The organism is Limnobacter sp. (genome assembly GCF_046297615.1).
Classification (GTDB): Bacteria; Pseudomonadota; Gammaproteobacteria; order Burkholderiales; family Burkholderiaceae_B; genus Limnobacter.
On record NZ_JBKBHM010000001.1, the window covers coordinates 800,171 to 854,061 of the forward strand.

At 58.8% G+C, this 53,891-nt stretch carries 42 protein-coding genes and 1 tRNA gene (1 of these 43 cut by a window edge); 28 read left to right on the forward strand and 15 right to left on the reverse strand.

Annotated features, from left to right (window positions below):
- On the forward strand, positions 1 to 3,273 hold the end of the coding sequence (locus ACK4FF_RS03720; protein ID WP_409704726.1) for a beta strand repeat-containing protein. The gene continues 4,707 nt to the left of window position 1, outside the view; only the last 3,273 of its 7,980 coding nucleotides appear in the window; the start codon falls outside the window, past its left edge; it ends in the stop codon at positions 3,271 to 3,273.
- Here ACK4FF_RS03720 and ACK4FF_RS03725 read toward each other — a convergent pair.
- A complete protein-coding gene (locus tag ACK4FF_RS03725) occupies positions 3,260 to 4,711 on the reverse strand; it encodes a hypothetical protein (protein WP_409704728.1) in 1,452 nt (483 codons plus the stop codon). The genes ACK4FF_RS03720 and ACK4FF_RS03725 overlap by 14 nt on opposite strands.
- 131 nt (positions 4,712 to 4,842) lie before the next feature.
- On the opposite strand from ACK4FF_RS03725, the gene ACK4FF_RS03730 reads away from it, so the two are divergent.
- From ACK4FF_RS03730 to ACK4FF_RS03770, 9 genes are all read left to right on the forward strand, one after another.
- Positions 4,843 to 6,006: an NAD-dependent epimerase/dehydratase family protein gene (locus tag ACK4FF_RS03730; protein ID WP_409704730.1), complete on the forward strand. Its 1,164-nt coding sequence runs from the start codon at positions 4,843 to 4,845 to the stop codon at positions 6,004 to 6,006.
- Between the two features lie 94 nt (positions 6,007 to 6,100).
- Positions 6,101 to 7,708 (forward strand): hypothetical protein, encoded by a 1,608-nt coding sequence (locus tag ACK4FF_RS03735; RefSeq protein WP_409704732.1) that lies wholly within the window; start codon positions 6,101 to 6,103, stop codon positions 7,706 to 7,708.
- A gap of 78 nt (positions 7,709 to 7,786) precedes the next feature.
- Positions 7,787 to 9,895: a CocE/NonD family hydrolase gene (locus ACK4FF_RS03740; RefSeq protein ID WP_409704734.1), complete on the forward strand. Its 2,109-nt coding sequence runs from the start codon at positions 7,787 to 7,789 to the stop codon at positions 9,893 to 9,895.
- A gap of 224 nt (positions 9,896 to 10,119) precedes the next feature.
- Complete coding sequence (locus ACK4FF_RS03745; RefSeq protein WP_409704736.1) at positions 10,120 to 12,033, forward strand: DUF1302 domain-containing protein; 1,914 nt, start codon at positions 10,120 to 10,122, stop codon at positions 12,031 to 12,033.
- A 141-nt stretch (positions 12,034 to 12,174) separates the two neighbouring features.
- Complete coding sequence (locus ACK4FF_RS03750) at positions 12,175 to 12,984, forward strand: ParA family protein (RefSeq protein ID WP_409704738.1); 810 nt, start codon at positions 12,175 to 12,177, stop codon at positions 12,982 to 12,984.
- 3 nt (positions 12,985 to 12,987) lie between these two features.
- On the forward strand, positions 12,988 to 13,611 hold the full coding sequence (locus ACK4FF_RS03755) for an AAA family ATPase (protein ID WP_409704740.1): 624 nt from the start codon (positions 12,988 to 12,990) through the stop codon (positions 13,609 to 13,611).
- A 138-nt stretch (positions 13,612 to 13,749) separates the two neighbouring features.
- Positions 13,750 to 14,154: a hypothetical protein gene (locus tag ACK4FF_RS03760; RefSeq protein WP_409704742.1), complete on the forward strand. Its 405-nt coding sequence runs from the start codon at positions 13,750 to 13,752 to the stop codon at positions 14,152 to 14,154.
- Between the two features lie 77 nt (positions 14,155 to 14,231).
- Positions 14,232 to 15,728, forward strand: coding sequence for a pilus assembly protein TadG-related protein (locus ACK4FF_RS03765; RefSeq protein WP_409704743.1), 1,497 nt, complete (start codon positions 14,232 to 14,234; stop codon positions 15,726 to 15,728).
- 141 nt (positions 15,729 to 15,869) lie between these two features.
- Positions 15,870 to 16,916 (forward strand): hypothetical protein, encoded by a 1,047-nt coding sequence (locus ACK4FF_RS03770; protein WP_409704745.1) that lies wholly within the window; start codon positions 15,870 to 15,872, stop codon positions 16,914 to 16,916.
- A 7-nt stretch (positions 16,917 to 16,923) separates the two neighbouring features.
- Here the strand turns inward: ACK4FF_RS03770 and ACK4FF_RS03775 are convergent, their stop codons facing one another.
- From ACK4FF_RS03775 to ACK4FF_RS03785, 3 genes are all read right to left on the reverse strand, one after another.
- Positions 16,924 to 17,337 carry a DUF6691 family protein gene (locus ACK4FF_RS03775; RefSeq protein WP_409704747.1) on the reverse strand — a complete coding sequence of 138 codons (414 nt, stop codon included), beginning with the start codon at positions 17,335 to 17,337 and terminating at the stop codon, positions 16,924 to 16,926.
- The gene (locus ACK4FF_RS03780; RefSeq protein ID WP_409704749.1) at positions 17,334 to 17,777 is read right to left on the reverse strand and encodes a YeeE/YedE family protein; all 444 of its coding nucleotides are present in this window, start codon (positions 17,775 to 17,777) and stop codon (positions 17,334 to 17,336) included. Before ACK4FF_RS03780 ends, ACK4FF_RS03775 begins: the two co-directional genes overlap by 4 nt.
- Before the next feature lie 131 nt (positions 17,778 to 17,908).
- Positions 17,909 to 17,984 (reverse strand) — tRNA-Phe (locus ACK4FF_RS03785).
- Positions 17,985 to 18,113: 129 nt separating this feature from the next.
- Here ACK4FF_RS03785 and ACK4FF_RS03790 point away from each other — a divergent pair.
- The 6 genes from ACK4FF_RS03790 to ACK4FF_RS03815 all read left to right on the forward strand — a co-directional run bounded on the left by ACK4FF_RS03790 (position 18,114) and on the right by ACK4FF_RS03815 (position 29,242).
- Entirely contained in the window at positions 18,114 to 19,352 is a 1,239-nt protein-coding gene (locus ACK4FF_RS03790; RefSeq protein WP_409704751.1) for an FAD-dependent monooxygenase, read from the forward strand.
- Between the two features lie 91 nt (positions 19,353 to 19,443).
- Positions 19,444 to 20,250 (forward strand): DsbC family protein, encoded by an 807-nt coding sequence (locus tag ACK4FF_RS03795; RefSeq protein ID WP_409704753.1) that lies wholly within the window; start codon positions 19,444 to 19,446, stop codon positions 20,248 to 20,250.
- A 21-nt stretch (positions 20,251 to 20,271) separates the two neighbouring features.
- On the forward strand, positions 20,272 to 21,564 hold the full coding sequence (locus ACK4FF_RS03800) for an efflux RND transporter periplasmic adaptor subunit (RefSeq protein WP_409704755.1): 1,293 nt from the start codon (positions 20,272 to 20,274) through the stop codon (positions 21,562 to 21,564).
- Between the two features lie 6 nt (positions 21,565 to 21,570).
- On the forward strand, positions 21,571 to 24,669 hold the full coding sequence (locus ACK4FF_RS03805) for an MdtB/MuxB family multidrug efflux RND transporter permease subunit (protein WP_409704757.1): 3,099 nt from the start codon (positions 21,571 to 21,573) through the stop codon (positions 24,667 to 24,669).
- Positions 24,666 to 27,761 (forward strand): multidrug efflux RND transporter permease subunit, encoded by a 3,096-nt coding sequence (locus tag ACK4FF_RS03810; protein WP_409704759.1) that lies wholly within the window; start codon positions 24,666 to 24,668, stop codon positions 27,759 to 27,761. The genes ACK4FF_RS03805 and ACK4FF_RS03810 overlap by 4 nt, the downstream gene beginning before the upstream one ends.
- Entirely contained in the window at positions 27,758 to 29,242 is a 1,485-nt protein-coding gene (locus ACK4FF_RS03815) for an efflux transporter outer membrane subunit (protein ID WP_409704761.1), read from the forward strand. Before ACK4FF_RS03810 ends, ACK4FF_RS03815 begins: the two co-directional genes overlap by 4 nt.
- Here the strand turns inward: ACK4FF_RS03815 and ACK4FF_RS03820 are convergent.
- A complete protein-coding gene (locus ACK4FF_RS03820) occupies positions 29,207 to 30,559 on the reverse strand; it encodes a murein transglycosylase A (protein ID WP_409704763.1) in 1,353 nt (450 codons plus the stop codon). The genes ACK4FF_RS03815 and ACK4FF_RS03820 overlap by 36 nt on opposite strands.
- 130 nt (positions 30,560 to 30,689) lie before the next feature.
- Complete coding sequence (gene apaG, locus ACK4FF_RS03825; protein ID WP_409704765.1) at positions 30,690 to 31,073, reverse strand: Co2+/Mg2+ efflux protein ApaG; 384 nt, start codon at positions 31,071 to 31,073, stop codon at positions 30,690 to 30,692.
- Between the two features lie 174 nt (positions 31,074 to 31,247).
- On the opposite strand from apaG, the gene rpe reads away from it, so the two are divergent.
- The 7 genes from rpe to ACK4FF_RS03860 all read left to right on the forward strand — a co-directional run bounded on the left by rpe (position 31,248) and on the right by ACK4FF_RS03860 (position 40,567).
- Positions 31,248 to 31,928 carry a ribulose-phosphate 3-epimerase gene (gene rpe / locus ACK4FF_RS03830; RefSeq protein WP_409704767.1) on the forward strand — a complete coding sequence of 227 codons (681 nt, stop codon included), beginning with the start codon at positions 31,248 to 31,250 and terminating at the stop codon, positions 31,926 to 31,928.
- Between the two features lie 7 nt (positions 31,929 to 31,935).
- Positions 31,936 to 32,616, forward strand: a complete 681-nt coding sequence (locus tag ACK4FF_RS03835) for a phosphoglycolate phosphatase (protein WP_409704769.1) — start codon at positions 31,936 to 31,938, stop codon at positions 32,614 to 32,616.
- Entirely contained in the window at positions 32,616 to 34,124 is a 1,509-nt protein-coding gene (gene trpE / locus ACK4FF_RS03840; protein WP_409704847.1) for an anthranilate synthase component I, read from the forward strand. The genes ACK4FF_RS03835 and trpE overlap by 1 nt, the downstream gene beginning before the upstream one ends.
- A 111-nt stretch (positions 34,125 to 34,235) precedes the next feature.
- A complete protein-coding gene (locus tag ACK4FF_RS03845; protein ID WP_409704771.1) occupies positions 34,236 to 36,494 on the forward strand; it encodes an ATP-binding protein in 2,259 nt (752 codons plus the stop codon).
- Positions 36,466 to 37,116: a response regulator gene (locus ACK4FF_RS03850; protein ID WP_409704773.1), complete on the forward strand. Its 651-nt coding sequence runs from the start codon at positions 36,466 to 36,468 to the stop codon at positions 37,114 to 37,116. The genes ACK4FF_RS03845 and ACK4FF_RS03850 overlap by 29 nt, the downstream gene beginning before the upstream one ends.
- Complete coding sequence (locus ACK4FF_RS03855) at positions 37,113 to 39,212, forward strand: hypothetical protein (protein WP_409704775.1); 2,100 nt, start codon at positions 37,113 to 37,115, stop codon at positions 39,210 to 39,212. Before ACK4FF_RS03850 ends, ACK4FF_RS03855 begins: the two co-directional genes overlap by 4 nt.
- A gap of 92 nt (positions 39,213 to 39,304) precedes the next feature.
- Positions 39,305 to 40,567 carry a sensor histidine kinase gene (locus ACK4FF_RS03860; RefSeq protein WP_409704777.1) on the forward strand — a complete coding sequence of 421 codons (1,263 nt, stop codon included), beginning with the start codon at positions 39,305 to 39,307 and terminating at the stop codon, positions 40,565 to 40,567.
- A 98-nt stretch (positions 40,568 to 40,665) separates the two neighbouring features.
- Here ACK4FF_RS03860 and ACK4FF_RS03865 read toward each other — a convergent pair whose 3' ends face one another.
- The 3 genes from ACK4FF_RS03865 to ACK4FF_RS03875 form a co-directional block, all read right to left on the reverse strand.
- The gene (locus tag ACK4FF_RS03865; protein WP_409704779.1) at positions 40,666 to 41,094 is read right to left on the reverse strand and encodes a c-type cytochrome; all 429 of its coding nucleotides are present in this window, start codon (positions 41,092 to 41,094) and stop codon (positions 40,666 to 40,668) included.
- Between the two features lie 5 nt (positions 41,095 to 41,099).
- A complete protein-coding gene (locus ACK4FF_RS03870) occupies positions 41,100 to 41,681 on the reverse strand; it encodes a pentapeptide repeat-containing protein (protein WP_409704781.1) in 582 nt (193 codons plus the stop codon).
- 75 nt (positions 41,682 to 41,756) lie between these two features.
- Positions 41,757 to 43,625: a methanol/ethanol family PQQ-dependent dehydrogenase gene (locus tag ACK4FF_RS03875; RefSeq protein WP_409704783.1), complete on the reverse strand. Its 1,869-nt coding sequence runs from the start codon at positions 43,623 to 43,625 to the stop codon at positions 41,757 to 41,759.
- A gap of 254 nt (positions 43,626 to 43,879) precedes the next feature.
- Between ACK4FF_RS03875 and ACK4FF_RS03880 the strand changes: the two genes are divergently transcribed.
- From ACK4FF_RS03880 to trpC, 4 genes are all read left to right on the forward strand, one after another.
- On the forward strand, positions 43,880 to 44,527 hold the full coding sequence (locus tag ACK4FF_RS03880) for a response regulator (protein ID WP_409704785.1): 648 nt from the start codon (positions 43,880 to 43,882) through the stop codon (positions 44,525 to 44,527).
- A gap of 129 nt (positions 44,528 to 44,656) precedes the next feature.
- Positions 44,657 to 45,241 carry an aminodeoxychorismate/anthranilate synthase component II gene (locus ACK4FF_RS03885; RefSeq protein WP_409704787.1) on the forward strand — a complete coding sequence of 195 codons (585 nt, stop codon included), beginning with the start codon at positions 44,657 to 44,659 and terminating at the stop codon, positions 45,239 to 45,241.
- Positions 45,242 to 45,274: 33 nt separating this feature from the next.
- Positions 45,275 to 46,318 (forward strand): anthranilate phosphoribosyltransferase, encoded by a 1,044-nt coding sequence (gene trpD / locus ACK4FF_RS03890; RefSeq protein ID WP_409704789.1) that lies wholly within the window; start codon positions 45,275 to 45,277, stop codon positions 46,316 to 46,318.
- 16 nt (positions 46,319 to 46,334) lie between these two features.
- Positions 46,335 to 47,144 carry an indole-3-glycerol phosphate synthase TrpC gene (trpC, locus tag ACK4FF_RS03895; protein WP_409704791.1) on the forward strand — a complete coding sequence of 270 codons (810 nt, stop codon included), beginning with the start codon at positions 46,335 to 46,337 and terminating at the stop codon, positions 47,142 to 47,144.
- Here trpC and ACK4FF_RS03900 read toward each other — a convergent pair.
- The 5 genes from ACK4FF_RS03900 to ACK4FF_RS03920 are packed head-to-tail and all read right to left on the reverse strand — an operon-like array spanning position 47,108 to position 52,567.
- On the reverse strand, positions 47,108 to 48,943 hold the full coding sequence (locus tag ACK4FF_RS03900; protein WP_409704793.1) for a M61 family metallopeptidase: 1,836 nt from the start codon (positions 48,941 to 48,943) through the stop codon (positions 47,108 to 47,110). The two genes, trpC and ACK4FF_RS03900, sit on opposite strands and share 37 nt — an antisense overlap.
- Before the next feature lies 1 nt (position 48,944).
- The gene (locus ACK4FF_RS03905; protein ID WP_409704795.1) at positions 48,945 to 49,931 is read right to left on the reverse strand and encodes an MDR family oxidoreductase; all 987 of its coding nucleotides are present in this window, start codon (positions 49,929 to 49,931) and stop codon (positions 48,945 to 48,947) included.
- Between the two features lie 49 nt (positions 49,932 to 49,980).
- A complete protein-coding gene (locus ACK4FF_RS03910) occupies positions 49,981 to 50,436 on the reverse strand; it encodes a DUF3429 domain-containing protein (RefSeq protein ID WP_409704797.1) in 456 nt (151 codons plus the stop codon).
- Between the two features lie 44 nt (positions 50,437 to 50,480).
- A complete protein-coding gene (locus ACK4FF_RS03915) occupies positions 50,481 to 51,818 on the reverse strand; it encodes an FAD-binding domain-containing protein (protein WP_409704799.1) in 1,338 nt (445 codons plus the stop codon).
- Positions 51,819 to 51,820: 2 nt separating this feature from the next.
- Positions 51,821 to 52,567, reverse strand: coding sequence for an SDR family NAD(P)-dependent oxidoreductase (locus ACK4FF_RS03920; RefSeq protein WP_409704801.1), 747 nt, complete (start codon positions 52,565 to 52,567; stop codon positions 51,821 to 51,823).
- 157 nt (positions 52,568 to 52,724) lie between these two features.
- Here ACK4FF_RS03920 and ACK4FF_RS03925 point away from each other — a divergent pair, with 157 nt between their 5' ends.
- The gene (locus tag ACK4FF_RS03925; protein ID WP_409704803.1) at positions 52,725 to 53,501 is read left to right on the forward strand and encodes an enoyl-CoA hydratase; all 777 of its coding nucleotides are present in this window, start codon (positions 52,725 to 52,727) and stop codon (positions 53,499 to 53,501) included.
- Positions 53,502 to 53,550: 49 nt separating this feature from the next.
- Here ACK4FF_RS03925 and ACK4FF_RS03930 read toward each other — a convergent pair.
- Positions 53,551 to 53,891 (reverse strand): hypothetical protein (locus ACK4FF_RS03930; protein ID WP_409704805.1); only part of this gene is annotated, 341 nt, incomplete at its 5' end.

Consider the following 53,891-nt stretch of genomic DNA (forward strand, 5'->3'; position numbering starts at 1 on the left):
GGTGCCGCAGGCAGCGGCACCTTGCTGAACAAAAAGCTGCAAGTGACTGGCGACATTGGTGCCACCGGCAACATTCAGATTGACGGCACCTTCACCGGCAACGGCAGTGGACTGACCAACCTGAATGCAAGCAACATCACTACGGGGGTGCTGTCCGTTGCGCGGGGTGGTACGGGCGTAACTACCGCCCCCACCAACGGCCAAATACTGATTGGTAACGGCACAGGCTATGCGCTTGGAAGCATCACCGGCACAGCCAACCGAATCACCGTGACCAACGGCGCAGGCACCATCAATCTGAACCTGCCGCAGGACATTGCCACCACCAGCACCCCCACCTTTGGCGGCATGGTGTTGAACGGTGGGTTGACAGGCACCACGGCCAGTTTTAGTGGTAGCGTAACCGCGCAGCGATTGATTGTGTCTGACGGCACTGGCGGGGTAGCGATTCCCAACGTGGTTGTTGGTTCAAATGCCATGCAGGGCGCAGCCAGCGGTTATGGTGGCAACATTGCCCTTGGTGTTAGTACTTTGACCAGTAATACGACTGGAGACTACAACGTCGCGATCAACGACCGCGCGTTGACCAACAACACGACCGGTAGCATGAACGTTGGGATTGGTTCAGAAGCACTTAAGGCCAACACCACAGGTTCATTCAATATGGCGATTGGTGACCGGGCTTTATTTCGAAGTACAACCGGGAACTACAACGTGGCGATGGGTCTACGGGCCTTGCAATATGTGACGACCGGTTCGTCCAACACAGCGATCGGCTCGGACGCAGGCAGCACACTGACCACAGGTAGCAACAACACCTTGATTGGTGAACGCAGTAATGTCACGGTGGATAACTTGAGCTTTGCAACCGCTTTGGGTGCAGATTCGCGCGTCAGCACAAGCAACACAGTGGTGTTGGGCCGCACCTCTGACAACGTGGTGATTGGTGCAACTGGGGACAATGGTTCGGGCAACAAGCTGCAAGTCAACGGCAATGCGCAGGTGACAGGTAACCTCAGTGCTAACAGTTTGAGTTCAATCACAACCCTGCGTGATCTGAGGCTCTATTCCACTTACGACAACGTTGTGTGGGATCACCTACAAATTAAAGTGGATGCATCCACCACACGCTTCAATGCAGGAGGGGCGGAAGGAGGAATGGTCTTCAGTGTAGGTAACTCTAATCTCGATGTTGGAGCCCAGACCTACAACACAGTGTTGACTTTGTATCCGGATCGCGCTGCCAATTTCGCCGGCAATGTGAATTTGGCAGGCACAAGTCGGCTCGCCTTCGGTACTGAGCTAGGTGACAAGATTTATCTGTGGGATAGCGTGGTGAAGTATGGTTTCGGTATCAATAACGCCAACCTGACGGCCTTTGTTCCCGATGATGGACGATTTTCGCTGCGCAGAGGTAATTACAACGGCACAGAAGTATTCACCGTAGATGCGAATGGCTTGGTTCAACTAACCACCGGGCAGGAGCTGCGGTTTGGGGCTTTTGGAGAGGTGTCGGATCCGGTTTTCTTTAGGCGGATTAACAACGCAGACAACAGGACTGTGTTGCAACTTGCCGTCGGTGATGACGAGAGAACACTCGGTGACGTTTGGGGTGACGAGTTTCAAATTGGCCGAACCGTGGACAACTTCCATAATGGATTCATACCTGTGTTCAGGGTTGCTGGAAACGGTGATGCCATTCTCAGTGGTTCATTTACCGCCTTCGGCCTGCGCCCCACGGCAGGCCCCGGCACCATCATTGGCTGGAATGCACGCCCCTCCAATTCTGGGGCTTTAGTCACCGCAATTGGCCAAGAAGCGATGGGTGGGGCCAACAATAATGAAGCAGTGGCTGTAGGCCGTTCAACGCTGTACAACGATACGGGTATCTACAACGTCGGCTTGGGCAATAACACCCTCGCCGCAAAAACCAGTGGCAACGCCAATACGGGCCTCGGCCATTTTGTGATGGTTAACCTGTCCAATGGTAACGATAACGTGGCCATTGGCCACCGGGCGGGTGATACGTTGACTACCGGTGGCGCCAACACATTGGTGGGTACTTACACCAACACAGGTTCGAACAACATCAATTACAGTGCAGCGTTGGGTTACGGTGCCAATGTCAGCACCAGTAACACCATCGTATTGGGCCGCACCAGTGAAAACACCGTGGTGGGCCGCTCGAACGACGATGGCTCCGGCAACCGCCTGCAAGTCAATGGCAGTGTAAAAGCCACTGCATTCAACACCAGTTCCGACCGCCGTTTGAAAACCGACATACGCATGTTGGGCGACGACCTGTTGGACAGGCTGGGTGGTGTCAACGCCTACAACTACCGCTTCATTGCCGACCCCTACGGCAAAATGCGCTACGGGGTAATTGCGCAGGAAGTGGCGGTGTTGTTCCCCGACGCAGTCAGCTACGACGCGCAGGGCCTGATGGCGGTGGACTACGGTGCCTTGGGGGCCATTGCTGCCGCCGGTGTGGGCAAGTTGAACGTGCGCATGAATGCCATGGACGAGTTGGTGAAAACCCACGGCACCCGCATTACTACACTGGAAAACCGGGTGCAGGGCCTTGACGACCGTGTAGGCAGCCTTGAAACCTGGCGCACCGCCACCAACACCCGCATGGACACCATGCAAAAAGCCATCGACCTGAACATCGAGAAAATTGCGGAACACGCGCTGAAAATTGCCACCAACACCGAGAAAATCACCAACCTGGAGAAGGTGACGGGTGAAATCAACACCCGCTTGTTGACGGCTGAAGGGGTGCTGGACAGCCTGAACAAAAAGGTGAACACCAGCCTGGCCAAATCGGAAGACGGCAACACCTTGACAGTGTTGACACCCAACCTGGTGGCCAGCAACTTCAGTGCCGAACAGGTGCGTGCACGGTCGGCTTATGCTGAACGGCTGGAAGCTGAAATTGCCCGCATCCGCGAGCTGGAAGTGGACAACCTGCGGGCCAACACCGCCACAGCCCGCAATGTGCGTGCCGAAACTGTGAACACCGGCAGTGCGCAGGTGTATGCCGGGGTGGGTAACCCAGCCTTCCTGTTCTCAGCCCCGGCTGATGGCCATTACACCGTCAACACCAGCGCGCTGGATGGCAGCTACGCCACCGCCACTGTGATTGTGAACGGCGGCGTGGCCAAGGTGGTGCCGATTGCCAGTGAAGGCATTGACCTGATTGCCGTGGGCAACACCGTGAAGGCGGCTGCCGCAGGCAAGTCGATCAAGGCCAGTTGGATCAAGATGGGGTAATCTGGTTCGGGTCAATGGGCAGGCCGGCACCACCCAGTGCGTCAGCACCGGAAGAAATGCCGCTGACGATGGTGTTGATCAGTTCGCCGCCACCAGCACCGCCGCTTGCACCTTGCAGGGCGGTGGTCAGGGTGTCGATGCCGCCCAACAAACCTTGCCCTTCAGCCGCAATGTCGCCCAGGTTGGGTACGCCGCCCAAGCCTTCCAGTGCGGCCAGTGGGTTGGCGTCTGTGGGCACTGACAAGTCGCCCAGCGCCGATTGAATGGTGGACACCAGGCTGTCCAAACCTCCGGAAGGAAGTTCAAGCCCGGGCAGGCCGCCACTGGGCAGCCCGGTGGTGGCGCCTTGAATGAAGTCGCCCACGCCGCCGCCCAGCAGGCCGTCCAGCACGGTGTCCACTTGCGCGGCCACTTGGGTGAGGCCATCCATCACTTGGGCCACAGGTTCAACTTGGGCGCTCACGGGTTCCAACACGGTGTCGGCCACGGCCACCACGCTGCTGACAATGCCGCCTTGCAGGGCTTCCACGGGCAGGCCGTCAATCACGGTGTTCAGCCCAATGTCGGTGTTGATCAATTCCTGCACCAAGCCGGTGACTGGGGCCAGGGGCTCGCCCAGCGGGGTTTGGTCCAGGCCGTTCACCAGTTGGTTCACCAAGTCAGCCTGTGGGCTGCCTTCGCCTGTGAGGGCAACCAGTGCGTCGTGTACGTTTTCTGCAAGGCCCACGCCCACTTGCTCAACGGCACCCACCAGGTTTTGTGGGGTGGTGGCTGGGTCTTCTTGGCTGGCAGTCACGGCGTCTTGAATCGGGTCCAGCAGGGTGGTTTGCAGGTTCTCCTGAGTCACATTCTGTTGAACCAGTTCTTGCAGGCTTTGGGGGGAGTTCACGGTGCCAAATTCGGAATCGGTGAGGCCGCCCAAGCCACCAGTGCCGCCGGTACCCCCAGTTCCGCCTGTGTTGGTGCCACCGCCGTTGCCTGCCGCGCTAACGCTGCTGCCACCGCTGGGGTCGCTACCGCCGCCACCGGCCACAAATGCGCCTGCTGCAATGGCACCGCCCGCAGCCAGAAAGCCGCCGCTGGCGCCCAGCATGCCGCCAAACAGGCCCATGCCGCCGCCGTCGCCAGCCACGGCGGAGTTCTCGGTCAATTCGGTGGTGAAGTCAAAACAGTCGTCTTCTTCAACTACCACCAATTGCTGGCCGTTGGGGCCCGCTTGTTCGCTCAAGGTGATTTTGCCGTTCTGGCCCATCACCCCGGCGGCGGCGGTTTGCCCGGCCAGGCCGGGGAAATCCAGCGCCAAACGGCCTGTGGGGCCAGTCTTGATGACATCGCCGGGCAGCAGGCTGTCGCCGGCCTTGATGTTGACAACAGAACCGTTTCGGGTGACGCTTACCTCGCCCTCAAGGTCCTTGATCAGTGCGGTGGGTGTTGCCATGTCTGGCCTCCATAATCGTGTGTGTGGTGTGGGGGTATTCGCAGCAGTGCGATTTCAGCCAGTCTGAACAAGCGCAGGGTTTTCAAAACGGCAAATAAGGGGGGAACCCCCCCCCAATTGGTGGATATGTAATGACTATTCGTTTGGAAGCCATACCCGGAGCGCCGGGCATGGGGGGTTCCACCGGGGCGGCCAGTCCGGCCGCTGTTGCATCAGAAATGGCCGAATTGCAGGGCATCGACCCCAAAGGCATCAAACAGGCCGACCAAAAGCAGACCGTGCTGGTGACGGGCCACGCCGGGTTCATTGGGTTTCACGCCGCCAAAGCCTTGTTGGAGCGGGGCGACAAAGTCATCGGCATTGACTCGGTGAATGCCCATTACGACACCCGGCTCAAGCGCGAGCGCCTGACCATGCTGGACGAGGTGGCCAAGCTGACGGGCAGCAAGTACCACTGCGTGAAGGCCGACCTGTGCGACGGCACTGTGCTGACCGACACGCTGGAACAGTTCAAGGTGCAGCGGGTGATTCACCTGGCCGGGCAGACGGACAAGTACCTCAGCAGCAGCCAGCCCTTAAGCTGCGTGCAGAACAACATCAATGCCTTCATGGTGTTGCTGGAGGCCTGCCGCCACTACGGCATACAGCACCTCACCTACGCCAGCAGCCATGCGGTGTATGGCGCCGGGTTTCAAAAGCCCATGAGCGAACGTGACAGCGCCAACCACCCCCAGCGGCTGGATGCTGCCGCCCAGCGTGCCTGCGAAATGCTGGCGCACAGCTACAGCCACCAATTTCGCCTGCCCACCACGGGTTTGCGGTTTTTCTCGGTGTACGGCCCTTGGGGCAGGCCCGATTCGGTGCTGTTTGCCTTTGTGCGCAAAATTCTGGAAGGCAAACCCATTCAGATTTACAACGACGGCAGCAACACCCGCGACTACACCTACATTCACGACCTTGTCGAAGCGGTGCTGCGCGCCAGCGACACCCCGGCCCAGCCCGACCCTGCTTGGTTAACGGAGGCCCCCAACCAGGCCACCAGCAGCGCACCTTGGCGGGTGTTGAACATTGGCAATTCCCAGCCTGTGTCGATTGAAGAGTTGATTGCCGCCCTTGAACAGGCCTTGGGTGTGAGCGCGGTGAAAGAGTTCATCACCGGGCCGATACTGGAAAAAAGCCAAAGCTGCGCCGACACTACGGCGCTGCTGCGTGCCACTGCCTTCAAACCGGCCACCCCTGTGGCTGAGGGGGTGGCCCGGTTTGTGGACTGGTACCGGGGGTTTTATCAGGTGTGAATGGTTTAGAGTGAACTGACCTTGTTGGGGTGTTACTCAGCTTTGCCCCTGTTTGCATGGGGCAAACAGCCCATCACCCAGCCGAGGTTCAGTCATGATCAACCCACTTTCCGCTGTCGCCCGCATTTTCAAAACCGGCCCCGTTGCGCAAGCCTCCAGCGCTGCCCGGCCCGCAGCGGTTGCGGCCAGCCTTGCCCGGCAAACCGGGCTACACCCCGCTGCATGGCGGGTGCCCGGCCGCACCGACCCCAAGGCGCCGCTGCCTGTGGTGGGGCGTGCGCGTTTTGCGTTTCTCGCTGGCTTGGGCTTGAATGGCGCCCGGCAAGGCTTGATCGGCCAGGCCAGCGGCAGCACTGCACAACAGCCGTACCTGACGGTGTTGCAAAAAGCCCGCATGGTGATGGCAGGCGTGGACGAGCATGGCCGCAAAGTGGGCCTGGACATGCGCCAGAAGTTGAGTTTTCAGCGGCACATGAACTGGCACGGTTTCGGGTCAGCAGCAATTGCTGAACGAGAGGGTGTTCAGGCGCAGGCGTCACAGGTATTGGCCCAAACCCAAGCGGCGTTGCTTGCTGCGCTTGCAGGGGAAGGCAATGGCGCCGATGCCGCAGGTTGGGCCAACAGGCTGTTGGCGGTTCTGCCCCTGCATCTGCATTCCGATCAGGCCTTTGCGGCGTGGGCTGGCCCTGATTTGAATGTTCACGTTCAGGCGGGCCCAACGGCAGATGGTCAGCAGGGGGTAACAAGAACCGTCAATGTTGCCTCCTACCAGGATTTGGTGGCCTTGGCGCGCGGCAGGTTGCCCGGGGTGTCCAGCCCCACGCGGCGGGCAACCATGCAGCTTTCGGGTGACGTGATGAGCCGTTTGGCCAACGAGGTGGCTCTCGAGCAAACTGTGGTCAACCCCAGGACTGCACAGCCTTTGGTGTCAACTGCTGCCTACACCGCTTACCTGAAGACCGAACAACGGGTTCATGAAGTGCGGCACTTGGGTGCCACCGCCTTGCAGTTGCTGCGCAGGTTGCCTGGTGCGGTAATCCGGGCCAAAGCTGAAAGCGATTTGGCTGACCGTGTTGCCCATGGTGTGAGGCAGCCCTTGGGCGCAGCCATTGGCGAGCAGGTAACACGCATCAACCGTCGCCAGTCAGGAGATGACTTGCGCGTTTCGAAGTCAAAGCCCGCTGAGCTTGGCGCAGATGATCGACTCGAGCAGGAAGGCGAAGGCTTGCATGCACGTATTCAAAAATGGTTGGATGGATCTGTCGGATCTAATTCTGTTCAACCCCAAGCGGCCATGCGGCCTCGGGGAATTGGGCAAACCCTTGACCTCATCGAAGAGGAGGGTGAGCCTATGCCTGTGGCTCTTGAGAATTTGATTCGGCACATGAAACCCGAATTTGCCCCAGCGGATCAGCGGCAAGTGGATAACTTTGTTCGGCAGGCACATGCTTTTATGGAGGATTTTCGCGAGTTGACGAACGCTGCAGCTTCTCAGCCCAAGAACACGAGCCTCCGCGATGTTCTCAACATGAATGCAACGGATCAGGAGCATTATGGCCTCTGCGAGGTTTATGAATTCCGCCGCCTCTTGGAGGAGACCAACTTGCCCAGCGAGGAATTCCCTAGTCTTAGTGACTTCAGAAGCCATGTCAGAGCAATGGCTCAGCGCCTCGTGAATCCGCGCAGCGGGGTGAACGGGTAACAGTGGGAGGTCAAGGTATTTGCCTTGACCCCACTGAACATTCAAGAGCCTTAAAAAAGGCCTACCCGGAGAAGAGACATGACTAAATTGCAAGGGCTGACCACAGCCCTGTTGGCGCTGGCTTTGGCCGGCTGTTTGGGCGGAAACACCACCAACACCACAACCTCCACAGGCGGTGGTACCACAAACCCCAGTGAAGCCGCCGTCACCCTGATACCCAACAGCAGCAACACTGACTTTTCGGGCCAGAACCGCGAGTTCGAGGCCCCTGCGTGTAGCCTGAAAGCCGCCACCCCTCGCGCAGGCGGCGGTGTGTACAGTGTGAACCTGCAATCGGCCAGTGGCTTCAATATCGCCTTCACCGTGATGGAGCCAAAAACCTTCAATTGCCAAACGGGCAGCCCGGTGGTGCTGCACGGCCATGGTTATGGCGGTGCGCGTGAAACCACGCCGGCGGGCTTGCTCAAGCGGCTGGTGGATGCCGGGGCAGGGGTGATCAGTATCGACATGCGCGGCTTTAATGAAAGCGGCGGCACCGTGCGGGTGATGGACCCTGACTTTGAAGGGCAAGACTTGCTGCAGATTCTGGATTGGGCTGAAACCCACCTGGACTGGATGCGTTACGCCAGCGACAAGCCCGTGGGCACCCGCAAATTCAACCCGGTGATTGGTTCCACTGGCGGCAGCTACGGTGGCGGCTATCAACTGCTGATTCACAACATTGACCCCAAGCAGCGGCTGGACGCGCTGACCCCGGACATCACCTGGAACGACCTGCGCTACAGCCTGAACCCCGGTGCCGTGTACGGCGTGAAAGACTACAAGCCTGCGGACGGTGAAATTGCGCCCACCGGCATCATCAAGACGGGCTGGGCCCTGTTGCTGGTGGCTGGCGGCGAAACGGGTTCACTGGGGCCAAAATTGCAGGCGGGCCAGCCTCAGGCTTTGCAAAGCAGCGGACAAGACCAAGCCATTCGGGAAACCCTGCTGCGCGGCGCTTTGAGCAACCGTTTCCCTGCTGGGGCCAAGGAGTTTTTCCGCTACCACAGCCCAAGTTACTGGTGTGATTCCGAGGTGGCAGGCGAGCAAAGCTTCCTGCAAAACACGGTCACCCCGGGCTTGCCCCAGAAAAAACCTGCCCCAGTGGACATTCTGTTCACGCAGGGTTTCCGTGACACGCTGTTCAACTACAACGACGGCTGGCACAACTTCCTGTGTTACCGCGGTTTGACTGACAGCCAAGGCCGCAAGGGCGATGTCAGGCTGCTGACTCACCAAAGCGGGCACATTCTGCCAGTGTCGCCGTCCATGGTGCCAGGCCTCGCGGACCTGGCCGAGCAGGGCGCCCAAAATGGGTTGAACCAGATTGAGTTCCAGCGGCCTGCCGGGCCTTTTGCCTGCGGCACCTTGGGCATTCAGGATGCCCAGTTTGCCTTCCTGGTTGAAAAGCTGTTCACCGCCACCGAGGCGGCTGCCATCGCCAAAGCCGCCAGCAACAAAGGCTTCACCGAATTGGCCGCCAACAAGGGCAAAGTGTGTGTCAGCTTGACTGACGATGTGGCGGCTTCCGAGGCCTCAGCCGGTGCGGCGGTGTGGATTGACGAAACCACCTACATCAACCGCCACGGCCCCAAGGCCAAAGGCACGCAAACAGCCAGCGCGATTGCGCCAGTGGCCATCGATTTCACACCCGGTGCCAGCCCAACCAATGCCCTGCTGAGCAGCGTACCCGGCATTGCCCGTTACCCCTTTGCACCGGCTGTGGTGCCCATCGAATTGCCGGCAGGCGTTAACACCATTGCGGGTATTCCAACCGCCACGCTTGAAATTGCACCGCCTGCGGCACCGTTGATGAACCCCGCCTGCGCCCAGTTGCAGTCGGCGGTGGCCCAGTCCCCCGTGGGTATTTTGGGCCTGGACCCCGGCTGCGACCCGATGCTGTTCGTGGGCTTGGGCGTAAACCGCAATGGCGCATGGCGCTTGGTGGACGACCAGATCACCCCGCTGCGCGGCTACGGCAAACGGTTTGTGGAAATGACGGGTGTGGCTGAAAAGCTGGGTGAGGGTGAGCAGTTTGGGGTGCTGGTGTACGGTTACCACCCCCAGTATTTGGGCACCAGTTCCCGCGACCTGGCCAGCCCTGTGGTGGCCCTGAAAGGCAGCATCAACCTGCCAGTTGTTAAATAGTTGACAGTAATTGGACGGTGTTTACCCTAGGTTGTAGTGATTTTGCGACTGGAAAACACCGTTCACCCCAATCTTCTGTACTGATCAAGTTACCGAAGTGGTACATTTTTAGAACAAACGCTCTAGCCTGGGTCGATGGAGGATCGCCCCGCCACTGGCTGGAAGTGCATACATACAGTTCTAAAAATTAAAACAGCGCCCCAAGGCGCAACCACGGAGGTGACATGAAATCAAGCACGCATTTTGCGCGTTCCCAAACCTTTGCCGGCGTTCGCGCCATGTTTGCAGCAGCAGCCCTCATGGCTGCGGTGCCTGCGGCCCAAGCCACTGATTACAAAATCGGCGACTACGACCTGTCTGTCAACTCAACAGTCAGTATTGGTACCAGTTTTAGGATTGATGGCAGAGATCGGTTGCTTTATGGCGCGAACAACGTGGACAACAATGGAGTCCGAGGGTTGGGCGGTTCCAATGCCAGTGATGACGGGAACTTGAACTATGACAAGGGCGATGCCTTCTCCACCATCGTCAAAGGGGTCCATGACCTAGACTTGAAGGGCAAGAATCATGGTTTCTTCGGGCGAGTCAGGTGGTTTTACGACTATGAGCTGAACAAAGGTGCAGTTCACCACGGTCATGAGCCCAACAACTACACCCGCAATACGCAGCTGAACGACAACGGTTTTCACCCCTTTGCCCGTTTTGACAGCATTGATGTCTTGGACCTTTACGGTTACTACAACACCACCGTAGCGGAAAGGGCAACCAGCTTCCGGCTCGGTCGACAAGTGTTGGGATGGGGCGAAAGTATTTTCTTCCAGAACGGCATCAACGGGGTGAATACGCTGGATGTGTCTGCCTTGCGCAGACCAGGCGCCGACTTGAAAGAAGGGTTTACGCCTTCGGAAATGGCCCTCGTTAGCATGGATTTGACAGAGACGACTAACTTGGAGGCCTTCTATCAACTGAAGTGGCGGCAAACCGTCGCTGAAGGGTGCGGTACGTATTTCTCTACCTCTGATGCGACATCAGATGGCTGTAGCCGAGCCAACTATGCAGGCTCGCTGAGGGCCTTGGCTAGTACGGGGGCAGATACTACGGATTTTGGGTTGGCCAGAGGGAGTCTGGATACCAGCAATGACATCAATGGACCTGCTCCAGGTGGAGTATTCACGTTCCCCCTAATCAATCGAACGTTTGACAAACGCCCGAAAGATGATGGTCAGTTCGGTTTTGCGTTGCGTAAGTATGCTTCTGAGATCGGCACCGAATTTGGTGCTTACTACTTGAAATACCATTCACGCCTGCCTGTCTTAAGCTTGAGAGCATCAAGTCAAACTCCTCCCCCTGGATTCAATTCTCGGCCTGTGGCTTTGGGCGGGGTAGATGGGCAGTACTTTGTTGAGTACCCGGAGAACATTAGCGTTTTGGGCGGTACATTCTCGACCAATCTCGGTAGTTGGGCTTGGGCGGGACAAGTGTCTCATTCCCTGGACGTCCCTGTTCAAATCAACTTTAACGAGATACTGGTCGGCGGTTTGTTTGCTGGCGCCGAGACTGGTCTTGGTTTTCCGAGATCGACATTTAGCAACCGAGCAGCCGCAGCGGGCCCTGGCGGGATTGTTCAGGGCTTCGATCGATTTGACATCACGCAACTGTCCACCAATTTCGTGAAATCATTTGATCGAGCCCTTGGTGCCAACTCGATCGCTTTCGTGGGCGAAGTCGGCGCGGTGATTGTTCATGATCTACCCGCCACCACTGGTGCAGGGGCGCAGCGCTACGGCCGGAATCCCGTCTTTGGTACTTACAACCCGACGACCAACCCTTCTCTGGGCGGGTTCATTACCGACTTTTCTTGGGGGTACCGCCTGAGGGCAAACGCCACATACAGGGATGTGTTTGCGGGTATCGACTTGATTCCTCAGGTGTCATTCGCTCATGACGTGGACGGATGGTCTCCTGAGCCCGGGCAAGTATTCAATGAAGGCCGGATGGTGACTGGTTTAGGTCTAACTTTTGAGTTTGATGCCAACACTAGAGCCAACGTGTCCTACACCACGTTTGCCAATAGTGCTGACTTCGATCCGCTTAGGGACCGTGACTTCGTATCTTTCACGGCATCTTTCTCCTTCTGAGTATCTTTGACCTAAAAAACCCCGGCCCTGGCCGGGGTTTTTTATTGTCTGCTTGGGGCAATGTTGCACTGCACGGCAGCAAGTTTTCTTGGTACATTAACCCTCAAAATCAAACAGATGACCTAGACAGGAGTGTTCAGCATGCGTCGAGTGGTGTTTAACCAGAAGGGCGGGGTGGGCAAGTCCACCATCACTGCCAATCTTGCGGCCATTTCGGCTCAGGCCGGTTACAAAACCCTGCTGATCGATCTGGACCCGCAGGGCAACAGCACGCAGTACATCACCGGGCAGGGCGGCGAGAAGCTGGAGTATTCACTGGCCGATTTGTTCGACCAAGCGCTGAACTTCAAGATTCGCCCCAAGCAAGGGCGCGAGTTCATCAGCGCCACCCCCTACGACAACCTGGACGTGTTGGGCAGCCACCCCGCCCTGGAAGAATTGCAGGTGAAGCTGGAATCCCGGTACAAGATTTTCAAGCTGCGCGAGGCGCTGGACGAATTGGGGTCCACCTACGACCGTGTGTACATCGATACCCCACCGGCCCTGAACTTCTTTTCGCGCTCAGCCCTGATTGCCGCCAACAGCGTGTTGATTCCCTTCGATTGCGATGAATTCTCCCGCCGGGCCTTGTACAACCTGCTCGACTCCTTGAATGAAATCCGCGCTGACCACAACCCGGCCCTGCAAGTGGAAGGCATTGTGGTGAACCAGTTCCAGCCCCGCGCCAGCCTGCCGCAGAAGCTGGTGGCCGAGTTGCGCGAGGAGGGCCTGCCGGTGCTGGCCAGCACTTTGTCGTCGTCGGTGAAAATTCGCGAAAGCCACGAGGCGGCCAAACCCATGATTCACTTCATGCCCACGCACAAATTGGCCAAGGAATTTGTGGCCATGCACGATGAGCTTGAGAAAGCGGCCAAGTCGGCTTCCAAGCCCACCGGCAAAAAGGCGGCTTGACCCATGAAAGCCATCATTGTGAGCAGCCGCAAGGGTGGGGCCGGTAAAACCACCCTGTCAGTGAACCTGGCCACCACGGCCGCCCAGGGCGGTAAACGCAAGGTGGCCTTGATCGACCTCGACCCTCAGGGGTCCAGCCTGTTTTGGTCCACCCTGCGTGAAGCCGAATTCCCCAAGGTGATCAAAGGCAACCCCAACGAGGTGTTCATTACGTTGTCGGAACTGGAAGACGAGGGTTACGACTTCGTCATTCTCGACATGCCGCCCACCGACAAAAAGTGGATTCGTGAATCGCTGGGGCAGGCTGATTTGGTGCTGATTCCCACCAAGCCCAGCCCATTGGACATCCACAGCGCCAGCAGCACGCTGGAATGGGCTGCTGAGGCGGGCTCCAAGGTGGCTTGGGTCATCAATGGTGCATCGGCCACCAGCCGCAACCCAGAGATTGTGTTTGACTTGCTCAAGGCCACCAAAGTGCCGGTGTGCAACACCATCGTGCACGAGCGCGGGGACTTCGTGAGCAGCATCAGCGCCGGTCAGTCGGTCGTGGAATACGCGCCAGCCTCCAAGTCTGCCGCTGAAATTCAGGCCTTGTGGCGCAATGTGACAGGTCTGTTACCCCGTTAAGCCCGCTGTTTCCTTACACCAGGCTTGCACCAAAAGCGGTCGTAATTCTGGCCGCTGCATTGGCACCGAATTTGCTAAATGGGAAGAAACCCCATGGCTGCCCCTACGGAGGGCCGCCAAGCAAAGGAGCCAATCGTAATGACGAGTGTACTGGTGGTTGATCCCAATCCAGACAACCGAAGGGCCGTGCAGCAGGCCTTGACAGCGTCCAACCAGTTTGAACGCGTGCTGGCCTGTCCTAATTTTGATGCCGCCGAGCGGGAGCTGGCCTCTGCACCCATCGAAGTCATGCTGGTGGCCGATTCCTTGGCGCGCAGCCATGCCGTGATTGAGGACTTGAAAAGCCGCATGCCCGCACTGGGTGTGGTGGTGGTTCGTGAGCCGGGCGACCTGCTGGACGCTGCTGGCCTGAAAGCCTTGGGCATGGACGCACAAACCTCGCGCTCGGCCTCGCCCATGGAATTGATTGCCTCGGTGGCCAAGGCCTTGGTGGCCTCCATCACCCATTCACCCAGGCATCTCAAAAAACTCTTGAAGGATTAATTCCCGTCATTTTTGGCCTTTGGGTTAACCCGTTCTGATGCACAATCAGAGGTGTGTTTTCCAGCCCCGGCCCATCCATGAATGCTCGCACCCCCTGCGGCTCGCCCTCAGTGACTTTGGCCCCACGGCTTGTTGGGCGCCAAGGTGGTGCCACGCTGGTGTTCACTGCCCTGTTTACCCTGGCTGTGGCTGCCGCGGCATTCAGCGTTTTTGGCTTGGGGCAGTCCATTTGGCAGCGCGAAAACATGCAGCGCATTGCCGACTTGTCGGCCAAGGCCGCTGCCAGCGAAATTGACAGCGCGGCAGCGGGCTTTCCTGCGGCCCGTAGTTACGCCACACGTAACGGCTTCAATGCCAACACGGACAGCCTGACCATCAATTGCAATGTGCGTGGCACCAACACCCTGTTGCAGCCCGCCAACTGTCAGCAGACGGTGTTGGTCACATTGAGCCGAACCATACCCACACTGTTCATGGGCAACCGCACGCAACGTGTGGTGGCCGAAGCCACTGTACAGCCCTTCATCAGCGGTGTCCTTAGCACCAATCTGCTGACCTTGAACACAGGCTCTGGCAGTTTGTCCCCCCTCTTCGCAGCCTTGGGCACCCGCTTGAACATCAACGCGGTCAGCTTCCAAAGTTTGTTGAATTCTGATGTTCAAGTTGACCTGTTGCAATTGGGTGTGAAGCTGGGTGTATTGACCAACACCACTACCCTGAACACGCAAACCTTGCTCAATGGCTCCGTGAATGCGCGGCAGTTGTTGAATGCGGCCCTCAGTGTGGCGGGCACTCAAGCTCCGCCTGTGACGTTGCCGGTTGGTGGTGAGTTGAGCACGGTGACCTTCCCGGTTAGCCGAATATTGACGGTGCCTTCAGCGGGCGCGGGTGACCTGACCGGGGCCACTGTTCGCCTCGGTGACTTGGCCTACGCGGCCACGCTGGCCGCAGGCACCGGCATACCTGCGGGTGTGTTGCAGGTGAATGCAGGCAGCTTGTTGCGCATCAGCATTTTGCAGCCGCCGCAGTTATTCGTAGCCCGCAAAACAGCCCAAAGTGGGGCGGTGTTGGCCACCGCGCGTACTGAACAAGTTCGGGTGTCCTCGCAAATTCTGAACCTGCTGGATGTCACGGTGACCTCGGGCGGGGGCCGCGCCGACATCAAAGACATCGAGTGCCGATTGCCGCAAAGTGATTCGGCGGTGTTCGCGGATCTGTCGTCCACACCACTGACTGCCAGCATCAGCGTGCCCAGTGTGTTGGGCCTGAGCACCAACCTGTCGAGCGTCAGCGCCAGCAATCTGGAGTTGCGTGGCTATCCCGACCCGTCCTTGACCCGCAGTTACAGTTTTGAATCCCAACAGGGCTTGGGGCAATTGGCCACGAATTTGAATGCGTCAGTGCTGGGTTTGAGCCTGCCATTGTTGCTGCTGAATGCCCCGCTGAAAGCAGCCCTGGGCCAGTTGGGTGGAGTACTGGACACCGCGCTTGATGTGATCGGTCTGGATGTGAATCGAGTGGTGTTGCAGGTCAATGGCATGGATTGCTTCAACACGGCGGTGCTCACCCGTTGATGCGAGCTTTATTTTTGCCAAAAAATGACATGCTGATCATATTGTGGGCAAAAGGGGGCTTTCCATGGTCAGTCTTTACGCATATAGTGGTTTTGGCACGGTTTCAAGCCGTGTACAACCAACAATAACTAGACCAAAACCATGAAATCTCTGCAAGTGTGTGCGCTGGCCCTGGCGGTCGGCTGCAGCGCGGTGTGGGCGGAAGAGGAGCCCCCACAAAAACGCCCCATCGAGCCCGCGCGGATGGAAAGTGACCTGCCCCAGTGGATGATTCCCGGTGTGAGTCATGTGCATTACGGCCTGAGCGGTTTTGTCGACAGCACGTCCCGCAGCATCGACCGCTTCTTCGGCACCGACGACAGTCTCTTCGTCGACAACCAATCCTATCTACGCATACGGCAGGAAACAGCGGTGTTTGAAAACCGCACCAGCAACGACTTGTCGGTTCGTTTCAGGCTGGACTTGCCCACCACCCGCAAACGCCTGCGTCTGCTGATCGAAAACGAGGCGGATGACCTTCGTGACACCGCCACCAGCCAGCAGCGGGCCAACCGGTTTCTGGACCGGCAGCTCAATGGCAACAACAACTCCGGCCTTGGCCTGGAGCAAGTGGGCACCGGTGATGGGGTCAGCAGTTGGAAAAACAACCTGGGTGTGGGTGTACGTGTGCGGTCGGACATCGACCCTTACATTCGCGTGACCAGCCAGCGCCGCGCCAAGTTTGCCGACGATGAATGGCAGGCCTTCAGTTTCAACCGGGTGACCTACTTCGACAAGCGTGGCTTGGTGGGGCGAACCACTCTGGACTTGAACCACCCCTTTACCAAGACAGAATCCCTTCGGTTTGTGACGCAGGGTGAATGGACTGAAGAGCGCAAGGCCACCGCGTTCAGCCAGAGTGCGGAAATCAACCAGGTGCTGGATTCGCGCACGGGTTTGCGTTACGCCATGATCGCCTTGGGCGACACCGCCCGCCAAAAGAATGTGTTCGACTACGTGGCGCAGGTGTATTGGCGCAGGGACATTCACCAGAAGTTTGTGTTCCTCGATGTGGTGCCTGAGTACCACATGCCCACCGAGCCGAATATCGACAACTATTGGGCGCTGATTTTCCGCATTGAGGTGTTTTTCGGAAAAACCTTCGGTGCCAATCCGGACCGGCGTTTCGCCAGCCCGAGCCCTTTCTGACGGCCGCTTAGCGGCGTTTGTTCAACACTTCAAACACCACCATGCCCGCCACCATGGCGGCGACAAACAGCGCCGCTTTGGTGTTCAGCATGCCCAGGGCCACCAGCGCGGGGCCGGGGCAGAAACCGGCCAGCCCCCAGCCTGCCCCAAACAGCGCCGCACCCACCAACAAAGGCCGGTCTGTCTGTGTGCTGGTGGGCAGGCGCATTGGTTCACCCAGCAAAGACTGTTGACGCTGTTTGGCCCAGGCAAAGGCCAGCACGCCCACAGCAATGGCACCGCCCATCACAAAAGCCAATGAAGGGTCCCAAGCGCCGGCCAGGTCAAGAAACCCCAGCACTTTGGCGGGGTTGGCCATGCCCGACAACAGCAAGCCCAGGCCAAACACCAAGCCCGTCAACAACATACTCAGCGCCTTCATGCTGCACCCCCAGCCAAGACATGGCGCACCACATACACGGTGATGAACCCCAAAGCCATGAAGGTGAGTGTGGCCACCAGTGAGCGCACCGAAAACCGGGACAGGCCGCACACCCCGTGGCCGCTGGTGCAGCCTGAACCCATGCGGGTGCCATAACCCACCAGCAAGCCCGCCACGATCAGCGTCAATGGGCTGGCCTCAATCTGCGTGTCAGGCAGCGGGGCCCACAGGCCCCACACCAATGGCGCGCCCAGCACGCCCAGCAGAAAAACGGCGCGCCATGCGATGTCGCCATGCTGTGGTTTGAACAAGCCGCCCAGTATGCCGCTGATGCCCAGAATTCGCCCGTTGAGCACAATCATCAGTGCGGCCGAAAGGCCAATCAAAAGCCCGCCCAGGCCCGAGGCCCAAGGGGTGAAAGAGTTCCAGTCGATGGTCATGTATGGTCCCAGTGTTTGTTTATGAGTGTTGGCTCATGTAAAGCCCAATTGTAGGCCAAACTGGGTTGGGCAGGGAATGGGGGGCTGAAAATGAAAACGCCCGGCTGAAACCAGCAGGGCGTTTGAATACGTGGTGGCCGAGGACAGAATCGAACTGCCGACACAAGGATTTTCAATCCTCTGCTCTACCGACTGAGCTACTCGGCCACGCGTTTTTCAGTGGTGTTCACCACCGAAGCCCGCAAGTCTAACCGAAAATTCCGGGTTTCGCAAACGGCTGTTGCAAATTTCGCGGTACGATGTGGACCATGTCCATTCACAATTGCGAGTGTTGTCATGCACGCTAACTCAGCCAGCCCCCTTGCCAGTGGTGATGGCCTGTACGACGCCGTCGTTACCGGCTGCGGCGTGGTGGGTTTGGGTGCCGCGCTGGTGTTGGCCTCGCATGGGTTCCGGGTGAGCGTGGTGGGCCGCAGGCCGCCGCAGTTTCAGCCCAACCCTGCGCAGCGGTTCGACCCCCGCGTCTTTGCCCTCTCGCACCGCAGCCAGCGCATTCTGGACCGGCTTCGGGTGTGGGACAACATTCCCAATGACAAAGTGCAGCCCGTGCTGGAAATGCAGATTTGGGGCGACTCCCAAGGCCCCGACCAAGGCCAGTTGCGCTTTTCGGCAAGCGACACCGGGGTGGACTCGCTGACCTGGATCATCGAGCAAAGCAGCCTGTTCGACTCGTTGCTGGCGGCGGTGCGTTACCAGCCCGCCATTGATTGGGTGGATGCGCCGGTGGAGGGTTTGTCCCGCGAGCGGGATGTTTGGGCGGTGGTGTCCAACCTGAAAACCTTGCGCACCCGGCTGCTGATCGCCGCCGATGGCGCACAAAGCCTCACCCGCCAGCAAGCGGGCCTGGATTACGAGCTCGATGATTACTGCGCCGAGGGCGTGGTTGCCACCTTCGAGGTGGAGCAACACCACCACGGCAGCGCCCGGCAATGGTTTGAGGGCGATTCGGTGCTGGCCATGCTGCCTTTGCCCGGCCCTTATGTATCGATGGTGTGGTCACAGCCTTTGCATGAGTCCCAGCGCACCAAAGAGCTTGCGCCGCAGGCCTTGGCCGAGTCGGTGATGGCCGTCTCCGGCGGTGCTGTACAGGCCCTGTATGGCCAGTTGAAGCCCTGCGGGCAGACTTATGCATTCCCGCTCAGGCATGGCATTGCCCCCGTGTGGTTTGACCAAGGTGTGGTGTTGATGGGCGATGCTGCCCACGTGGTGCACCCCTTGGCTGGGCAGGGCTTGAACCTGGGTTTGGAGGATGTGGCCGAGTTGGCGCAGTTGTTGACTTCACGCAAACGCCTGCTGGCGGTGCAGCGGCTTGGCTTGGCCGATGAGCAGTTGTGGCGCGCCTGGGAGCGGCGCAGAAAGGCCGCATGTGCGCCGGTTCATTTCATCACCGACGGTTTGCACAACCTGTTCAGGCTAGACTTGCCCGGCGTGGCCACGCTGCGCAACAAAGGCATGCAGTTGGTCAACCAGTTGCCCATGCTGAAACGTTGGTTGTCTCAGCAAGCCATGCGATAAGCGGCGCGCTCCGCCCGATTGGGCGACCGGAATGAACAAAATCAGATTGGCCCAGTCCAAAACCTGTCTCTATAAAGGATGTGAACCCAGAATGAATGTAGCAAATCGCCTGCCCAAGTGGCGTGCCCGCTTGGGTGCGCTGGTTCTCGGCACTGCCTGCGCGGCAGCCCTGTACTCCACTCAGTTGCCCCTGGCCCAAGCCGCCCCTGCCACCAAACAGCAAGCCGACCGCATCAGCGCCGCAGTCACTGATGCCCTTGGGGCCTCAGGCGTGAAGGTGTTGTCGGTGGAAAAAGTTGATTTCATCGACGGCCTGTTTGAAGTGGTGGTGAACCACAGCGGCACCAAAAAGGTGATTTACACCAATGCCAGTGGCAGCCATCTGATTCTGGGTGACCTCATCGAAAGCAAAACGATGACCAACATCACCGAAGCCAAGATGGACAAGCTCAATGCCATCAACTTCGAGAAAGACTTGCCCGTGGCCTTGGCCCTGAAAACGGTGTACGGCACGGGTGCCCGCAAAATTGCGGTGTTTGAAGACCCGAACTGTGGATACTGCAAACGGTTCCGCAAGGAAGCCCTGACCAAGTTGCAGGACACCACCGTGTACACCTTCGTGTTCCCGGTGCTGGGCAAGGATTCGCTGGACAAAGCCCAAAAGGTGATGTGTGCAGCGGACAAGTCCAAGATGTGGGACGACTGGATGCTCAATGACCAGTCACCCTCCGGCAAAGGCGATTGCAATGCGCCCGTGCAAGACTTGGTGGCCTTGGGTCGCTCCATGGGTGTGAATGGCACACCGACCGTCTTTTTCCAGGACGGCACCCGCGCCAGCGGCGCCATTCCCGCGTCTGAACTGAACCGCAGGGTGGCCCTTGCATCACGCCCCAAGTAAAAGCACTGCAGTGGAGTAGCCATGCCTGAAGGTCGAGCTGTGACGCGCCGTAAGGTGAGTCGTTGGGTGTTGCTGTTGGCCTTGGTGGGCGCAGCAGCGGGTTCGGCTTGGTGGTGGACTCACCGTGACACCCCTACAGCCCAGGCTGATGGGCAAGCCAACAAGCCTGGCCGTGGTGGGCCACCCGGCATGGGTGGCCCAGGTGCACGCGGCGACAGGCCGGTGCCGGTGAATGTGCTGGCCGTGCGTCAACAGGATTTCCCCTTGGTGATGACGGCCATCGGCTCCGCAGTGCCGCAGTTGTTGGTGACCGTGCGCAGCCGTGTGGATGGTGAGCTGGTCAAGCTGCATTTTCAGGAAGGCCAGACGGTGAAGGCCGGCCAGTTGCTGGCTGAAATTGACCCGCGGCCTTTCAAAGCCCAGTTGGACCAAGTCAAAGGCGAGTTGGTGCGCAACATGGCTTTGCTAGACAACGCGCGCCTTGACCTTCAGCGTTATCAGGACTTACTGGCCAAAGACGCCATTGCCCGCCAGCAGGTGGACACGCAGGCTGCCTTGGTGCGCCAATACGAGGGTACTGTGCAGACCGGGCGTGGCCAGGTGGACAATGCCCAGCTTCAGTTGCAGTACACCCGCATCACTGCCCCTATTTCTGGCCGAGTCGGCTTAAGGGCGGTAGACCCGGGCAACCAGGTGAAAGCGTCGGACACCAATGGATTGGTGAGCATCGCGCAGACCGACCCAATGCGAGTGGTGTTCACCGTGTCGGAAAGCCAATTGCCCGAGGTGGCCAGCCGCTTTCAAGGGGGCAAAAACCCCTTGGTGGTTGAGGCATGGAACCGCGAGCAAACCACCCGACTGGCCCAAGGCCGCCTGCAAACCATCGACAACCTGATTGACGCCACCACCGGCACCGTCAAATTGAAAGCCACCTTGCCCAACCCGCAGGGGCTGTTGTTTGCCAACCAGTTTGTGAACATCCGGCTGGTGTTGGGGCAACTCACCGGGGCCAAAGTGGTCAACACTGCAGCGGTGTTGCGGGGCGCCTCGGGCAGTTTTGTGTACCGCGTGCAAGAGGACGGCACGGTGAAGGCGGTGCCTGTCAAAGCCTTGGCCACTGAGGGCGCATTGACTGCCGTGGAGGGCGAGCTGGCTGTGGGTGATCGTGTGGTCAGCGACGGCACCGACAAACTGCGCGATGGGGCCAAGGTGGAAGTGGTGGACCCCAACGCAACACCCAAGGGCAAACGGCCGCCCGGGGCTGGCGGGGGCACAGGCCCAAAATCTGGCCCAAAAACAGACCAACGGGGATAAGCGGGCATGAACGTGTCCCGCCTGTTTATTCTGCGGCCGGTGGCCACGTCGCTTCTAATGCTGGCGGTGGTGCTGCTGGGGGCTTATTCCTATCGGCTGTTGCCGGTATCGGCGTTGCCCGAGGTGGATTACCCCACCATTCAAGTCACCGCCCTTTACCCGGGGGCCAGCCCCGAGGTGGTGACCACCTCCATCACTGCGCCCTTGGAACGCCAGTTCGGGCAGATGTCGGGCTTGGCGCAAATGACCTCCACCAGTTCCGGTGGTGCGTCGGTCATCACCCTGCGCTTCAATCTGGAACTGGGCCTGGATGTGGCCGAGCAAGAGGTGCAGGCGGCCATCAATGCGGCGTCCAATCTGTTGCCCTCGGACTTGCCCTTGCCACCCGTGTACAGCAAAGTGAACCCGGCAGATGCGCCAATTCTCACCCTGGCTGTCACCTCGCCCACACTCACGGTGCCCCGCATGGTGGATTTGGTGGAAAGCCGGGTGGCCATGAAAATTTCGCAAATACCGGGTGTGGGGCTGGTGAGTATTGGCGGTGGCCAGCGGCCAGCAGTGCGCATCAAGGCGGACACAGAACTGCTGACCCGCTTGGGCCTGTCGCTGGAAAGCCTGAGAACAGCCATTTCTGCCAACAACGTGAACTTGTCCAAGGGCAGTTTTGATGGGCCGTTGCGGGCTTCAACGCTGGATGCGAACGACCAACTCAAAAGCCCGCAGGACTACCGCGACCTGATTGTGGCCTATGCCAATGGCGCACCGGTGCGCTTGGGTGATGTGGCCGAGGTGGTGGAAGATGCGGAGAACACCCGTTTGGCGGCTTGGGCCAACACGCAGGAAGCGGTCATCCTGAACATCCAGCGCCAACCCGGTGCCAATGTGATTCAAGTGGCCGAGCGTGTAAAGGCCGCACTGCCGCAGTTACAGGCCTCACTGCCTGCATCCATCGACGTGGCCGTGCTGACCGACCGCACCAACACCATTCGTGCCTCGGTGGCGGATGTGCAGGTGGAATTGCTGATTGCCATCGGCTTGGTGGTGGCGGTGATTTTTGTGTTTCTGCGCACCTTCAGTGGCACGGTGATTCCGTCGCTGGCCGTGCCCGTGTCCCTGGTGGGCACGTTTGCCATCATGTTGCTGTTGGGTTTTTCCTTGAACAACCTGACCCTGATGGCACTGGTGATTTCCACCGGCTTTGTGGTGGACGACGCCATTGTGATGATCGAGAACATTGCCCGCCACATTGAAGAGGGCAAAAGCCCCATGCAGGCCGCGCTGGATGGGGCGGGGCAGATCGGCTTCACCATTGTGTCCTTGACGGTGTCGCTGGTGGCGGTGCTGATTCCACTGCTGTTCATGGGCGATGTGGTGGGGCGGTTGTTCCATGAGTTTGCCTTGACAATGACAGCGGCCATTCTGATTTCCGCCGTGGTGTCGCTGACGCTCACCCCCATGATGTGCGCGCGGCTGCTCAAACCGCATGTGGCCAGCAACGAGCCACCCGCCTTCAGGGCGATTGCCCACTTTTTTGACCGTGTGATTGACCGATACGCGCTCGCCCTCCGTTGGGTGTTGAACCACCAAACCCTGACGCTGTGGGTGGCGGTGGGTACTCTGGCCTTAACCGTGTTGCTCTACATCGTCATTCCGAAAGGCTTCTTTCCAGTGCAGGACACCGGGGTGATTCAGGGCATTACCGTGGCCCCGCAATCGGTGTCCTTCGCGGCCATGTCCGAACGCCAGCAGGCCGTGGCCGAGCGTTTGCTGCGCGACGACGCAGTGCAAAGCGTCAGTTCTTTCATTGGGGTAGATGGCGTGAACCCCACCATGAACAACGGGCGCCTGCAAATCACTCTGAAACCGCTGAAAGACCGTGCGGACCGTGTACCCGTCATCATGGCCCGATTGGCCGCCGCAGTCAGCGATGTGCCGGGCATCGAGTTGTACCTCCAACCCGTGCAGGACTTGACCATCGAAGGGCAAGTCGCCCGCACCCAATACCAGTTTGCGCTGACGTCGCCCAGCCTTCAGGAACTCGGCGTTTGGGTGCCCAAGCTGGTGGCTGAACTGGCCAAAGCGCCGCAGTTGCGCGATGTCAGTTCTGACCTGCAAGACCAGGGCCTTCAAGCCTATGTCGAGATTGACCGTGTGGCGGCTGGCCGCTTGGCTGTGACGGTGTCGACCATCGACAACGCCCTGTACAACGCCTTTGGGCAACGGCTTATTTCCACGATCTTCACCCAGTCCAACCAATACCGTGTCATTCTTGAGCGCAAGTCCGAACCTGATGAAGGTTTGTCCGCGCTGTCTACGCTGTACGTGCCTTCGGCCAATGGTGGGCAGGTGCCTTTGTCGGCTGTGGCCCGTGTGCTGGAGCGCAACACCCCGCTGGCGATTGCCCACCTGGGGCAGTTCCCCTCGGCCACGGTGTCGTTCAACGTGGCAGCGGGTGTGTCTCTGGGCGAGGCTGTTGAGGTGGTTGAGTCAGTGAAGGCCAGCCTGGGCATGCCAGCCTCCATCGTGACGGACTATCAGGGCGCTGCCGCGGCCTTTGCCGCGTCGCTGACCAACACAGTGTGGTTGATACTGGCTGCGTTGATCACGATGTATATCGTCTTGGGTGTGTTGTACGAAAGCGCCATCCACCCCATCACCATTCTCTCCACCTTGCCCTCGGCCGGGGTGGGGGCCTTGCTGGCCCTGTGGGTGACAGGGGTCGGGCTGGACATGATAGGCATCATCGGCATTGTCCTGTTGATCGGTATCGTCAAGAAAAACGCCATCATGATGATCGACTTCGCGCTGGAAGCGCAGCGCAAAGACGGCATGGCCCCTCGTGAAGCGATCTATCAGGCGTGTCTGTTGCGGTTCAGGCCCATTCTCATGACCACTCTGGCCGCACTGTTGGGCGCAGTGCCCTTGATGTTGGGGCAAGGCTACGGTGCAGAACTGCGTCAGCCCCTTGGGTTTGCATTGGCCGGTGGTTTGATTGCCAGCCAGTTGCTGACCCTGTTTACCACACCCGTCATCTACCTGGCCTTTGACCGCTGGGCTGGCAAACCTGAAACGCCTGATGCCGCCTCGCCCGGGGTTCCGTCATGAACCTGTCGGCCGTCTTCATTCACCGCCCCGTAGCCACGGTGCTGTTGTGGATGGGGGCTGTACTGGCAGGCTGCCTGGGGTTTGTGAACCTGCCTGTGTCGCCGCTGCCGCAGGTGGATTTTCCCACCATCAGTGTATCGGCCAGTGTGCCCGGTGCCAGCGCAGAAACCATGGCCGCCACCGTGGCCACGCCCTTGGAACGCACCTTGGGCAGAATTGCGGGGGTGACGGAAATCACGTCAAGCAGTTCGCTGGGCAGCAGCAATGTCACCATCCAATTCGAGCTGAACAAAAACATCAACGCCGCCGCGCGTGAAGTGCAGGCCGCCATCAACGCGGCGCGCCCCTTGTTGCCCAGCGCCATGCCCAACAACCCGACGTACCGCAAAGTCAACCCGGCTGATTCACCCATCATGATCTTGGCCCTGACCAGCGAGCGTTACAGCCGGGGCGAGTTGTATGACATGGCCTCCACCCTGTTGGCCCAAAAGTTGGCGCAGGTCGATGGGGTGGGGCAAGTGTCTTTGGGGGGCAGTGCCCTGCCCGCGGTGCGGGTCAATGTGGAGCCCTCGCGATTGTCCGCGATGGGTTTAAGCCTTGAAAACCTGCGCACCAGCATTGCAGCCACCAACACCAACCGCCCGGTGGGTTTCATTGAAAGCGGGTCGCAGCGCTGGCAGATCGGCATGAACAGCCAGGCCCGCTCGGCTGACGAATACAAGCCGCTGATTGTTCGCACCAACAACGCGGCATCCGTGCAATTGCGCGACGTGGCCGAGGTGAAAGACAGTGTGCAGGACCTTCGCACCTATGGGGCCGCCAATGGCAAGCCGGCGGTGGTGCTGGTGTTGAACCGGGCGCCCAACGCCAACATCATTGCGACAGTGGACAGTGTCCGTGCCATGATTCCCCAGTTGAAAGCCATGGTGCCCGAGGCGGTGAATATGGAAGTGGTGATGGACCGCACCACCACCATTCGCGGTTCCCTGCGTGAGGTTGAAAAAGCCCTCGTGATGTCCGTGGCGTTGGTGCTCTTGGTGGTGCTCTTGTTCCTGCGCCGTTTGAAGGCGGCGCTCATCCCCAGCGTGGCTGTGCCGGTGTCGCTGATTGCCACCTTCGGCATCATGTACTTGTTGGGCTACAGCCTGGACAACCTGTCCTTGATGGCCCTGACCGTGGCCACGGGCTTTGTGGTGGACGACGCCATCGTGGTGCAGGAAAACATCATTCGCCATCTGGAGCGCGGCAAGTCCGCCGTACAAGCCGCGCTGGATGGTGCCCGGGAAATCGGCTTTACCGTGTTGTCCATCAGTATCTCTTTGGTGGCGGTGTTCATTCCGGTGCTGTTTATGGGCGGCATTGTGGGCCGCTTGTTCCGTGAATTTGCGGTCACCCTGTCGGCGGCCATTGGCGTGTCGCTGCTGGTCTCGCTCACACTCACCCCAGCTTTGGCGGCGCATGCCTTGGACTTGCACGAAAAGCCCACCAAGCTCTCACGCTGGGTGGGCTTTTTCTCGCGTGTGGGCGCGCGCGTGAACCGTGTTGTACGCCGTGCATACCGACGCAGCCTGGCGTGGTCGCTGCGCCATTCCCCGTGGGTGTTGCTGGCCCTGTTGCTTACGATTGCAGTGAATGTCAGCCTGTACATCCAGATTCCCAAGGGCTTTTTTCCGCAACAGGACGCTGGTCGAATTCAGGGCTTCGTGCGGGGCGATCAGAGTGCCTCCTACCAGTCCATGGAAGCCAAGATGATCGAGTTGATGAAGGTGTTGCAAACCGACCCGGCAGTGCGTCACGTGGTCGGCTTCACCGGCGGTGGTCGGCGCAACGGTGGGTTCATGTTTCTTACCCTCAAGCCATTGAAGGAAAGGGACGCGCCCATGCCTGTGGTGTTGGCCCGCATGCGCAAGCAGGTGTCCAAAATTGCAGGTGTGTCGCTGTTCTTGACCCCGGCTCAGGATGTGCGCATCGGCGGTCGACAAACCAGCACCGACCTGCAATTCACCCTGCTGGCCGATGACCTGGAGGTGCTGCGCCAATGGGAGCCCAAGGTGCGTGAAGCCCTGTCCACTTTGCCCGAGTTGGTGGATGTGGACACCGACCAGCAGGACAAAGGTTTGGAGTACAACCTGATTGTTGACCGCGATGCTGCATCGCGATTGGGCCTGTCCATGCGGGACATCGACACCACCTTGAGCAACGCATTTTCGCAACGCCAGGTGTCCACCATCTTCAACGACCTAAACCAATACCGCGTGGTGCTTGGGCTGGACGATGCCTTCCTTCAACACCCCGACAGCTTGAAGTTATTGCGCGTCATCACGCCCGAGGGCGGGCAGGTGCCGCTGTCTGCGTTTGCGCGCGTGGAGCAGGGCACCGCGCCCCTGTCGGTCAGTCACGAAGGCGGGTTTCCTGCATCGACAATCAGTTTTAGCCTGGCGCAGGGCGTGTCGCTCAGCCAAGCCACAGCAGCGGTGCAAAATGCATTTGATCAACTGGCCCCGCCCGTGGAGCTTCAAGGGCGTTTTCAAGGGTCTGCCGGGGCCTTTCAGCAATCCTTGTCCAGTCAGCCTGTTCTGATTCTTGTCGCCATTGTCACGATTTATCTGGTGCTGGGCATTCTGTACGAAAGCCTGTTGCATCCTTTGACCATTCTTTCCACCTTGCCGTCGGCCGGGGTGGGTGCGCTATTGGCCCTCATGCTGTTCGATCAGGAATTCGGCGTCATCGCCTTGATTGGTGTACTGCTGCTGATCGGCATTGTGAAAAAGAATGCGATTCTGATGATTGATTTTGCACTGGAGCGTCAACGCAAGCACGGGCGCAGCGCGGTGCAGGCCATTTACCGCGCGGCCGTGTTGCGCTTCAGGCCCATCCTGATGACCACACTGGCAGCCATGCTGGGGGCGGTGCCCTTGGCGCTGGGCAGCGGCGATGGGGCCGAGTTGCGCGTGCCCTTGGGCATCGCGATTGTGGGCGGCCTGCTGCTCAGCCAGTTACTGACCTTGTACACCACGCCGGTGGTGTATGTGTTGTTGGACAAGGCCCGTCACGTCGTGATGGGGCCCCCAGCGAAAAGGACGATTGCATGACTTTGACCCGATTGGCCGCTGCGCTTGCGGCCTTGTTTGCGCTGGGGGCATGTTCCATGGCTCCCAAACTTGAGCAGCCTGCGCTGACCACGGCCATTCCCGACAACCTGCGATCCGACATTGCATGGACCACTGCGCCCGATGCGGTGCCGATGGACGCCCTATGGTGGCGTCGCCTGAATGACCCACTGCTGGCGCAATGGCAGGATGAATTGCTGAAATCGAACCCGTCCATTGAACTGTCATTGGCGCAATATCGGGCCGCCCGCGCGGCGGTGGACAGTGCCGATGCGGCGCTGTGGCCCACCTTGAACCTGTCCGCATCACAAACGCGCAGCCAGACCGGCTCAGCCTCACGGGCCACTGGGGTGGCCACGGCAGTGGGCACCACCACCTCGTATGCCACCGCAGTGCAAGCCGCCTGGGAACTGGATTTGTGGGGGCGTTTGCGCAACGGCACCCAAGCCGCGCAGGGCGACCTCGCCAGCGCAGCCGCCGTGGTGGGCAATGCCCGTTTGAGTGCGCAGGCTTTGTTGGCACAAAGCGTGGTGCTGTGGCGGGTGGCGATGGCTCAAGAAGCGCTGTTGGACCGCAGCGTGCGGGCCTATGCCCGTTTCAAAGACTTGACCCAACTGCGTTTTGAGGCGGGCGTTGCATCCAGGCTGGATGTGGCACAGGCCAACACCCTGCTGAATAACACCCGTACGCGCCTTGCTGAGGCCACCTTGGTGCGCACCCAGTCGGAGAATGCCATTGCAGCCGTGTTGGGCCGCGTGCCCGCTTCCATGGACTGGGCGGCCATGGCTCAGCGTTACCCGGTGTTCACCGGCCAAACCATTCCCGATGTGCCCGCCCCGCCTGAACTGCTCAGCAGCACGGTGCTGCAGGGGCGATACGATGTGCTGGCTGCGCAAGCGCGGGTGAAAGCAGCCAACGCGCGCATCGGTGTGGCCCGCGCCGCGTATTTTCCGGTGATCAGTTTGGCCGCTTCCAGCGGTTACCGCAGCACTGTCCTGTCCAATTTGTTTGACACGCCAGCCCGGGTTTGGTCGGTTGGTCCGGCCCTGGCGTTGAATCTGTTTGATGCCGGCGCGCGCTCTGCGGCTGTCGAGGCTGCATTTGCGCAGATGGACCAAGCCGTGGCCACCTACCGGCAAACCGTCGTCACCGCTTTTCAGGAAGTTGAAGACAACTTGGCCGCAGTGAAATTGTTGGAGCGTGAGCAGCAGTCGCAAGCCCAAGCGCTGGAATCGGCCTGGTTGGCCCGCGACATTGCCCAGGCGCAATACACGGCGGGCACGGCGGACTCCTTGAACGTCATCAGCACGCAGGTGTCCGCACTGGATGCCGAGGCCACAGCCATCACCTTGTGGGGCCGCCGCATGGTGGCCTTGATCAACCTCCTCAAGAACACCAGCGGCCAGGCCTTGCAGGCCGAGTCAGCGTCAGTTGGCCGAGTCGCTGCCCCCGCTGGGCAGTGAGGCGCCTTTGGGCCACAGCAACCACAGTTTCAAGGGTTGCCGGGTCACCCCGGCCGCCTGGCCAGCCTGGGCACCCGTGCCCCAAAAGTAGTCGGCGCGAACCCGGCCACGAATGGCCCCGCCCGTGTCTTGCGCCAGCGCACCCTGATGCAGGGCCTGGCCCGTCACTGGGTGAGTGCTGTCCATCCACAACAGTGAACCGTAAGGCACGATGGAACGGTCCACGGCCAGGCTGAGTTCGCCGGTCAAGGGCACTCCCAACGCGCCCACAGGCCCATCCTCGGGGTTCAGCACCGCGTTTTCCCGAAAGAACACCACGCTGGGGTTGGCATTCAGCAGGTCGTCCACCTTGGTGGGGTTGGCTTGCGCCCACTGGCGTATGCCGGGAATGGTGGCCTGTGCCGCCGTCAGTTCACCCCGTTCAACCAGCACACGCCCGATGGCTTTGTAGGGGTGGCCGTTCTGGTCGGCGTAGCTCAAGCGCATCACACCGCCGGTGTTCAGTTTCACGCGGCCAGAGCCTTGCACCTGCAGCAGGAAGGCGTCCAGCTTGTCGTCTACCCACACCACGGGTTTGCCTTTTTGGGATGACACAGTCTCCCACTCCTCCCGAGAGTAGTAGGGCACCAGCGTGTTGCCCACGAGGCGGCCCCGCAAACGTTTGCCCTTCAGTTCCGGGTACACCTCATCGAGTTTCACCACAATCAGGTCGGCGGGGGTGGCGTACAAGGGCGTTTGAAAGCGGCCCTGCTTCTGCCTGCTGCCGTTGAGCAGGGGTTCGAAATAGCCGGTCAGCAGGCCTTCCTTGCTGCCATCCTCTTGCTGAAATTGCCACACAGTCAGGTTGCGCTCCATCCAGTTGCGGGCCACCGCGTCGCTGGCGGTGGCAGGGGGCAACGTTCTGCACACCGTATTCAAGGCTTCAGGGGTGTTGCTTCTTTTTCCCAATGTGGCGCATTGCTTAGCAAACTGCCTGAGCAACTCCGCGTGTTTGCCGGTAGCCCACCCGGGCAGTTGGTCGAATTCGCTGCTGGCCCAGACGGGCAGGGTAGGGGCTTTGTCGCCGCCTGCACCCGAGGTGCCCGTTGCACTGCCACCTGCTGTGTTGCCATCGGGGCAAGCAGGGCAAGAACCGGTTTTGGTCGGCCAAACTGTGCTGCAGCCCGATACAATGCCCAACAGGGCTGCAGTGGCGATCAAGGCCCGCAAGCGGCTTGTGCCCAGCGGTTGGTGGGTGTTTTTGAAGAAGGATGAACGGAACATGTGGTTGCTCATTGCGGAAATGATGTTGGCTTTGGCTGCCATTGTATTCATCATGTGGTGGACGATGCGGGCGCGTGTGGAACGGCCACTCGAAAATCAGGAGGACGCGCCCCAAAACCCCAGCCACGTCGCCGTGAACGAGTCGGATAAAGACGCATCAAAGCCCGGAGATCGTTGACTGGCCTCAGTGCAGCGTTCGCGGCATGGACAGCATGAACTCTGGCACTTCCACATCAAACTCTTCGCCACCCTCGCCGACAAAGGTGTAATCACCTCGCATGGTCCCCACGGGGGTGGGTAAGGGGCAACCGCTGGTGTATTCAAAAGTTTCACCCGGCTTCAGCACCGGTTGTTCGCCCACCACGCCATCGCCACGAATTTCCTGCACGATGTTGTAGGCGTCCGTGATCACCCAGTGACGCCGCAGCAATTGGGCCGAGGCCGTGCCCACGTTCTCGATCTCGATGGTGTAGGCAAACACATAAGGCCCTTTCTCCTTGTCGCTTTGTTCATCAAGAAACTGGGTGCTGACGCGGACTTCAAACTGGTACGGCGTGGAACGGCTCATGGGGCTCAGGGTCTGTGCGCTTGGGCGCTGGTGTTGTGCAGGCTCAAAGTATGCCTCAATTGCCCCCATTCTCAAACCGGGCACCGGGGCACTCGGGTGGGGGGCTGGTTTCGTTTAAACTGTCGGTTTACCGGCCCTGACCAGGGCCCACCGCAGCTTGCCCCGAGGTTATTTATGCAACCCAACATCATCGCCCCCAGTATTCTGTCTGCCGATTTTGCCCGCTTGGGCGAAGAGGTCCGCAATGTGATTGCGGCCGGTGCCGACTGGGTTCACTTTGATGTGATGGACAACCACTACGTGCCCAACCTCACGATTGGCCCCTTGGTGTGTGAGGCCATTCGCCCCCACACCCAAGCCATGATTGATGTGCACCTGATGGTGCGCCCCGTGGACCGCATCATTCCCGACTTCGCCAAAGCCGGTGCCAATCTCATCAGCGTTCATCCGGAAGGCACCGACCACCTAGACCGCACCTTGGGCCTGATCCGCGATTCCGGCTGCCAGGCGGGTGTGGTGCTGAACCCGGCCACCTCCGTGCAATGGTTGGACCATGTGATGGACAAAATCGACCTGGTGCTCATCATGTCCGTCAACCCGGGTTTTGGCGGTCAGAGTTTCATTCCCCAGGCCTTGGTGAAATTGGCTGAGGTGCGCCGCCGCATTGACGCGCATGTGGCCGCAGGTGGCCAAGCAATCCGCCTTGAGGTGGACGGTGGCGTCAAGCCCGACAACATTGCCAGCATTGCCCGTGCGGGTGCCGACACTTTTGTGGCGGGCTCCGCAATTTTCGGCAAGCCCGATTACAAGGCCGTGATTGACGCCATGCGTGCCGAACTGGCCACCGTGCGATGAGGGTGCGATGACCATTCAGGCAGTTTTGTTCGACCTCGACGGCACTTTGCTGCACACCGCCCCCGACCTGGCGGCCGCCGTCAACGCCACATTGGCCGACCTTGGGCGCAGCCCATTGAGTGTGGACCAAGTGGCCGTTTATGTGGGCAAAGGTGCTGACAACCTGCTGCACCGCAGCCTGACCGGGCACATGGAGCAAACCGCAGCGCCCGAGCTGTTTTCCAAGGCCAAAGCCCTGTGGGAAGTGCATTACCAACGCCTCAATGGGGCCCATGCCCGGCTGTACCCGGGTGTGCTGGAAGGGCTGAATGCCCTGCGGCAGGCAGGCCTGAAGCTGGCGGTGGTCACCAACAAACCCGAGCGTTTCACCGTGCCCCTGCTTGAAGCCACTGGTTTGGCCCAGTACTTCTCGGTGACTGTGGGTGGAGACACCTGCGCCCGCAAAAAGCCGGACCCAATGCCCGTACAGCACGCTTGCACCCAGTTGAATGTCAGCCCATCCGGGGCTTTGATGATCGGCGATTCTGTCAATGATGTGCTGTCGGCCCGTGCTGCCGGTGCCCGCTGTTGGCTGTTGCCCTACGGCTACAACGAAGGCACACCGGCCAGTCAGACTGACTGTGACGGCTACATCGAAACCATCGCGCAGGCGGCAGAACGCTTGCTTGCTGCACAGGTGAACCCATGATTTCCCGCGACGAATTCAATGCGCTGGCCCAAGCGGGCTACAACCGCATTCCCCTGATGGCCCGCTGCTATGCGGACCTGGACACACCCCTGTCGGTGTACGTCAAACTGGCCAATGCCAAGAACACGTTTCTGCTCGAATCCGTGGTGGGTGGCGAACGCTCTGGCCGGTACTCCTTCATTGGCCTGCCATCGAACCTGACGCTTGAGGTTAATGGACACAGCACCCGCGTGCGCACCCACCACCCCGATGGCACATGCACTGAACTGGAGTCCCATGAAGGCGACCCTTTGGCCTTCATCGAGGCGTATCACGCCCGTTTCAAAGTGCCCCCCACCGAGGGTGTGCCGCGCTTTTTCGGTGGCTTGGCGGGTTACTTCGGCTATGACACGGTGCGCTACATCGAGCCACGTCTTGAGCCCCTGCGCAAGCCCGATGAATTGGGTGTGCCCGATATTCTGCTGATGTTGACCGACCGCATGGCTGTTGTTGACAACATCAAGGGCACCATACAGCTCATCGTGTTTGTAGACCCGTCGGCTGACCAAGCCTACGACACCGGGGTGAACGAACTCAAAAGCCTGATGGCGAAACTGCGGGCCCCGGCCACCATTCCGCTTGCGGGCCCTTCCGATATGACGCCCATTGGCCACAACCTCAGCAAAGATCAATTCTTTGGCATGGTGGCCAAGGCCAAGGAATACATCGCCGCCGGTGATGTGATGCAAGTGGTGATTGGGCAGCGTTTGAGCAAGCCCTTCACGCAGGATGCACTCACCCTGTACCGGGCTTTAAGGTCACTGAACCCGTCGCCCTATTTGTTCTTCTACAACTTTGGCGACTTTCAGGTGGTGGGCTCTTCACCGGAAATTCTGGTGCGTCAAGACCAGCTCGAAGGCAAAATCAGCCCGGTCATTACGCTTCGCCCCATTGCAGGCACGCGGCCTCGTGGCAAGACAACTGCGCAGGACTTGGCCTTGGCAGAAGAACTGTTGGCCGACCCCAAGGAAATCGCTGAGCATGTCATGCTGATCGATTTGGCCCGAAACGACGTGGGCCGAATCGCGCAGACAGGCTCGGTGCAAGTCACCGAAAAAATGGTGATCGAGCGTTACTCCCACGTGATGCACATCGTCAGCAACGTCCAGGGTGATCTGAAGCCTGGTTTGTCGTCGATGGATGTACTTCGCGCCACATTCCCTGCGGGCACATTGTCCGGGGCACCCAAGGTGCGGGCACTGGAAATCATTGACGAACTGGAACCCACCAAGCGTGGCGTGTACGGCGGGGCCTGTGGTTACCTCAGCTTCACCGGCACCATGGACGTGGCCATTGCCATTCGCACCGGCGTGGTCAAAGACGGCATGCTCTACGTGCAGGCCGGTGCCGGGGTGGTGGCCGACTCGGTGGCTGAAAGCGAATGGCAGGAAACCGAGAACAAAGCCCGCGCCGTAATGCGCGCTGCTGAACTGGTTCAGGCTGGGCTTGATGGCGAGATTCACTCGTAGAACCGGGTAAACCACCCGAACAGAGTCAACCATTCCCCTATGCGGGGAAGAGCCACGGTGTAGTCCAAGGCAGTTAACTGATGCAGTCGATGTCCGATTGCTTTGGTTGACATGAACTCGCCTGATCCTGATAAAGCTTACGACACCCAAAACAGCCCGGTGTACGCCCATGTGCGGGCCCAAGCGGGCCTGTTGGGTTTGTCTGCGCTCTGGTTGCTGACCAGTACCGCCACACTGCATGTGCTGGACCTCACTGTTTGGCCGCTGACCGAATCAGGAGGCGAGTCTCGCAACGCATTTCCCTGGATGCTGATGTGGGGCTTGGTCGGCCTGAACCTGCTGGTGGTGTGGGGCTGTCAGGCCCACCATCACATCAAGCTGCGGCGCTTGCTCAGCGAGCAGCCTGTGGCACCTGAACTGCCGCCTTCAGCCTTGGCCCAAAGCACCGAGGAGTTGAAAGCCCAGTTACTGGCTAACCTAAGCCACGAAGTACGCACCCCCGTGGCGGCCGTGTGCAGTTACCTCAACCTCATGCAGCGGGCCACGCCTGCGCAAATGCCCCAGTTGGTTCGCAATGCGCGGGCCAGTGCGCAGCATTTGATGGATGTCACTCAAACCATTCTGGACGCGGCAAAAATTCAGGCTCACAAAATGAGCCTGGAAAAAGACGATGTCAGCTTGCGACAACTGTTGGTGGATGTGGGCAGTGTCGTCAACCTGATGGTTGAGCGCAAGAACCTGGATTTCTACGTCTGTGTTCAGGCCGACACGCCCGACTCCATTGAAGTTGATCCACTGCGACTGCGTCAAATTCTGCTCAACCTCATCAGCAATGCCGTGAAGTTCACCCATGACGGACACATCGCCTTGAAGGTGTCCGCCCACCGGATTCGCTTGGACCAGGTGCAACTGAACTTTGCCGTGACCGACACGGGCATCGGGGTCGACCCCTCCCAACAAGAGCGCATGTTTGAATCCTTCGCGCAGGCTGACGGCCAGAAAAGCAGGAAATACGGGGGTACAGGCCTGGGTTTGTACATCTGTCGCCAACTGGCCGAACTGATGGACGGGCAAGTGGACTACGCGCCCAACACCCCCGGGGGCAGCGTATTCACCTTGCGTATTCCTGTTCCCAGCACCAGCCTGTCAGAAGTCGGCTATGAGGCCCGTTACCCCGGTCGGCGGCTGGTGGTTGTCTCGGTCAACCCTGAAGAGCGTCAATACCTGACCGACAGCCTCGGGCCCGATTACGGCACCGCGCTGGCTTTGGGCACCTGTGGGGAGCTTAACGGGGCCTTGGTGCCAGAGCATGCCGCTGAAACAGACTTGCTGGTGGGAAAAACCAATCAGGCCTTGCTCAAATGCCTGACTTTGCTCAGCACCTACTCCAGCCGAAAGGTTGGCTTGATCAGTGCGCTGGGGCAGGGGCATGAAGCCAGCCAACTGGAGCAAACCGGTGTGGTTCACCATGTGGTTCGCCCCGCCTTGCCCCATCAAATTCTGGATGTGTTTGAGGGCATCTGCAGCGAGTCGCTTGAACCCAATTCAGCGCAGTTGCTCACCTCGGTCACCCATCAAAAAGCCCTGCTGGGCAAGCGGCTCTTGGTGGCGGAAGACACCGAGCTACTTCGCGATGCATGTGCCGGTTATCTGGAATCCTATGGCGCTGAAGTGGACACTGCAGCCAGCGGTGCCGAGGCCGTTCGTTTGGCGCTCAGCCCCACTCGGCACTACGACCTCGTGTTGATGGACATTCAAATGCCCGACATGGATGGCAATCAGGCTTGCCGACTCATCCGTCAACACCTGTCCGCGTCAATTCTGCCCATTTATGCGCTCACGTCCCATGTGTCCTGGCGCGATGTTCGCGAAAGTCTTGATGCGGGCATGAACGGCCACTTCCAGAAACCTCTGAAAATTCGCGAACTCTTCAGGGCCATGGGTTTGTCTGAAGGATTGCCGGAAGACAATTCAGGAGCAACAGGCCAGCATCCCGCCTTGCTGGACTGGCGGCGTGGACTGTGCAACTTCTCCGGAAACACCAAGGTGTACACCCGTACCCTGAACCGTTTCAGAGACGAGTTGGACCGTTGCGAAGCAGAGTCTCGCCTGTTCAGTACCGACAACAAACGCACGGCCATGGCCACTCTGCACAAGGTCAAGGGCATGGCGGCCACAGTGGGGGCTCACAACCTCAGCCTGTCCGCGGAGCGCCTGCATCGACAGTTTGAAAAAGGGTCGGTGGGTCGACTCGACATCCAACACTATGTGGAATCACTGCAAGCCACAAGGCTGGCCTTGAATGACCTGGAAATGACCCAGGACACGCATGGAGAACGCGATGAAGCTGTTGCTACTCGAAGACGATGAATTCACGGCCACTGCAGCCGTAACCTGCGTCGAGCCCCTGTGGCCGGGCACGGTGCGCTGGGTCAAAAGCTTGAACCATGCGCGCCAGATACTCAGCGGGCCGCATTATGTGGCCTTGTTTGTGTCGGATTTGCAGGTGCCTGACGGCAATGGGCTCACCCTGCTGAAAGAGGCCCGTGAAAGGGATTGGTTAACCTTCACGTCCACCTGCATCATTACAGGCATTGCTGATCGTCATCGTGTGGCCAGGGCCAAAGAGCTGCAGGTGGACCACTTCATGGTCAAGCCCTTGAATGTGGAATTCCTGGCCCGACTGGTTCAAATGGTGTGCGACAACATCTGCAGCATGAATGAGCAAACCCAAGGCATGGGCGCCTCTGTCGAGCCCTTGTGGTCGGCCATTGCCAACCTGCAGCAAGACCATCACCTTGAAAGCAATTTGGTGCAGATCCAGCGCCGTGCCCTGGCGCAGGGCTGCCACAGCTTGGCGCAGGCCATTCATTCCATGTTGGCTTATCTGCGGATGCGGCTGGTTGACCCTCATGAAATGCGCCGAGCGCTGGAAGCCTTGTCGCAACACGCCCAGTTCCTGATTCACTTTCCGATGGCCCATTCCACATGAGTACCTCTTCGTTAGCGTGGTTCAGGTTCCGGGTATGGCCTTGGCGTATCCATTTCAATGCGGGGCGTTGGAGTGTGGTCGCCGCATGTGTGTTGCTGTTCTCTGTGCTGTTTGTCAGTTTGAGGAATCAGGCCTTGCCGCCCATGAGCACGCTGGAGCTAACGTGGTTCAGCGAGCAAACTTACTCAGAGGACGCTGAGGGAGCATGGCGCAAGATGGACCTTCAGTCTGCTGACGGCAACGTTCGGCAAGGCCATGCCATCAAACCTTGGATGGCGGACGGTGTGGTGTGGATGCGGTTTGAGGTGCCTGAGGCGCTTGGTTTATCCCGGGTCATTCTCAAGGCGGGCAGCATTAAACAACTTGATTGCTTTTCGCGTTCACAGCCAGAGATGGTGCTCAATGACTTCAAGCGGGTGGGGCCCTATTTTCTCGGACCGTTGAACACAGGCGAGTTTGCCGGGTCATGGTTGTGCCGTCTTCGACTGATTGGCATTGACGAAATTTCGGTGCAGTTGCATTACGAAGAACGCTTCCTGAAATGGGCAGCCGATTTCAATCAGAAAAATCACTTCGTGCAAGGCGCCATGTTGGCGTTGGCGATAGTGTCGGTGTTGATGTCATTCATGATCCGCTCACGCCAATTGGCCACCCTTGCGGTGTGGATGCTGTTGGGTCTGCACTTTCTGGCCATGGCCAGTGGTTGGGAGCAAGACTTGCTGCTTCGCCAGTGGTGGGCCCTGAATCCCCAAACCTGGTACGAGTTGAACTGGGTTGTGTATCTGTGGACGCTGGCCGCCTACCTGCTTTTGTTGGAATGCCGCAACGGGTGCTCCGCACTGGGGCGGGCGGTTGTTTGGTCCTCGGGCGTGTCTGCCGTGGCGGTCACCGTGGCGGCCTTGCTGGATCTGGATTATTCGCTTTTTCTGGCCATTCTTTGGGTGGTCTTGACCCCGAATGTGTGTGTGATTGCCGTGCGTTTACTCAACGCCTACAGGCCCGGTGCGTCAACACGTCGCATCTACCACGGTCTGGCGCTGTTTACGCTGTTGGTATTGGGAGTGGCGGAAATGGCCTCCCCATGGCTGAACATGTCCCACAGCCTTGATGTGATCGGCGGGCGTGCTTTTGCCTTGAGCGCAGCAGTCCTTCTGATGCTGACAGTGTCTGATTCATTGGCCCGCAACAAAAAGGAGAAGCAGGGTTTGCTGTCGTCATTGCAAACCCTGTACCGCGAGCAGGAAGCCATGATTCAACTGCTGCCGGAGGCCGTCTTCGTTCTTGATCATCAGGGCCAATTGCTCAAGGCCAATCCGGTTTTTGACAAACTGAATGCAAGCTTGATACGGCAGCAAAAGCGCTCGCCCTTGCTGCAGCGAATCCAGCAAGCCTTGGCCACAGACCAGATGCGGGGTGAACACACCAGCGAACATCATTTTGCGTTGGCCGATGAACAAGGCAACCTGAAGCACTTTGAGATGCGCCTTTCTCCGTCACCGAGTGGGTCCATTGGCGTGCTGCGGGATATCACCGCCCGCCACGTCAGGGGCATGGCCCAGTTCCAGCAGATCGTTCACGATGAGGTGTCGGGGGCCTTGAATCGTCAGGGCCTTGAACACTTGATTGCAGAGCGTTGCCAGCAGGGCCTTCAGCAGTGCACCGCCATTGTGCTGGAATTGCACGCCGCCTCGACCGATGCGGAGCCCGACCGCGACACCTTGCGGGCCTTCGCACGGTTTGTGAAATCGGCAGCCAAGTTTTCCGGGGACCTTGTCCATCTCGAGGCAGGTCGATTTCTGTTTCTGGCCAAACCCCAGAAAGACCTCTCCGCCATCCAGTTTTTTCAGGAAGCCCGTTTGTGGGCGCAGGTTGATTTGCCCGTCATGCGGCAACGCCCCTGGCAGGTGTTGGTCATGTCGCGGGTCGTTTCCCTGGAGTCTGGCGTCACGGCTGCCTTGCATCAACTGCTGAGTGCGTTGGAACCTTCCCAGTCCTTGGTCTTCGAGCTTGGGCGACAGGAACCTGTGTCAGGCTTGTCCTTGGACGTGCAACGCCTTTTCCCCGCTGAGGCCACCCGCACCCGGCCGATTTATTGACGCAGCGCAGTCCTCAGATCGGGAAAAATTCCCGCCCTGGGGGGCAGCATCCTTCGGATAATTTCACGCAGCAATCCGAGGGGGGTCTTTCCATGCTCAAACCCATTCGAGCCGCCATGGTCGTTCCCGGACTGATGGCGCTGGCCTTCCTGTTGTCTGCTTACATGCTGGTTCGGCAAGGCAACCAGGACATCGTCGATGAAGTGGCTTCCGCTGAGTTGTTGGCGGTGGAATTGGCCCATGCATTCCAGGCGCGGGACCTTACGCCCGATCAGCTTCGAGCCTTGCGTCTGCGCCATATCCGTCTATCCCCTGCGGACGAGGTGCTGTATCCGCAATGTGCCACCGTATTGGACAAATGGCTCGAGCTGACATGCCAAACGCGGATTGTCCAAACCGTCAAGGACAGCCTCGGTAATCCCTGGTCGGTGTCGGTCACTGGAGAAGATGAAATCCGGGAACTGGAGGAAAGCCTGTTCTTGGCCTTCTTGGTATTCACGTGTGCGGGTGGCGTTGCATGGCTGATATTGGTGGGGTTTACAGGTTCGCTGAAACGAACCGTTCTTCAATTCGAGCGTTGCATTTCGGCCAGTGAGCGTGACGGAGGCGAGGTCCGGTTTAGTGAATCGCATGGGATTCGAGAGCTCGGGGAGTTGCACCGGGCTTTCAATCAATCCATCAGCGCTATTGAAGCGTCCAGGTCCGACAATCAGGAGCTGTCCACACACCTTATTCACACGCAAGAGCGCGAACGCAAATTCTTGGGCCAAGAATTGCATGACAACCTTGGTCAGATCATCACGGCGTGTAGGGCCTTACTTTACAGCGTCTCAGTGCAGCCGATGGTGCAGCAGACCCCTGAGCTCCTGTCGCCCTTGAGCGATTTGTCCATTACTCTGAAACAGTCGCATGAGGTGCTGAGGGCACTCGTTCACAATTTGGATATGCTCGATTTCGAAACCCAGTCGTTTGCAGCGGCTTATTTGGCCTTGCTCAATGATTGGCAGAAATCGTCCGGTGTGCAGTTGGTTCAGCAAGTCGACATTGATCCGGCTTGGGCGGCTTCTGTCACCGCCGATCTCCAGGTGGGCCTTTACCGAATCACGCAGGAGGCATTGAGTAATGTCACCCGTCATGCCAAGGCTTCAGCGGTGCAGGTCGTTCTGACGCTATCACCAGGTTCAGGGTACCTGAGCATTTTCGACAATGGAGTTGGTTTAAGTCGAGCAGGTGCGGGCTATGGCATGCGTTCCATGCGAGAGAGAGCACGCCACTTGGGTGCCCAGTTTGCCATCGAGTCGTCTATGGGCGCTGGCTGCGCAGTGAAGGTTTGGTTCAACGAAAAAAAAGCGTGAGATCAGGAGGAGACCTCACGCATCAAATACAACGACGTTTGCAACGATCCGAGGAGAATCAGTCGCTGTAGTAAGGAAGAAGCTCAAGCTGGGCGTCTCTACCTCGCCCGGCTTGCTGCAATTAGCTCCTTCCGGTTCTCTAAATACCGGCGAATGTCCAGAATCTCATTCATCGACAACACCTCTTTCCATGCGGGCATGTGAACGATGCCCACCCGTATTTTTCCCTCTTGGACCGACCTGACGAAGAAGGCTTCCCCGTCGGCCATGCACATGTCTTTTTCCGCACCCTTGGGTAAACGGTCGCAATACCGGTCCGAGCGCAACAAGTCTGGCCCGACATGCCCCTTATTCACCGCTTCCACGCCATGGCAATGGCTGCAATGTTGAGCGAATGTGGCACTGCCCCGTTGAATGGCCGCGGTTACATCGCTCTGCCCGGCTTGCGCCATCACAGGGCCTATTTGGATGAAGGCGCAGGCACCAAGCGCCGCAATCATCAGGCGTTTTTCGATCACTCGCATCATCAGGCTCACCAATCCGTTGGGCAGCCCGTACAGCCGCCAAAATACGATTCCGGGAAAATCGCAAATTTACGCACCACGCCTTCCATGTTGGCACCTTCAAGGTTGGTCGAATTCATTTTGGCTTCCTGCATGTTTGCACTGGTCAGCGTGGCGTACTTGAACCATGCATAGGGTGCTCGAATCATCTCCATGTTGGCTCCGGTCAAGTCGGCGTGGCTGAAATCAGATCGCATCACCCGGGCAAACTCTAGGTCGGCACCCACTAACTTGGCCCCTTTGAATGAGGCCGCAGGTGCATTCACTTTGCCCAGTTTGGCCCCAGTCAAATCTGCACCATCAAGAATGGCACCGGCCAGGTTGGCCGCGCGCAGGTCTACCCGCGCAAGGTTGGCACCGGTGAAATCAATGCCAGCCAAGTCCATCGCTGACAGGTCCATGTGGCGCAGGTCAGCGCCTTGGCATCGGCCATGCGGCCACAGCGCACAACTGCCCTTGATCACGGGTGGCGCATTTTGGTCAGCGATGGCGGTGCTCGACATCAAGGTCAGCCCCGCCGCTGTCAACCAACACATCACTGAATACTTCATGAGTCATCTCCAGCAGGGGCTGGCCATTCCAGCCAGCCCCGTTCACTACACTGTCAGCGTGACAGCTTTAGGGCCTCAGCTCTTGGCGAACTTGGGCAGTTTGAACACCCAGAACGAGCCACCTTGGGAGACCTGCTTGGTCAGCTCAGCCATGTCGCCACCCCACAAAGGCACCGCACCACCGAAACCAGATTGGATCCCAATGTACTGCTCGCCATCCTGTTCCCAGGTGACTGGGACTGACACCACGCCTGAACCTGTTTGGAAGCTCCACAGCTCTTTGCCGTTTTTCGCGTCAAAGGCTTTCACGTAGCCATCGGTGGTGCCAGTGAACACCAGCCCACCCGCAGTGGTCATGGTGCCGGCCCACAGTGGGAACTTCTCTTTCTTCTCCCAGGCGATCTTGCCGGTTTTCGGGTCAATCGCGCGCAGAATACCCACGTGATCATCAAACAGGCGTTTGATCCGGAAACCCTGTCCCAAGTAGGCAGCGCCCTCTTTGTAGGTCAGGTTTTCAGTCCAGTAGTCCATTGCCCAGTGGTTCGCTGGAATATAGAACAACTCAGTCTGTGGGCTGTAGGACATCGGCATCCAGTTCGTGCCGCCCAGGAATGGTGGTGACACAAATATGCTTTCACCCTTGTTTTCACCTGCTTTAACTTTGGGAGGGCGATTGTCCTTTTCAATTGGCAGACCGGTTTTCAGGTCAAAGCCGGAGGCCCAGGTAATGCCGTCCACGAATGGCCATGCACCAATCAGTGCCGTGGGTTTGTAGGGGTAGCCTGCGCCATTGGAGAGCTTTTCGCGGTCAGTCACAAAGAAGAAACCATTGCGGTCGGCGTGGGCTGAGGCCTTGATGGTTTTACCGGCTTTGTCCTTGTACTCAAACAGCACCACCGAGTTATTGCCGGAAAAGTCCCAAGCGTCATTGGGGGTGTGGGAATAGAACCCCTTTAGCTCACCCGTGGAGGCATCCACATAAGCTTGTCCGGATGTGAACAGGCTTGGGTAATCACGGGGGTCTTTCCCTTCAGGGGTACGCTTCCAGGTGTTCCAGGGTGCTGGGTTTCCTGTGCCAATTACCACCATGTTTTTCTCGGCATCGAATGACGCGGTCTGCCACGGTGCGCCACCACCATGGTGCCAGGCTTCAGCCAATTTGCCGTCTTTGTCGCGTGGCCACGTGGGTGCATTCGCATCACCGGTCGTGGTGCTGGGTTTCCCGTTCAGGCGGCCCATGTGGCCTTCCACCATCGGGCGTGCCCACACTTCTTCACCGGTGTCGACATCACGGGCAAACAGCCAACCCACCACACCGAATTCGTCGCCCGATGAACCGTGGACCAGCAACATGCGACCCGATTTTTGATCCTTGATCACAAAGGGTGCACCAGTCATGGTGTAGCCCACTTTGTGGTCACCCCACTTCTCGCTCCACACCACTTTGCCGGTGTCCTTGTTCAAGGCCACAATGCCCGCATCCAGTGTGCCAAAAAATACCTTGTCGCCGTAGATGGCCGCGCCGCGGTTCACCACGTCACAGCAGGGGCGGATGTCGTCGGGCAAACGGTGCTCGTATTGCCACAGGCGTTTACCGGTTTTGGCGTCCAACGCAAAAATTCGGGAATACGACGCGGTGATGTAAATCACCCCTTCATGCACCAGTGCTTGGCCTTCTTGGCCGCGCTGTTTTTCGCCACCAAAGGAATAGCTCCATGCGGGTACCAGGTTGGCCACGTTGGAGGTGTTGATGTTCTTCAGTGTGCTGTGTCGCTGCGCCTTCAAACCCAAGCCGTAGGTCAGTACGTCTTTTGCGGACTGATGGTCATTGCGAATGTCATCCCAGGTGACATTTTTGGCCAGTGCGTGGCTGCCCAAGGCCAACGTCGCTGCAACAGCAGCAACCGCCACCGCGAGCTTGTTTCTGTTCAGTATCGTGTTCATTGTCAATCCCTTCTCCAATTTGTTTGGTGTTGTGTCGCTCCCGGCGCCTACGAGTGCATAAGGCCCGAAAAGTCGACGCCAGTGTCCTGCGCGCACCAATCGCTTGTCTTGGGAAACGCTCCTGTCGGGAACGGGAAAATTTCCCTGTGCAGGGGTTTGGGATGGCACGATGATTGCTGACAGTGTCAATCTGAAACAGTTTCAAGCGACGAGCCCTTAGCGGGTTGCAACGCAAATGAACAAGGGGCATGCAGATGAAAAATATCTTGTTGGTCGATGATCATGTGATTGTTCGCGCTGGCATACGCCGGTTGATTGAATCCATCGACGGCTTTCGGGTGCTGGCAGAAGCAGGCACTGCTGACGAGGCCTACTCGCTGGTGGGTGACTTAACCTTCGATCTGGTGATTCTGGACATGCACTTGAAAGAGAGTAGTGGGCTGGACCTGATACGCCGAATACTGCAACGCAACCCTTCACAGTGGGTGGTGGTGTTGTCGATGCACGATCATCCCTCGTACATCACACAAGCCATTCGGGCTGGAGCCATTGGGTATCTGACCAAAGATGCTGAGCCTCATGAAATGATCGCCGCCATTCGCACAGCCATGAAAGGACAACGGGCCTTGTCTCAAAAAGCGCAGATGATCCTCGCGGAATGCACCCTGTCTGAAAGCCAGTCAGATTTGGGTAGTCTAAGTGCCAAAGAATTCGATATCTTTCGCATGATGACCCAGGGCTACACCCACGCCCAAATCGCCAGCACACTTCATCTCAGCAGTAAAACCATCAGCAACTACATGACTTCCATTCGTCAAAAGTTGAACGCAGATTCCGACTTCAAGCTGCTGCAGCTGGCCATGCAAGAGGGTTTGTGCGCAAGCACAGTCCGAATGCGCTGACCCAAGCCCTCCTGCGGCCAGTCCGACGTTGCCACCAATGCGGACCCGCCACCGATAAACCAGGGCCTGTTGGGGGTATCATTGGCAATTCCCCACGTATTTCCTGAATTTCCGACCGGTCGGCCTGCCATGCTCCTGATGATCGACAACTACGACAGTTTCACCTTCAACTTGGTCCAGTATTTTGGCGAGTTGGGGCAAAACGTGCACGTGGTGCGCAACGACGCCATCTCGGTCGATGAAGCCTTGGCCCTCAAGCCCGCCGCCGTGTGCGTGTCGCCGGGGCCTTGTTCCCCAGCGCAGGCTGGCGTGTCCATCGAAATCATCCAGCGTTTCGCGGGTGTGGTGCCAGTGCTTGGCGTGTGCCTTGGCCATCAGGCCATCGGTGAGGCGTTCGGTGGGCAGGTGGTGCGTGCCAAGTCCATCATGCATGGCAAAACCTCGCCTGTGCATCACTTCAACACCGGCGTGTTTGAAGGTTTGCCCAACCCGCTGACCTGCATCCGCTACCACTCCCTGGCCATTGAGCGCAGCACCCTGCCTGACTGCCTGGAAGTCACCGCTGAAACAGCCGACGGTGAGATCATGGGGGTTCGTCACCGCCAATTCGATGTTGAAGGCGTGCAGTTTCACCCCGAGTCCATTTTGAGCGACAGGGGGCACGACCTGCTTCGTAACTTCCTGAAGCGGGTCGATGCCCGCGCCCACGTGTAAACCCCTGCCGCATTGCGCCTCAGGATTGATGTCATGTCTAGCCCATTCAACTTCTCTGCCACCCTTAACCAGTTGCTCGCTGGGCAAAACCTCGATTACGCCATCACCCGTCAGGCATTCGAGGAGTTGCTGCATGGCCGCTTGACCTCCGCTCAAGTCGCTGGTTTGTTGATCGCCCTTCGACTCAAGGGCGAAACGGTGGATGAAGTGGCTGCGGCTGCGCAGGTCATGCGCGACTTGGTCACCCCCGTGGTGTTGCCTGCCGATCTGCCGGTCGTTGACCTGTGTGGCACCGGTGGCGACGGCGCGCACACCTTCAATATTTCCACGGCCTCCATGTTTGTCCTGGCCGCAGCAGGTGCCAAAGTGGCCAAACACGGCGGGCGCAGTGTGTCGTCCAGCTCGGGCAGTGCCGATGTACTTGAATACATGGGGGTCAACATCAACCTCACCCCCGAGCAGGTTGCCCAGTCAATTCAAACCGTGGGTGTGGGCTTTATGTTTGCCCCCAATCACCACAGTGCCATGCGTTTTGCAGGGCCGGTACGCAAGGAACTCGGTGTGCGCACCGTGTTCAACATCTTGGGGCCATTGACCAATCCAGCCCTGGCGCGCAGGCAGGTCATGGGCGTTTACAGTGCCAATCTGCTCGACTTGCAAGCCCAAGTGTTGGCGCGTTTGGGCTCCTCACGCGCCCTGATTGTTCATGGCGACAATGGAATGGATGAGCTGTGCATCGAATGCGATTCCCAAATTGCTGAACTGGACCAAGGGCAAGTGAGGCGTTACCGCATCAAACCCGAGGATTTCGGCTTGACCCGTGCCTCTCACGACGTTCTTCGTGCCCATTCGGTGGCCGAATCCGCCGAGAAAATTCAAATGGCCCTCAGGGGCGAGGGTGGTGCCATCGCTGACATCGTTCTGCTCAACGCTGCAGCCGGCTTGTACACCGCCGGCTTGGTACAAACGCTGGGGCAGGGTGTTGAATTGGCGCGTGCCACGGTGGCCAGCGGTGCTGGCTTGAAAGCCCTGCAAACGCTGGCTGATTTTTCGCAATCGCTGCCGAAGGCCAGTTGAGCATCAAGGACCCGACATGAGTGACATTCTCGACCGAATTCTGGCCACCAAGCGTGAAGAAATCGCCGCCGGCAAACAAGTCCTCTCCGAGGTGCAGTGGCTGACCAAGGCAGCCCGCCTTGAGCCTGCCCGCGGGTTCTACCGCGCCATGAAAGCTGCCGTTGATGCGGGTAAACCCGCTGTCATTGCTGAGGTCAAGAAAGCCAGCCCCAGCAAAGGAATCCTGCGCGACCCCTTCGACCCCGAGGCCATCGCGCGCAGCTACGCCCAACATGGTGCGACATGCCTGTCCGTTCTGACCGATCTGCAGTATTTCAAAGGCGCGCCACAGTACCTGGACATGGCCCGTCAGGCCAGTGGGCTGCCCGCCATCCGCAAGGATTTCATCATCGACACCTACCAAGTGGTTCAGGCCCGGGGCTTGGGGGCAGATGCCATTTTGTTGATTGTTGCAGCTCTGGATCTGCCCGCCTTGCTGGAGCTTGAACAATGCGCCCATGAACTGGGCATGGACGTGTTGGTGGAAGTGCATGACGCCGCCGAAATGGACTTGGCCCTGCAAATGAAAACCCCGTTGATTGGGGTCAACAACCGCAACCTGCGCACCTTTGAGGTGTCCCTGCAAACCACGCTGAATCTGAAAAACAGTTTGGGCCCCCAGCACCTGCTGGTCACCGAAAGCGGCATCGCCTCGCGCGAAGATGTGCTGGCCATGCGCAGTCAGGGTGTCAATGCCTTCCTAGTCGGCGAGGCCTTCATGCGCGCACCTTCACCCGGCGAGGCACTGTCTCAGTTGTTTCCCGAATTGGGTACCCAAGGCGGCTGAATCACCGGCTGAATCGCCTCAGGTTGATGGCTGATCGTCCATTCCTTCGTCGCGGGTGCAGCAGCGTTGATTACCGTACTCAGCCAACGCTCGGCACGAAAGCCACCCAGCATCAGCGGTTCGCCAGCCTGTAATCCACCCAATGCCCGTTTGAAGTTGGCCTCTGTGGCTTTGCGTTCGCCCACCAACACCAATTGGTCGCCAGCGGACAAACCAGCGTTGTGCGCTGGCCCACCATTGATCACCTGCTTAATCCAAACCCCGTCGGCCTTGAATTGAACATTCATGCCAAGGTCGGCTGAATCGTCACGCACAGCCTTCATTTCAAGGCCATAGGCCGCCAGTGTTTCAGCCAATGGCAAATCAACCGTGCCATAGGCCCAGTCTGCAATTTCCTGGCTCAAGTCCAGCCCTGCGGCTTCATACACCAGCGCAGGAAACTCGTCCTCGCGCAGGCCTTCTTGCTCTGAGCCTTTGCGTTGCCACATCAACCGCATCACGTCGTCCAGGCTGTGCTGGCCCTGTGTCGCCTGTCGAATCCGCGTGTCCAGGCATAGCGCCACCAAAGCCCCCTTGGTGTAGTAGCTGACCACTGCATTCGGTGCATTCTCATCTTGGCGGTAATACTTCGTCCAAGCGTCAAATGAACTGTCCGCTACGCTCTGGATCAACCGTCCCCGGTTCTTCAGCACCGCGGTGATGGTTTTTCCCAAGGCGGCCAAATACTCTTTCTCGCCCATCACGCCACTGCGGGCCAGCATCACATCGTCGTAGTAAGACGTGAACCCTTCGAATATCCACAACAGTCGCGTGTAGTTTTCCTGGCTCAGGTCATAAGGCAGAAACACCTGCGGTTTCATGCGCTTCACATTCCAGGCATGAAAGTACTCGTGGCTGCACAGGCCCAGAAAGGTCTCATACCCTTTAGGCGCTTTGGCCACGCCGCGCTGCGGCAAGTCGTGGCGGCTGCACAGCAGCGCCGTGCTGTTTCGGTGTTCCAGCCCGCCGTATCCATTGTCAGTGGCGTGAACCATGAACACATAGTGCTCAAATGGGGCCTTTTGCAACTTGGGCTCGAACAAGTCGATCTGTGCCTCGCACACGGGCTGCAAATCATTACACAGCCGGGCCAAGTCAACATCAGCATCGGCACCGTACACTGCAACCGTGTGTTGCACACCTCGGGCCGAAAAATGGGCAGTCTTCAATACACCCATCTCCACCGGGTGGTCGATGAGTGCATCGTAACTCGCACAGCGAAGCACCAGGGTGTCCGTGGCCGTCAAGCCATAACAGCCTGATTCATCCCGAGTTTGGCCCAGAGCACCCAGGCCCGTTGCCACGAGCCACGCCTGCCCGGCAGGAAGTCCGGGCGCTGCCAGTGTCAGCTCAATGGGGGCAGTGTGATAGCCCTCGGGGCACAGGAACAGGCTGGTGCCATTGAAAAATGCGTGCTGCCGGTCCACGTGTGCTCCCCGAACCGACAGGTCCCAGCAGTAAACGCGCCACTGCAGGTCAATCTGCACAACGTCCGTGCCAACCGGCGAAGAAGGGCATTCAATCACCCATTCGTCTTTCGATTGTTTGTGTACCGGAACGGCCTGCCCATCCACCTGCGCCGATACAGACAACACATGGCGGGCGAATTCCCTGATCATGTAACTGCCGGGTATCCACGCAGGCAGCGAGACGATCAAGGGCCGCGCAGGCTCATGGGCTGAGCCTGCGTGTTTGAAGCTTAACGACACATCCAGATAGTGCCCTTCAAGGTCTTGGGCCGACACACGGTACTTCAACATCTCAGATCTTCACCACCACGCGTCCTGTGTGTTGGCCAGCCATGATCTGAGCCGCCGCCTCAATCGCTCCCGACAGGGGAATTTCCCGTGAGAGTCGTTCCAGCTTCGCAGGGTCCAAGTCCTTGGCCAGTCGGGCCCAGGCTTCTTCTCGAATCGCCAAGGGGGCCATCACCGAGTCGATGCCCTTCAACGTCACGCCACGCAGAATGAAGGGGGCCACGCTGGAGGGAAAATCCATGCCTTGAGCTAAGCCACAGGCGGTCACTGTTCCACCGTACTTGGTCTGCGCGCATGCGTTGGCCAGTGTGTGGGAGCCCACGCTGTCTACCACGCCAGCCCAACGTTCTTTCTGCAGGGGCTTGCCGGGGGCAGACAAGGTGTTGCGGTCCAATACTTCGGCAGCACCCAGGGACTTCAAAAACTCAGCCTGCTCAGGTTTGCCGCTGGTGGCCACCACCGTGTAGCCCAACTGGCTCAGCAACGAAATGGCCACAGAGCCCACACCACCGGTTGCGCCGGTGACCAGCACTTCGCCCTGGTCGGGCCGAACCCCCGATTTCTCCAAACCCATCACACACAGCATCGCGGTGTAACCGGCCGTACCGATGGCCATGGTTTGAAACGCGCTCAGGCCTGCAGGTTTGTGAACCAGCCAATCGCCCTTCAATTTGGCCTTGCCCGCCAGGCAGCCCCAGTGGGTTTCACCCACCCCAAAGCCGTTGAGAATAACCTCGTCGCCTTCCTTGAATCGGGGGTGTGTACTTTGAAGCACCCGGCCCACACCATCAATGCCTGCCACCATCGGCCATGTACGCACCACGGGGGACTTGTTGCAGATGGCCAGGCCGTCTTTGTAATTCAGCGTCGAGTAGGCCACCTCAATGACCACATCGCCCGCCTCGGGCAGTTGCGATTCGTCCAGCGTAGTCAGGCTTGCGCTGAATTCACCAAGCTCATTTTTTTGAAGGTATACCGCTTGAAAAGCCATGGTCTTGTTGTCTCCGGAACTCCATTTCGAGCCATCAAGACTACACCATTTAAAGCGCCAGCGCCGTGGCCAAAAGGCCGATGCAAGCCCCCACGGTCAAGTGTCCTCGAAGCGTTAAGTAGTCAGCAAAGCCGTTGAGGCGGCCCAACAGCTGTTGGTCCACCCACCACACCAGAATCAGTGTCATGGCCAGCAAACTCAGGGCCAAATCCACAGGGGCAAAGGCTGAGGTCACCCAAGCCAACAGGGAAGGGGTGACTCCCCACACGAAACTGCGGGTTTCGAATTCAGCCGCAGTCATTCCTGTCAAAAGTTCTGCGTGCGCCAGTCGTGAAATCATGAGCGCCAAGCCCCAATGCACCGCTCCCAAAAACGACACAATCGCCACGCCATAGAGCAGGTTCAACTGCGCCAGCTCACGGGCTGGGGCAAGTGGGTGGTTGACCCATGCGCCAAGTGCAATCCCCAGAAAGGGAATCAGTCCGCCATAACCAAGCACTCGCATCCAGGAAGACCGCTTCTCCTGGGGTCTGCCGTCATCAATCATATTCAGGCCCATCCGTCACGCGCCCCATCGCCTTCCGTGGCACCCAGCAGGCTTTCCAAATCGCCAGCCAACAGACACGCTTCTCGGTAAAAGCGGGAGAAGCTGGCCTGGAATGACGATGGCTCAGGCAGCAGGCGGGGTTGGGGAATTTCAGTCAGGTTCAACAGCACAGGCAGGGTGTTGTATCCGGGGTTCAGCGTGCTCAACATCTCATGAGAGCAATCCTGCGCCCGGCTCAACTGTTCCAGTGCCTTCCTGCAAGCCGACAGGCTGGCAGGCTTTGCGCTGTTGACCACCCACACCGCATCGCAGTGCTGCCGCATCGCTTGAACCACAAACGACCACCTTAAATCGTTCCAAGGGTGCGCATCGTGAAACGCCGCGTCAATCAGCCCAATGCGCACTGCATCAGTCTCGGTTTCACACCGCCCCAAGTCCCATGGGTGTACCCACACCACACGTTTGGTCTCCTGCGTGGCCAAGGTCAGCGCCTGCATCGCCACATCCAGCGCGCCAGCATGTTCAAGCACATGCACCATCAAATTGGAGTTGCCCTTGATCACCGCAGCCAGGCTCTCTGGGCGAGTGTCTACCCAGCCCGGCACGATCAGGCCTGCTTTGGGTGCCCCGGGCTCCGGGCCAACATCCTTGCGGCTGCGCGCCAGCGCTTCCAAGTCCTCATATCCGCAGTCCAGCGCAGTGCCTTCACAACGACAGTTCCGGGCAAACTTCGCCACATTCTCGGCATTGAATACATAAGGCTTGTGGCTGAACGTGCCCGCCACCCACTGCCAACTCAAGTGGTTTGACGCCAAGTCGCCATCCAGCAAATGGCCGTACATCCAGTCAGCCCCCACACGCCAGTGCACCTTGCGCAGATGTACCAGATAAGAGGCAATCCACATCCGCACGTGGTTGTGGATGTAACCCGTTGTGTACAGCTGTTCAATCCCAAAGTCGATCGGCGCAATCCCTGTGCGGCCTTCCACCACATCGCTTGGCATCTCCTGGCTGTAATGGCCAGACCACACCGGCCTGCGCACGTCCTTCAGAATGCCTTGGCCCAAATGCCCGTGCACATGCAGAAAGAACTCCCGCCAACCGAATTCAAACACCAACTTGTCGTCAAAGCTGAGTTTGTGGCGGGCGTCAATCAACTGGGTCACTTCAGGCAGGTTCAGAAAACCGTGTGTAATCCAAGGAGACAGGCCCGTGACAGCCCCGTCCACATAATTGCGGGTCCGCGCGTACAAATCCGGGTTGATCTGCTCTGCCCGGCGCAGTGCCGCGCGTCGATTGGGCAGAAAGGAGCAATGTGGAGCGAAAGTCAGTGCATGCATCGTCATTTCACCAAAGGTCTAATGGCCCTAAAGCCGCCGTCCACCGACAGAACCTGCCCCGTGATCCGGGACGATTCCTCCCCCAACAGCCACGCCATGGCCTGCGCCACCTCGGCTGGGCTGTTGATGCCTTCCAAGGGGTACTGCCGCGCGCTGGCCGCCTTCATCAGTTCGCTGCTCAAAAACGCCTTCGCCATCGGGGTGTCGGTCAAGCCGGGTGCCACCACATTCACACGGATACCGTCGGGTGCGTGCGTGGCCGCCGCGCTGCGCGCCAAGCCCTCCAGCCCTCCCTTGGCGGCGGCGATCGCCTCGTGGTTGGCCACACCGATGCCCGTGGCGCAGGTGGAAACCAGCACTGCAGCGCCGCCCCCACCCAGTTGTTTGCGGTGTTTGAGGAACGCCCTCAGTCCATACATGGCGGACAGCAGGTTGGTCGACAGCACGCTGTCAATCTGAGCGTTAGTCGTTCTCACCAAGGGGGCAACCAGAATGGATCCCACGCAGTGGGCGTATCGGTGAACGTGGTGCCCTTCTTGGGCCAGCTGCTCGAACGCAGCGTCCACAGACACAGGGTCAGTGGCTTGCACCGCCACGCAGCGCACCGAGTCGCTGTTGCCATACAGCGCCACCAAATCCGACGGGTCTCTGCCCCCAACCACCACAGATTGGCCCTGTTGAAGGCACATCGCCACCAGCTGTTGTGCAATGGCGGATGATCCGCCCATGACAAAAGTCGTTTCTTTCATCAAAAACCTGCTTTTAATGCACTATCTGTCTATTTTGTCCTAGACAGAAAATAAAGTCACGCACTGATTGTCGAACTTCGTCGGCTGGAATGACAGGCGTTAGACTAAAGTTCAGCAATCAACATGCGTAAAGACCACAACACAGGGAGACAACAACGTGACGTACGAATGCATTCAGACTGAAACCCTCGGCAAAGTGGGCGTTGTGCGCCTGAATCGCCCGCAGGTGCTCAATGCCTTGAACGACCAACTGATGACCGAATTGGGCCAAGCCCTTGTCGCTTTCGATGCTGACGAGAACATCGGTGCCATGGTCGTCACCGGCAGTGACAAGGCGTTTGCAGCTGGCGCAGACATTGCTGCCATGGCTCAGTTCACTTATATGGATGTCTACAAAGGCGAATACATCACCCGCAACTGGGAAACAATCCGCAGCGTCCGCAAGCCCGTGATCGCCGCCGTACGTGGTTTCGCGTTGGGCGGTGGCTGTGAACTGGCGATGATGTGCGACTTCATCATCGCAGCCGACACCGCCAAGTTCGGGCAACCTGAAATCAAGTTGGGCATCATTCCGGGGGCTGGTGGTACCCAGCGCCTGCCGCGTGCCGTCAGCAAAGCCAAGGCCATGGACCTGTGCTTGACCGGTCGCATGATGTCCGCCGAGGAGGCTGAGCGCGCCGGCCTGGTCTCAAGGGTCGTGCCTGCTGACCGTTGCTTTGATGAAGCGGTCGAAGCCGCAACCATCATCGCCGCCTACTCTCTGCCCTCCGTCATGATGGCCAAAGAGAGCATCAACCGCGCTTATGAAGGGCCCTTGTCCGAGGGTATGCTGTTTGAACGCCGCATGTTCCACAGCCTTTTTGCCACAGAAGACCAAAAAGAGGGCATGGCTGCTTTTGTTGAGAAGCGGAAACCCGAGTTTAAGAATCGCTGACCACTCCGTTCGTTCCGGAATGACATTCAAGGGGCCTTGTGCCCCTTTTTTACTGCGCGGTCGCGTCAATTCCCCTGGGTGTCGGGCTGCCAAAGGGTACTTTTTGGGTATTCCAAAGCCTGATTGGGGCGGTTTTAGTGTGAGCGTTGGGGCAGTTTGTGTTCAGTGGGTTGTGTTGCGCCCGTGTTGACCAAAAAACCTGCAAAAAATTTTCCTTGCGCAAGCCATTGAGGAAAATGGGGTTTTGTTGTTTTGAGCGCCTCTCCAGCCAATTATTTTCGTTTTTTTGTCGAAAAGTGTTTGACAGGTTTTGAGAGTGTGTGCATAATCTCGCTTCTCTGCTGCACGACACGATGCAGCGCGAAACGAGAAACGAAGCAGTCAGGTGGG

What these genes read in the sequence shown, in the direction of transcription:
- apaG (WP_409704765.1), bottom strand. Translation starts at nt 31,073, where the DNA reads ATGAGCCGTTCCACGCCGTACCAGTTTGAAGTCCGCGTCAGCACCCAG.
- ACK4FF_RS03920 (WP_409704801.1), bottom strand. Translation starts at nt 52,567, where the DNA reads ATGAAAGAAACGACTTTTGTCATGGGCGGATCATCCGCCATTGCACAA.
- ACK4FF_RS03855 (WP_409704775.1), top strand. Translation starts at nt 37,113, where the DNA reads ATGAGTACCTCTTCGTTAGCGTGGTTCAGGTTCCGGGTATGGCCTTGG.
- ACK4FF_RS03745 (WP_409704736.1), top strand. Translation starts at nt 10,120, where the DNA reads ATGAAATCAAGCACGCATTTTGCGCGTTCCCAAACCTTTGCCGGCGTT.
- ACK4FF_RS03765 (WP_409704743.1), top strand. Translation starts at nt 14,232, where the DNA reads ATGAATGCTCGCACCCCCTGCGGCTCGCCCTCAGTGACTTTGGCCCCA.
- ACK4FF_RS03800 (WP_409704755.1), top strand. Translation starts at nt 20,272, where the DNA reads ATGCCTGAAGGTCGAGCTGTGACGCGCCGTAAGGTGAGTCGTTGGGTG.
- ACK4FF_RS03725 (WP_409704728.1), bottom strand. Translation starts at nt 4,711, where the DNA reads ATGGCAACACCCACCGCACTGATCAAGGACCTTGAGGGCGAGGTAAGC.
- trpC (WP_409704791.1), top strand. Translation starts at nt 46,335, where the DNA reads ATGAGTGACATTCTCGACCGAATTCTGGCCACCAAGCGTGAAGAAATC.
- ACK4FF_RS03865 (WP_409704779.1), bottom strand. Translation starts at nt 41,094, where the DNA reads ATGATGCGAGTGATCGAAAAACGCCTGATGATTGCGGCGCTTGGTGCC.
- ACK4FF_RS03850 (WP_409704773.1), top strand. Translation starts at nt 36,466, where the DNA reads ATGAAGCTGTTGCTACTCGAAGACGATGAATTCACGGCCACTGCAGCC.
- ACK4FF_RS03845 (WP_409704771.1), top strand. Translation starts at nt 34,236, where the DNA reads ATGAACTCGCCTGATCCTGATAAAGCTTACGACACCCAAAACAGCCCG.
- ACK4FF_RS03810 (WP_409704759.1), top strand. Translation starts at nt 24,666, where the DNA reads ATGAACCTGTCGGCCGTCTTCATTCACCGCCCCGTAGCCACGGTGCTG.
- ACK4FF_RS03780 (WP_409704749.1), bottom strand. Translation starts at nt 17,777, where the DNA reads ATGACCATCGACTGGAACTCTTTCACCCCTTGGGCCTCGGGCCTGGGC.
- ACK4FF_RS03775 (WP_409704747.1), bottom strand. Translation starts at nt 17,337, where the DNA reads ATGAAGGCGCTGAGTATGTTGTTGACGGGCTTGGTGTTTGGCCTGGGC.
- ACK4FF_RS03815 (WP_409704761.1), top strand. Translation starts at nt 27,758, where the DNA reads ATGACTTTGACCCGATTGGCCGCTGCGCTTGCGGCCTTGTTTGCGCTG.
- ACK4FF_RS03805 (WP_409704757.1), top strand. Translation starts at nt 21,571, where the DNA reads ATGAACGTGTCCCGCCTGTTTATTCTGCGGCCGGTGGCCACGTCGCTT.
- ACK4FF_RS03730 (WP_409704730.1), top strand. Translation starts at nt 4,843, where the DNA reads ATGACTATTCGTTTGGAAGCCATACCCGGAGCGCCGGGCATGGGGGGT.
- rpe (WP_409704767.1), top strand. Translation starts at nt 31,248, where the DNA reads ATGCAACCCAACATCATCGCCCCCAGTATTCTGTCTGCCGATTTTGCC.
- ACK4FF_RS03760 (WP_409704742.1), top strand. Translation starts at nt 13,750, where the DNA reads ATGACGAGTGTACTGGTGGTTGATCCCAATCCAGACAACCGAAGGGCC.
- ACK4FF_RS03900 (WP_409704793.1), bottom strand. Translation starts at nt 48,943, where the DNA reads ATGTTGAAGTACCGTGTGTCGGCCCAAGACCTTGAAGGGCACTATCTG.
- ACK4FF_RS03915 (WP_409704799.1), bottom strand. Translation starts at nt 51,818, where the DNA reads ATGCATGCACTGACTTTCGCTCCACATTGCTCCTTTCTGCCCAATCGA.
- ACK4FF_RS03790 (WP_409704751.1), top strand. Translation starts at nt 18,114, where the DNA reads ATGCACGCTAACTCAGCCAGCCCCCTTGCCAGTGGTGATGGCCTGTAC.
- ACK4FF_RS03795 (WP_409704753.1), top strand. Translation starts at nt 19,444, where the DNA reads ATGAATGTAGCAAATCGCCTGCCCAAGTGGCGTGCCCGCTTGGGTGCG.
- ACK4FF_RS03880 (WP_409704785.1), top strand. Translation starts at nt 43,880, where the DNA reads ATGAAAAATATCTTGTTGGTCGATGATCATGTGATTGTTCGCGCTGGC.
- trpD (WP_409704789.1), top strand. Translation starts at nt 45,275, where the DNA reads ATGTCTAGCCCATTCAACTTCTCTGCCACCCTTAACCAGTTGCTCGCT.
- ACK4FF_RS03740 (WP_409704734.1), top strand. Translation starts at nt 7,787, where the DNA reads ATGACTAAATTGCAAGGGCTGACCACAGCCCTGTTGGCGCTGGCTTTG.
- ACK4FF_RS03905 (WP_409704795.1), bottom strand. Translation starts at nt 49,931, where the DNA reads ATGGCTTTTCAAGCGGTATACCTTCAAAAAAATGAGCTTGGTGAATTC.
- ACK4FF_RS03860 (WP_409704777.1), top strand. Translation starts at nt 39,305, where the DNA reads ATGCTCAAACCCATTCGAGCCGCCATGGTCGTTCCCGGACTGATGGCG.
- ACK4FF_RS03910 (WP_409704797.1), bottom strand. Translation starts at nt 50,436, where the DNA reads ATGCGAGTGCTTGGTTATGGCGGACTGATTCCCTTTCTGGGGATTGCA.
- ACK4FF_RS03870 (WP_409704781.1), bottom strand. Translation starts at nt 41,681, where the DNA reads ATGAAGTATTCAGTGATGTGTTGGTTGACAGCGGCGGGGCTGACCTTG.
- ACK4FF_RS03750 (WP_409704738.1), top strand. Translation starts at nt 12,175, where the DNA reads ATGCGTCGAGTGGTGTTTAACCAGAAGGGCGGGGTGGGCAAGTCCACC.
- ACK4FF_RS03885 (WP_409704787.1), top strand. Translation starts at nt 44,657, where the DNA reads ATGCTCCTGATGATCGACAACTACGACAGTTTCACCTTCAACTTGGTC.
- ACK4FF_RS03735 (WP_409704732.1), top strand. Translation starts at nt 6,101, where the DNA reads ATGATCAACCCACTTTCCGCTGTCGCCCGCATTTTCAAAACCGGCCCC.
- ACK4FF_RS03875 (WP_409704783.1), bottom strand. Translation starts at nt 43,625, where the DNA reads ATGAACACGATACTGAACAGAAACAAGCTCGCGGTGGCGGTTGCTGCT.
- ACK4FF_RS03820 (WP_409704763.1), bottom strand. Translation starts at nt 30,559, where the DNA reads ATGATGAATACAATGGCAGCCAAAGCCAACATCATTTCCGCAATGAGC.
- ACK4FF_RS03770 (WP_409704745.1), top strand. Translation starts at nt 15,870, where the DNA reads ATGAAATCTCTGCAAGTGTGTGCGCTGGCCCTGGCGGTCGGCTGCAGC.
- ACK4FF_RS03835 (WP_409704769.1), top strand. Translation starts at nt 31,936, where the DNA reads ATGACCATTCAGGCAGTTTTGTTCGACCTCGACGGCACTTTGCTGCAC.
- ACK4FF_RS03755 (WP_409704740.1), top strand. Translation starts at nt 12,988, where the DNA reads ATGAAAGCCATCATTGTGAGCAGCCGCAAGGGTGGGGCCGGTAAAACC.